Consider the following 57,671-nt stretch of genomic DNA (forward strand, 5'->3'; position numbering starts at 1 on the left):
AACAGCTCAATTCGCAAATCGAACGGACACCAGGGCCTTCATTTCGATCAAACCTGCTCCATCTACAAATCGAGCGGACACCAGGTCCGTTATTTTCATCAAAACAGCTCATTTCGCGAATTGAACGGACACCAGATTCGTTATTTTAGTTAGCATAGGGTGAAAATCACACTTTTACGGCGAATAACGTATCTCATGTCCGATAACTAGTTAATCTCATCTTTTTTAACTAAATAACGGATGCTCAGTCCGTTAACAAAAGAAATACAATACAAAACAAGTACAAAACAAATACAATGCGAAACAAATACAATGCGATGCAATACAAATGAGATTCAAACGTACTTCCAATGCCATGCAAATGCACTACAGGGCCACCATCTCGTACGATCTCATCATTCCAACTCAACTCGACTGGCATTACTGCAAGCCGTTTCATTTCGCGTGGAAGCAGCGACGCACCCATATGATATTCCGGACCAATGGTATAACCGCCATCCGCTGCACGATCCGCATATTCCCGATAACGCTTAACGGTGTACTCGAACTGTTCATAAGTCATCGGCTCCGATCCCTTATAACTGCCGCCGGTGTCGATCCGCACGGTTTCTGCGCCCAGGATTTCAGCGGCATCCAGATGAACCAGCGCATTCTCATACAGCCTCTGTCGAAGATCCGGGTCAGGATCCCATAGATGCGCTCCGTCCACAGCAAAGTTGACCACCCTCATCTCTTTCTCATCCAGTGCCTCTCTGATTTTCCGGATGTAGCTCTTATCAGCAAGCTTATAAACGCTGTCGCTGCGATCGATAAAAAAACCGTTCCACAAATCAACCGCATCCATTCGGTACCGGTACTTCACCGTCTCCAAATAACCGAACACATCCATTTTTCCTTCCAGAAACGTATTATAAAAAGAATAACCGCCAATCGAAATGTTCAACTGAATACCTCCTCAGAGAATAGATGAAGGAACTAACTTCCGTTTATCGCACTTCCAAAACACCTACGCATCCTATCTTACTCGATGGTGTATGTAAGATGATGATATTCCCCGCCGGAGAGAAAGCTTCTCTTCCTATACAGTTGCTCCGCCTGATTTCCCGTCGTTACAAAGAGACGCAGAACAGGATAATCAGGCTCCAAGACGGTTAACGCCCTATCCAGCATCGCGGTCGCCAACCCTATTCCTCCATGTTGGGATAATACAGCAATACTATAGACGAGTGGCAAGCCCTCCCATAAAGAGATCAAACATACACCGACGATTTCTCCCGTTATTCGGTCAAATACTACGGAAGATGCGCCCAACAGCTTGGGGTCCACTACGTCAAAATATCGTGCCGCATCCTCAGCGTAAACCTGGGCTTCCCGCTCATCCGGTCCATTAGCATAGGCTTCCTTGAACACCTCAACAATCTTAGACATATCATCTATTGTCGGTATTCTATGCATATAATGGAGATCCATCGATGCATCCAGCTGCTCGGTAGGCCGCATCATGCATTGCCTGGATTCAACCCGAACGAAACCATTTTCACAAAAAGCGATCTCCTGCTCAGCTAGAACGTTATATGCATGCAGATCCACTGTCAAATTCCAAGATTTTAAGGCATAGCTTTTTACGTCATCAATCATCTTGGTGGTAATGGAATATGGGGGGATGCCAAATACAAGTCCGATGGAATGGTCGGACAAATAAACCCCAGCCGCTTTATCTTCACCTGCGACAACCCAGTAACCGTCGTCCGACGCCGATAGAACCTTGGTTAAATCACCCCAGCTCGGTCTAAACCAATTATTCTTATAATAGGTAGCAAAATATTTCGAGAACATCTTGCGATCCGCCTTTACTAATCTGTATTCCATAGCTCCCCCTCCTTATCCCCTTTGGAATTAGGCTCATTATATAGGTTGGAAGAAGCGTAGGAAAAGGGATTTATCATCTATAATAAAAAAAATCACGCATCGTGTCCTAGCTAAGATAGAATCAGGCTAACCCCCAGATACCCCGCTGTTCCCCACATAATCAACGCTGATATTCGGTTCAACGTAGACAACATTTTCCCTGATGCATCCATCCTTCCCGCTGCTCTGCCCGCTATTCCAAGGCCCAAGAACCACAGCCATGAAACTGCGATGCATACAACGGCAAAGGCCACTTTGTCCATCCCAGCATATTGGAGCGAGCTTGTGCCAATGACCCCCATCGTGTCCAGGACGGCATGCGGATTTAATAAGGATACGGACATGGCAAAAACAATTTGCCTCTTCGGTGTAAACGAACGAGCCTCTTCCTGCGCTTGACCCGAAGGTTTGCTCTTCCAGGTCACCATACCCATATAGACCAGGAAACAGATCCCCAGTGAAAACAGCACCGTTCGGATCCACTCGTAATCCAGTACAATAACGGATACCCCCAGAACCGCTAATGAGATCAGCAGCGTATCACAGAGCGATGCCGTAATCATGGCGGGCAGTGCCTTGACAAAGCGGGATTGTACCGCTCCCTGATTAAATACAAACACGTTCTGGACGCCTAAAGGAAGAATAAGGCCTAAAGCCAGGATGAAGCCATGAAGTAAGACACTGATCATATGAAACCAAACCTCCAACGAATATTTCCACCATTGTAAAGGAGGATGTCGGCTGCGTCTCCAACCAATTGGTTGGCATTTGAACCAACCAATGAGGTATACTGAGGCATATTCCTACATGAAAGCGGGTTTACTTATATTTATGGCTGAAGAATGGAAATTAAATAAGTACTCCGATGTGCCGCTTCATCAGCAAATTTATGATAATATCAAGCGCAGAATCATGAACGGGGAATGGCCGGTCGGAACCCGAATTCCCACGCAGCGAGATCTGGCTTCCAAATATCAAGTTAACCGCAGCACCATTGTGTATGCGCTCGGGGAGCTCGCTGCAGACGGTTTAATTGAATCCCGCGTGGGACAAGGCACGGTGATTATCAACAATACTTGGAGTTTACTCGCTGCCACGCCTCCGCCTGATTGGAATCAATATGTGAAATCCGGCTCCTATCAGCCGAATATCCAGATGATTCAGCAGATCAATCGTGCGGAAACCGATTCGAACATGATCCGTCTCGGAACAGGCGAGCTCTCGCCCGATCTCCTCCTGACCGACCAAATGCGGGAGACGTTTAACGGCAGGATGTCCAGCCGTTTCACCTTGGGCTACTCGGAACCGAAAGGGAGCCTATACTTAAGAGAAATCATCAGTGAGCATCTGAAAAAGAAAGGGGTTATAGCCTCCCCTGCTTCCATACTCATCGTCTCCGGCGGGCTGCAAGGCTTACAGCTGATCTCATTGGGACTGCTGCATCACGGCTCCTCCATTTTGGTGGAGAATCCCTCTTACCTGAACTCGATCCATGTGTTTCAATCCGCCGGCATGCATTTGCACGGCATCCCTATGGATGAGAACGGGATCCGAAAGGAAGCTATCGGAAGACTCAAGCGCCAACACAGGGCTGCCCTGCTTTATACCATTCCTGCCTTTCATAACCCTACCGGCACCCTGATGTCTTCAGACAGGCGAGCAGAGCTGCTTCGGATATGTTCTCAGGAAAGGCTGCCCTTAATCGAGGATGACGTGTATGGGGATTTATGGTTCGATACCCCCTCGCCACCTCCGCTGAAAGCTTCAGATAAACATGGTCTGGTGCTCTATATGGGCAGCATGTCCAAGACCCTGGGTCCCGGACTGCGCATCGGATGGATCGTCGGGCCTGAGCCGGTCATCGACCGGCTGTCCGACATCAAAATGCAAACCGACTACGGCTCCAGCTCACTATCCCAGCATGCCGTCGCAGAATGGCTCTCCAGCGGGTTATATGAGAATCATCTCGATCATATCCGGTCAGAGCTGAGGAAACGCCGAGATTTCACCCTATCGTTACTGGAGCAATATTTCCACGATATCGCACATTGGAATATCCCTCAGGGCGGATTCTATATTTGGCTTCGTTTCAATAACCCCCTCTCCATTCGTCCTTTATTCGAGCAAGCGCTGAAGGAGAGCATTCTCCTTAATCCCGGAAATATATATGATCGTAACGACCAGCAGCATCTGCGCCTATCCTATGCTTACGCCTCGTACGATCAGCTGGAGAGCGGGCTTATCCGGCTTGCGGAGCTTATTCGCCTCCATGCGTTGTCATGAAAAAAAGGGCTCTCCCGAGGACTTTGATCCACAGGGAAGGCCCTTGCCTTATGTCAGTATGCCCGCTCCATATCGCACATGTATACCTTTCACCTACACATGACGCCGTTCCATCAGATTAATGCCTATGCCCATGCACAACACCCCGATGAGCAGCAATTTGGAAATCGGGATCCAGAGATCCGCGATGCCATAGCCGTATACGGCTATTCCCGTCAATGCTTTCATGGCATGAGTCAGCGGAATGGCTTCCGCGATGCCAAGCAGAATCGGATTCGTGATTGTGCCTGGCGGCATATATACCCCACTGATGAGCGGCAGGATCGGAATGATGGACGGAAACAGCGTCCCAAATTGCTCGGGCGACTGCAATATGCCAACAAAGAGCATGGATAAAGCGACGATGGTCAGTATATAGATCACTGTGACTAGCAGCAGCAAGCCGTATTGGTCGCCCAGGTCGAAGCCGAAACCATACCGAAAGATGAGCAGCACCAGGATGATCTGCAGGACGCCGATCACAGAGCTATATAGCAGGTGACCCATATACATCTCTGTTTTTCGGACAGGAGACAGAATCAGCCGATTCCATACGCCGGAGGCTTTATCCTTCGTAATCGTGTTCACCTTGAAACCAACAGTAAACATGACTAAGAATAACGAAAATCCGAACAGCAGTTGAAGTCCCATATCATGAGAAACGAGTTCTCCCCCACCCTGCGACTCGGATTGGAGACGCAAGGGTGGTGTCTCCATATAAGCATATACGTGCTCGCGGAATTTCGCTTCGTCTTGCACATTCGCCGCTGCGGCCCGAAGCTGCAGCTCTCGTTCATAAACCGTACGGAGATGCTGATCAGCTAACTGGGCGTATGGGTTATCCATTGCGGCTATGATGCGATAATCGTCAGAGACCAGCTTCACCGCGAGATCTGCGCGTCCCTCGCGCACTTTCTTTCTTGCCGTCTGTTCATCCTCAATTCGAAATTCGAACGTATCGTTTTGATTCAGCCACTCGATCCACTTGGCTTCGGACTCATCAACCGCCCCGTCTGCGGTGAAGATGTCAATCTTGATCTTGCTATCAGCCTTCCCTCCGAACATAAGCGTGGCCAATATGCTCAGACCGATGAACAAGATGATCATCCATGGATTTCGCTTTTCTTTCATCCATTGCGATATTAAAATGGGAGCCATCAGATCCGCCCCCTTCTTGGAAAGATCCATAAACTCGCAGCTAGAATAACGATGAAGAACACCCCTTGGTACAGAATCGGCAGCCATAGCTCTTGAAACGGACTGCCCTGTATCCACTGAATCATGGACATCAAGGCCAAGCCGTTGGGGGTTACGCTGCCGATGCTTATTAGCCAATCCGGCAAAATATAGATCGGCACCAGATTCCCTCCGATGACGCCGAGCACAAGAAGCAGTATGAATGATATGCCGGTTGCGACATCCGTGTCCTTCATTCGGAAGAGCATAGCCGTATAAAGCGCAGATAACGCTGCAACCGTTAGACACATCATGAAGATAATGAAGGTCAAACCGATCCAGAAGCTCAGGGATTTCCCCGGAAAAAGCTGAAACAAAAAGTGCGAGACGATCAGCAGGACCGCAGATTGCAGCAGAGACATGCAGAAGGTCGACCCAACCTTACCGGACAAATAGCGAAATGGATGGGTCCCGGCAAGAAGGAGACGCATAAACACCATCTCTCGCTTTTCCGTGATCGATTTGGACGCCGTTGTTGTGGAAACGGACAGCGCAAAGAATATACTGACCGCCAGTGCGTAATATTGGAACGAGGTGATCATGTCCACACCTTCAATTTGTTCCAATCCGCCGACAGGGCTATTCGCCAGCGCAAGCTCGCCCTCACCTTTGCTTTCCTGTCCTTCCATTCCGCTGTCCAGCGCAGCTTGATAATTAACGGCACCCAAAAATCCATCCAGCATATTTTGCAGAACATTCACTTTCATTGAATTCTCAAGCGCCGTTAAAGTCAGCACCGCACCGTCCCCCTCATGCAGGAGCAGCTTGTTAAGCGCAGCCAGCGTATACCCTTCGGGGATCGTAATAACGGCCTCCACTTGCTCTTCCTCCAGCTGTGCAAGCGCAGTCTGGTCATCCAAAGCAGCAACTTGAAGAAATTCCTCCACTTCATCGTCGCCGAACATATTCATTAATAAGGCTTCCGGTTGGAAATTCGCAGCTGCTTTACTCAGTTCGTTCTTCTCTTCCGTACTGATCGACAAACTCTTTAGGCTTTCCTGAAAGGCATGAACTCCCTCTTCATGCCGATCCTTCACGACTAACGCAACTCTCATCTCAAGGGATTCATTCGAATTCTCTACCCAATTCGGCAAGGCAAATCCAAGAATCAGGATTAGCACTAATGGCATAAACAAAGCAATCAGCATCTCTTTCCGGTCTCGCCAATAGACGAGAAAGTCTTTCTTGAAAAATACGCCCAAGCGGCTGTCCCTCCCCTCAATCCCGAAGCTTGCGGCCGGTCAAATGAAGAAATACATCCTCGAGACTTGGCGACTGGATATGAATATTCTGAATCTGCACCTCATGGCGTTCGGCAGCCTGCACAATACCGGACAGAATGTAACTGTTCTTCATGACAATGAGCTTCAGGCCATGATCCGTCTCCTCAACCTGCCTGACGCTTACTAAGGAGCGAAGCTCCTCGGCCAGCTCCGGATTCGGGCGACTCAGCTGAATGATCAGCGTATCCTCACCGGATAAGATGTGCTGCAGCTCCTCCTTGGTACCCGACGCGATAATCCGCCCATGATCCATGATGTACATCCGGCTGCACAGCTGCTCCACCTCTTCCATGTAATGGCTTGTGTACAGTACCGTTGTCCCTTTGTCCCGGTTTAAGCGCCGGACCGTTTCAAGAATATGATTGCGGGATTGCGGATCAATGCCCACGGTCGGTTCATCCATGATGACGATTTGCGGATCGTGCAGCAGAGCAGCTGCAATATTGATCCTTCTCTTCATGCCTCCGGAATAGGTTCTAATTAACTCCTTCTGGCGATCCCGAAGGCCGACCGTCTCAAGCATCTCCTGAATTTTGATCTCCAATTCCTTTCCCTTCAATCCATATACGCGTCCGAAAAATTTAAGGTTTTCATACGAGGTCAATTCCTCATACAAGGCAATTTCCTGAGGCACCACGCCTAATACCGTGCGGATGTCCTGCGGATGCTTGAGCACGCTTTTGCCGTTCAGGCGTACATCGCCGCCCGTCGGTTTCAGCAAGGATGATATCATGGAGATTGTTGTTGATTTCCCGGCGCCGTTCGGACCGATCAATCCGACGGATTCTCCCCGGTCTAGATACAGGCTGACTTCCTCCACAGCAGTCTTGCCCTTAAACGCTTTTCGAAGTTCTACGGTTTCCAGCATCATGTCCCCCCCATTCTCGATATGAAACCTAACCTGCCTTGTTACCCTTCGTTCATATCGTCCTCCACTGCTACAAGTGTATATGCAAAAAGGCAGTGTCATCACTGCCCTCGGTCATTGCTTTGATTCAGAACCATGACTTCAGTCATGTTAGATTTCGAATTTAGAAGTTTATCGTCTTTTCTCGCGAATTAAACCACATTGTGCCGTATAGCATAAATCGCCAGCTGTGTCCGGTCTCTCAGATCAAGTTTGTCCATAATCTGGCTGACGTGATTCTTGATCGTCCCGATCGACAAACCCAGCTCGTCTGCGATTTCGCGGTTGCTGCGCCCTTCCCCTACCAGACGTATGATGGACAGCTCCCGCGGGGTAATCGAAGCATCAACGACGGGTGCTTGCTTCTCTTCCAGCAGTTTGGGGATCACCTTGGCCGCTACATCCTCCTGAAGCGACAATCCACCGCTCAAGCAGCTTCGAATCGAGCGGATCAAAGCCTCCGGCTCCGCCTCCTTCAGCATGTATCCGCTCGCCCCGCTCTTTAGCGCCTCGACCGCATACTGATCGTCATTAAACGTCGTCAGCATCAGCACTTTTGTCTTCGGCCATCGTGAACGTATGATGCGGGCAGCCTCCAATCCGTTCATCTCCGGCATTCGGATATCGAGCACAACGACATCGAAGATATGGTTTTCGCATAAAGCCACAGCCTCTTTACCGTTGCCAGCTTCACCGGCAACCAGCATATCCGAATCGCTTTCGATCATCATCTTCAAACCTTGACGAACCATGGCCTGATCCTCTGCCAATAATATGCGTATCAGCGGACTCCCTCCTCTATCAACTTGGACATGAATAACGTTCCGCGAACGATAAATTGATTGTCGTACTGGGAGATTTGAAGCTCGCCTCCAGCCTCTTCCATTCGCTCTCGCATCGCTTTTAAACCATAGCCCTCCCGGTATGTATCGCGTTTCCGGTGAAACGGATTGCTTACCTCAAAACGGAATATGCCGCCTCCCGGCGCTTCAAAAATGATATGCACTTCTCGCGTACTCCCATGCTTCATCGCATTGGTCATGGCTTCCTGAACCGCGCGGTATACCGCAATGGATTGGATATTGTTTAAAGGTACCGTGAGGGCCCCATGCCGCGCCGTTAGCGTTACGCGCATAAAGCTCTCGGATTCCAACCGCCGGAGAAGTCCTATGATTGCGGGCAATCCGCTGGTCTCCTGCTGCTTCATGGATTTCACCGCGTTCCTGGTCTCCTCCAGACTTTCCTTGGCAAGGGCTTTGAGCCCCTTCAGAACTTCGGCGGCTTCCCCGTCTGCCTGCATCCGGTGCATCTCAAGCTGCATGAGCATTGCCGTTAATTTATGCCCGACGGAGTCATGGATATCGCGACCGACCTGTGCCCGCTCCTCCTGCCTGGCATGCTGCTCATCCGTAATCAGGCGACGCTTCATATTACGATACTCACTGAGCAGCGTTTCATATCGCACTCTTGACTCTTCATTACGGGAGAAGACGGTGCGAAACAAGGCCAGCCCCATCGCGAGCATAACCGAGTATAAAACGAGGAAGAACCACGGAAACTCGGGGTATCCCAACAAACCCGGCAGCATGGCACCTGCAGCCAGAACAAAACCAATGCAGGCAGCATGAACGAACGTGAGCCGATACACGGCTTTTCCCGCCAGGATGGAATAAACCAGCAGAATGTACGGGTTCGTTGCAGTCGTATTAGTCGGCCATAAGGAGATAACGGAAAATACCGACGCTACGAGCAGTGTGACAAATAGCATTGCAGGCCTTGCTCGGTATAATGGCGCCAAAAAAAAGGCCATGAAAAAAATGGCGCTGCTCCCCAATCTCCAAGGCAACTGATCCGGATTAACATGCTGGAGCACAGGGGCGAAGGCGCCCAGCCAGCTCAAAACAAGAAATAAAAACCATATCCAGAACGACCGCACTTGCTCCCCTCTCTTTCCTATCAAGAGTTTCACAATTTCCAGAAAAAAATCTCGTTCCAATTTTTAGTTATATCATATCACATGCCTCATCGGACCTTTGGGTGAAATAAGTAAACTGGAAATAAAAAACCGCTTCGAAATTATTGTGAAATAATATACATAGACCTTTAAACCCTTATCAATACAGGGATTTATTCGGCAGGTTTAGGGGCCGATTGCGGCAAAAAACAGGCCCGGAATTGTGACGAAACTGGTAACTCTCGTGAATATTTGAACAAAGTATGAACTGCCTCAAAACCGCGCCACTACAATGATTTCGCTCACAACCGCACCCTTTTGTAACAAATTGAACACATAAAATTACATACATTGACACGAATGTGGATTTATTTGTTAATTATACAAGTTTATGTGTTTTGCAAAGCCGACCGGAACTTTCTACTATAGATGTGTCAGTAACATTGAATCGAACGAACGTTTCAAGGAAAGGGGTACATCATGAACAAAAGAGGGCCGTTATTTGCAATGTTTTTATGCTTTACCTTGCTCTTATCGGGATGCAGCTCGCTCACGGCATTAGATCCGAAAGGACCGGCTGCCAGAACCCTATCCGATACAATCATATTCTCCATTCTCATGATGGTCGGAATTCTAGCGGTAGTTTACGCGCTCTATATCTACATGCTCACCAAATATCGAGCCAAGAAATCCAACGAAGGTTACGAGCCGCCTCATGAAGAGGGCAACAAATGGCTGGAAATTCTGTGGACTGCCATTCCGATTCTGATCGTTGCCGTGCTCTCGGTCGTAACCGTCAAAACGACGGTGGCCGTCGAGAATGTGCCTGAAGGTTATGAGAACCAAAAACCTCTGGTTATTTACGCTTCCTCCTCGAACTGGAAATGGCACTTCAGCTATCCGGAAGAGGGAATCGAGACTGTCAATTACGTGAACATTCCGACCAATCGTCCGATCGAGTTCAGACTGTATTCATTCGGTCCGATCACAAGCTTCTGGATTCCTCAGCTTCACGGACAGAAGTATGCGATGAGCGACATGATCACCAAGCTGAACATGGTTGCCGACGTACCGGGTTCAATGATGGGACGTAACGCGAACTTCAACGGCGAAGGCTTTGCCCATATGGAGTTCGAAGCTCTTGCCATGACCTCTGCCGAGTACGATGAGTGGGTTAAGGATGTAAAGGACACCGCGCCTGAACTGAAGGAAGATGAGTTCAAGAAGCTTCTGGATACCGCGCATGTCGGTCGGATGACTTTCTCCAATACGCATCTGGAATTCAGTCCGCCGCCATCCGAAGATCATCACCATGGCGGCGATGTTAACGGAAATGAGGAGCATCAGGACCATAAAGACGTCCACCCGGATCCTGCAACAACGGAAGAAACGGAATTTGACAGCGAAACGAACGTGGATCCGAATGAACCGCTGCCGAACTTCCCGGCTGAAGAAAGCCCAAATCATCAACATGAAGGACATTAAATCGGTGAGTGAAACGTTGTTCACCCGATATACTTCATACATCCAGAAAGGAGCTAGGCCTTTATGAAATGGGACGAATTTTTCGTTACCGGTGATCCGTTAATTTACGGCGCCATGGTGAGTATCGTGCTCGTCTCGCTCGCAATCCTCTTCGGTTTGACCTATTACAAGAAGTGGGGATACATGTGGCGGGAATGGCTGACGACCGTGGATCACAAAAGAATTGGTGTCATGTACATCATCTGTGCATTGATCATGCTGTTCCGCGGAGGCGTGGACGCGATCATGATGCGTGCGCAAACCGCCGCACCGGAGATGAAGTTTCTGACCGGTCAGCATTATAATGAAGTATTCACGACTCACGGGGTCATCATGATCCTCTTTATGGCCATGCCGTTTATATTCGGTCTGATGAACGTCATCGTTCCGCTCCAGATCGGTGCCCGTGACGTAGCATTCCCTAAACTGAACGCAATCAGCTTCTGGTTGTTCTTTGCCGGCGCGATGCTGTTCAACATTTCCTTCGTTATCGGAGGTTCGCCGGATGCCGGCTGGTCCGCTTACTTCCCGCTGGCCAGTATCGAATTCAGTCCGACGGTCGGCAACAACTACTACTCTCTGTCGCTTCAAATCTCAGGGATTGGTACGTTGCTGACAGGTCTTAACTTTATCGTAACGATCCTGAAGATGCGTGCTCCGGGCATGACCTTGATGCGCATGCCAATGTTTACGTGGTCTGTACTGATCACTTGTGTCATCATTATCTTTGCTTTCCCTGTACTTACGATTGCGCTCCTGCTTATGATGTTCGACCGCATCTTTGGTTCCCAGTTCTTCACGATGGCGAACGGCGGTATGGATATGCTATGGGCCAACCTGTTCTGGGTATGGGGTCACCCTGAGGTGTATATCGTTATTCTGCCGGCATTCGGTATTTTCAGTGAGATCATCTCGGCCTTCTCCAAAAAGAACTTGTACGGTTATAGCTCCATGGTATTAAGTATGGCGATTATTTCCGGATTGTCCTTCCTGGTATGGGCCCACCATTTCTACACGATGGGTCAAGGGGCCATGGTCAACGGTTTCTTCTCCATCACAACGATGGCGATCGCCGTACCGACCGGGATCAAAATATTCAATTGGCTCTTCACGCTTCGCAAGGGTCGAATCAGCTTTACGACGCCGATGCTCTACTCGCTTGCCTTTATTCCGATCTTCACGATCGGCGGCGTAACCGGCGTCATGCTGGCGATGGCCAGTGCCGACTATCAGTATCACAATACGATGTTCCTGGTTGCCCACTTCCACTATGTGCTCATTCCAGGCGCCGTATTCGCCGTCATTGCCGGTTTCCATTACTGGTTCCCTAAAGTGTTCGGCTTCCGTCTGAATGAAAAGCTGGGCAAAACCGCATTCTGGTTCATTGCCATCTCATTTAACGTAACGTTCTTCCCGATGTTCTTCCTGGGACTGATGGGGATGACCCGTCGTACGTACACCTATTCGGCCGAAACCGGCTTTGGCCCGCTGAATATGCTGTCGATGGTCGGCGCAATTGGACTGGCGATCGGATTCATCATTCTGGTATACAACATCTACTGGAGTACACGTTACGAGCCGCGCGACAAAACAGGAGATCCATGGGATGCACGCTCACTAGAGTGGTCGACGCCAAGTCCGGTTCCTGTATACAACTTTGCGGTAACGCCGAAAGTCAAGGGCCGCGATGCCTTCTGGTTCTCGAAGAAAAACAACGAGCCGCTTTCGGATGAGAAAATCACGAAGATTCATATGCCAAGCAACACCGGAAAACCGTTTATACTGGGTATCGCCTTCTTCTTCCTTGGCTTCTTCCTGGTATTCAGCTGGTGGATTCCATCCATCGTTGCCGGTATCGCGGTATTGATTATTATGGCAACCATGTCCTTCGACCGTGATCACGGATACTACATTCCGGTTGAAGAGATTGTTCAAACCGAACAGAAACTGCGGGGTGATACGGTATGAAAATAGATGCCACTCAGCCGCTGGAATATGGAACAGAGGAAAACCGTAATCGAATATTCGGCTTCTGGCTGTTCCTCGGAGCTGAAATTGCGCTCTTTGCCACCTTGTTTACCGTCTACTTCGTTCTCGTGAACCGCTTTGCCAGCGGTCCGAGCGGAGCGGAAATCTTTGAAATTACACCGGTCCTGCTTGAAACGTTCCTGCTCTTAACGAGCAGCTTCACCATCGGTTTGGCCGTCCATGCGATGCGTCTGGGACTGAAAAAGCAGACGATGATCTTTATGATCATCACCCTGCTGCTGGGTGCGGGATTCCTTGGGATCGAGATCTTCGAATTCTTCACCTATGTGCATGAAGGAGTAACGCTCTCAACCAGCGCCTTCTCCTCCAGCCTGTTCACATTGCTTGGCACGCACGGAGCTCACGTTACCTTCGGTCTCCTGTGGGGAACTGCCATTCTGATTCAACTTAAAAAGCATGGACTGGATCATTCCACAGCCAACAAGTCCTTCATCTTCTCGCTCTACTGGCACTTCCTGGACGTTGTGTGGATCTTCATTTTCAGCTTTGTATACTTGAAAGGACTGATGTGACATGATAAAACAGCTGTTTCCAATTAAGCATGTAGCGGGTTATATATCGTCTCTCGTCCTTTCAGCAGTTGCACTCGTCGTTCTGCTGGATATGCCGGCAGCTTCGAAATTGGCCGTACTGCTGGTTACCGCGATCCTGCAGGCAGCCGTTCAGCTCATGCTGTTCATGCACGTCGGGGAAAGTGATGACAAAAAATCCGTTTACATCAACATTGCCTTCGCTCTGTTCGTTGGCCTTGTCACGATTTTCGGAACGCTGTTCATCTTCGTATGGGGCTGGTATGCTTAATCCTGCGAATATGTCTGAATATGCAACGTAACGATGAATGTTCGCATCCTGAACATATATCATCCAATATCATAGAGGGTATCCCAAAAGATTTTATTTCTGGCGGGATGCCCTCTTTTTCTGTTATACGACGCAACGTGTACGAATCGTTCCTCCCATCCTTCCGACATACAACAAGAAAACCGTTTCTCCGTAGAATGGAAGTGCGACTCACCATTTACGAAAGGAACGGTTTCTTTTGACATTCAATATCCAACCTCATCTGCCAATGACAATATGAGGATCCATTAGTTTTGTCCAGACTCCATATCCAAAATCTCATCAATCTCGCCTTGGAGCTTCATGGTGAGAGTCTGTTCGTCTCCAATGATCCAGGCGTGATTGTAGGGAGCATCCATAGGGGACGTTGCACTCTGACGCCGGATCGATTCAACATACTTCGTAATGGAGCGTGGCACCCCGTCGCGCTCCGTAAACAATAAAGGTGCATGCTTACCCATATGGGACAATGGAGCGGCTGCAATGGACAATACGGGCGAATCTGGCCTCGAGAACGAGAGACTGTATCCCGGCGATTGAACGCCCCAACCAAAGCCTGTTACGGGATCATTGAACTGTGCGAAATGAACGGCATTCTCGAATGGGTCATCCCCGGATATTCGTGTCACCTTACCATATTGCCGCAGCTCGTCCTCAACTGTCCGGGATACCACCATTTCCGGACCGATGATATAGATATTCGCTTTCCCTTTCCGCTTATGAAGCGCCTGTGCCGTCTCTTCAGGGACATTCTTCTCGTTAACATACAGCATCGTTTCCGGCATATGCGCAATCCAGCTCACCGCAGGGAGCGTGTAGTCCGGACGATCCATCGATCCGACAATAACCGAGGTAGGTACAGATCCGGATACCTTAGCGGCGTATTCATCGATCGCGGCTGCTGCTTCTGCAGGTGCCCCGGCAGCAATGTGATCGATCTTATATTCAAGCCCGTTCAGCTCCTTCATCACCCTATCCGAGATCGGGCCGACGGTGATAATCTCAATGCCCTTGTTATGCTCTGCTCCCCGTGGCTTCAATCGTCTCAGCTCTTCCAGCGTCTCCTTGGGAATCCCCTCTTCTTTCACATACAGCAGTGGCCCCTCGCTGAGCTGCGTCAGATCGACGCTCACAGCAGCTATGGACCATTGAGCCGAATCTACCAGAATCACTGTCTGTGGACGACTATGCGCATTCGTGGACTGCCACAGCGTCTTGGAGGTCAGTACGGCCGCACTAACAGGATCGGATGTATTCAATCGAATGGTGTTCTTCGTGGCGGACCATGGTACAGGAACATCCTTCAGCAGTTCTTTGCTGTGAACAGCCGAGGGAATGGAGGGCTCGGAGTGACTTTGGGTCTGACTCCATGCGAGGATGCCTGCCGTTAACAGGGCAAGAGCCCAGCCGGCGATCATTTTTTTCACCGTATATTCCTCCTGTCTCACAATGAAGCGTCTCTAGGATTGATCTACTCCACTCTTGATGCTGTTTATTCTACAGATCTTCCATTAACTTCTCCTCGTCCATATCCAGCGGCAGGCCTGGACGATCATTGGTACGGTTTCGCATCCATTGCTCCTTCAGCATCTTCACAAACACGTCATCCCGGGACAGCCAGACACCATACTGCCGTTTCATGTGCCGCTCTGCCTCCTCGAACGATCCGAACCGGAATGGAAGGGGTTCTCCGTTCCACTCGACAATCCATTCCCCGGCGCTGGCATAAACAAACAGCAGATCCTCGCCCCAGCTTTCGTATAGAACGCCGGACTCTGCCCCCTTAATGTTGAACTGATTCCGCGAAGCATCGAACCGGATCGGTTCCAGCTCGAACGGTTCAGCAGCAAATAATTGATACACTTCCTCTGTGATCGTGCACCCCGCTGCTTTGGGATGGCCGCCTCCCCCGTATCGCATCGCCACATCGGACACATCCACATGATCATGAATCGTGCGAAGGCTCATTTTCCTTCCCCCCATGTTCAAGATAGCAATGTAATCAAGGTGGGGATACGTCGTTCCCAGCTCACTGGCAAGTTCAGAGTGATAGGATTCGGCGTATACGATGCCTACGCAATGCTCTCCCACGAAGGTCTGGATGAGCTCTCGCTGCTTGCGGCGGATGTAACGATCGATTTTATTCTCTTCCATGTCCAATATTTTTTCTTCAAACTCATCAAAGAAGAAGCCCCCTTGCTCCCGCAGACGCTGCGTCATCTTGCTTTCAAATTCGTCAAGGGACAACATAAAGAACAAATCATTCAGTCGTTTAGCCTCAATCCTCTGGTTCTCTTCCCATTCCCACGTATCATAGAGGCGGACCAGTTCTACGAATTTATCCAGCGCTTCGCTTCTGCCCAGATGTCCATGCTCAATTAAATATTCATAAAATAGGGAGGTTGCCGATGCCAATCGGCCGTCCCGATGCGTGATGTCCACTTGCCCCCAGCTATATTCATTCAAGTGAAGAGCCGTTTTGTGGTGATCGATCAGCTGCACCTGCCCTCCCTCTTCGACAAACACGTTCAGTTCCTTCTCCATATCCGGAGCGACCGACAAATCCGTAATAAACAACACATCATACGGATTATCCTGCAAGGAAGTCCGATTCAGATACCTTGCGACTTGTTGATTCAATCCGTGAATAGAGTTGTAACGGACATCAATTCCTTCGCCGAAAGCGCATTTGGCGATAATGCCGCAACCGACACCATCCAGATCATTATGGCTGTATAGATGATACATAGGTGACTTCCTCCAAACAGTAAGTTGAATGATGAGCTGATCCTGTCTTTCATCCCATTACGGTTCCCTAAAATCTGCCGTTTTAACCCCCTGTCAGCCCTGCCCGACGATGGAATGCAACAAAAAAGAAGCGGCCCTTTAACAGCCGCTTCCTTTTGGATAATAAAATGATTATGCCTGTTGAACAGGTCTCGGTCCTTTGGATGCCATAACCTCATACATGCCGTGACTGGAGCTAATCACATGCTCAGGCTGCGGCTTGCCGCGGTTATCACGATGTCCTTGAATATGCGCGGGACTGGTCTCCCAGCGTTTCCATGCCTCTTTGGATTCCCAGCGAATCATGACGATGACTTCTTCCGTTTCGTCGGTACGCTTTGCATTCTTAACAAGGACACTCAGATCGATGAAACCTTCAATTTCTTCAATGGGTCCCGGCTTGCTGAAACGCTCAACAACCAGATTGGATGTGCCTGCTTTAACAATAATTGTTTTCGTCTCGATCAACATATTCAACGAACACTCCCTTAGCGAAAATAACCGTACAAATGAACGATATTCTCTCATTTTAAATGATAACGATTATCATTGTCAAATTCTATGCCTTCAACCGAAAACCAAAAAAAATCTGACCAGCAAAATCCTGCTGACCAGATCATCATTAATTCAGTAAACATGCTGCATGGAATGGCAAGCCGTGCAATCCTCCTGCAAATAAAAAAGCGAAGTAAAGCCGGCTTTCTTCAGCTTGCGCGCAGCCAGAATTCCATCCGAACGCTTGGGCGTAACAATAACCACGGAGTCATCGGGTTTCAGCTCCTGCTCCCACACATAAGGCAACCTTCCGAGAGAGATGTTAATCGTCTCTTTCCGCGGACAAGCCATATATTCGGACACATCACGTACATCGAGCATTTTCAGATTCGGACATTCCTTCCGGGCCTGTTGAAGATCACTGCACTTCATGAACCGTAAGCCAGTTATAGGTACATACCTTCGGTAATATAAGCTAGATATAAATATAATCAGAGCGGCAGATGCAATCAGCACAAAGCATTCCCCCATCATTGTCATGTGCATCAGCTTGATGCTGGTGGGAAGAGCATGGGACATCCAGCCCCCAATACCTACCCCTACGGGTATATAGTATGTGCTTCATGCCTAAATGTCAATACATCAAGAAAGAGCGCATTCCTCAATTTCAAACCCTAGGTCTTCAATCAATCCCCAGTCTGCGGTATGGGCCTGGCCTTCTGTCGTTAAATAATCGCCGATGAAGATCGAATTGGCCGCATATAATCCCAGCGGCTGCAAGGAGCGCAGATTCACTTCACGTCCCCCTGCAATCCGAATCTCCTTTGTAGGGTTAACAAACCGCATCATGGCAAGAATCTTCAAGCACATCATCGGGGTCAATTCTTTACGCCCTTCAAGAGGAGTGCCTTCAATCGCATTCAGAAAATTGCAAGGAATCGAATCGGCTCCAAGCGATTTCAGAGCAAACGCAATCTCCACCCGTTCTTCCGGGTTCTCGCCCATTCCAAAAATGGCTCCGGAACAAGGAGACATTCCGGAATAGCTTGCCTGCTTCACGGTATCTAACCGGTCATCGTATGTATGCGTGGTCGTAATCTGTTCATAGTTATCTTTGGAAGTATTCAGATTATGGTTATATCGGTGCACGCCGGCATCGGCGAGCTTACGCGCATGGTCCTCATTCAAAAAACCCAGACAACAGCACACCTTCAGCTGAGTCGTTTGGGTGATCTCCTTCACCGCTGCGACTACATGATCAATCTCTCGATTGGTAGGACGACGACCGGAAGCAACGATGCAATAGGTTCCCGCCTTTCGGCGAATCGACTCACGCGCGCCTTCGAGAATTTTGTCTTTGGTCAGCCATGCGTATTTATCAATAGGCGCTTCCGACACGATGGACTGGGAGCAGTATCCGCAATCTTCAGGACACAGACCGGATTTAGCGTTAACAATCATGTTCAGCTTGACCTTGTTCCCATAATACTCGCGGCGGATGCGATATGCAGCCTGCATAACAGTCAGCAGTTCCTGATCCTCGCTGTTCAGGATGGCCAAAGCCTCAATCGGCGTTATTTCATGCCCTTGCACAACGTGATCAGCCAGCTTCGCCCAATCATAATGGATTTGTGTCGTCATATCTTCATTCTCCTTCTCTTTTTTAATGTCAACCATTTCAAATTATGATTAGGTTAACAATAAGGGTAATAATAGCATAGATGACGAAACAGTGACAATCCTCCATAGCATCTATTACAAAAAAAAGGATTGCTTCATCCATGCCTGCTTCGGCTTGATGAAACAATCCTCATCCTCGTTCATTACTCATTCGCTTTATGGCGCTCGCTTGGGCAGCATTTTCACATATTCATCGGACAGCTTCATTAACTGCAGAATATAGTCATAATCGCCGCGATACGGCGTGATGTCCGTGACGGGTTCGAGCGTCTTCAAGGAAACCGCCGTGCCATCCTCGAATCCGTCACCAGGAACGAACAGAATGTCATTATTAAAGAAAGAGCCTGTGGGTAAATAATATCTCATCCCGATTACATTGCGGTCCACATTCAGCAGGTCATGCCCAAATGCGTTAAAGCCTTCATCGTCAAGCGATACGCCTAAAAGGTTAGCGACGGTTGGCAGGATATCGACCTGACCCCCCACCTGCTCGATGACCTTTCCTTCCTTCATGCCGGGTACATGAATGACAAGCGGGATATTAAATCGGCTGACCCGCTCATGGTATGGAATGCCCAGCGTTGACGATATCATCTCGGCGTCGGCTTCTGCCGGATTGATGCCGAAGTGATCCCCGTACACCACCAATACGGTATCATCCCACAATCCGTTCTGCTTCAGACGGTCAACCAGAGTTCCGAGTGCATAATCCGAATAATTCACCGACTTCATGTAATTCCCCAGATGGGTCCCTTCCAGCTCAGCAGGCAGAGTGATCTTCGCAAATTCATCCTTCACATGATATGGCGAATGGTTGGATACCGTGATGTAATGAGCATAGGTAGGCTTGTTCTGCTGTTGATTCTCCAGCAGCTTATCCACGCCGACACGGAACAGCTCTTCATCGGAAGGTCCAAATTCATTGAAGTTATCATTCGTGAAGTAGGGCTTGTCGTAATAATGCTGAAAATCAAGCGCCGGGTACATTTTGCTTCGATCCCAGAACTTCACATCATTCACGTGGAATGTCGTCGTAACATAACCGTGCTTGTTCAAGAGCCGCGGCAGACCTGGCAGCTCTTTATTGCCGAATCCGGTGGACATCGCCACCGTTCCGGTCGGATAAATCGATGTATTGACCGCAAATTCGGCATCCGAAGTGTTGCCTTGCCCGATCTGTTGGAAGACATGCGGGAAATACAGGCCGCTATCTGCGAGCTGGTTCATCACCGGCGTCAGCTCCTGCCCATTCAGGGATTGACCAACCGGAAAATTCTGCAGCGATTCCATCTGAACGATGATCAGATTTTTGCCTTTGGCAGCGCCGTAGTAGTCCGGCTTGTCCTTTGCTTCCTTAACGTAAGGATAAGTCGCCAAGAGCTGCTGTGAGCGCAGAATGGTGTCTTGCAGACTCCCTTCGGCCAGCGCACGGTTCTCCTGCGATATCCGGATCACGGAGGAAACCTGGTAATTCATGAATCCCATTTGCTCCGCTCGCACGATTTCATTCTCGATCCCCCATTCTTTACGGATAATAAGTCCGGACAGAACACCCGCAATGACCAGCACAACCATCATGGATATGCGCCATTTCATTCCAGGCCTGCGCGAATAGGAGACGGAATAACTGGAGCGGACTCCACCAAAATGCAATCCTCCTCGGGAGCGGGAACGAATTCTCCGAACCGCCCATATAATCAATAGGACCAACAGGTCCAGGAAGAAGAGAAAGTGCTCCGGCTCTAACAAGGCCGTAATGCTGGCTCTCACCTGGTTTACTTGCCCGATCCCCGCAAGCGCGGTATATGTCGGTATGGACCCAAAATGAACATTATAAACAGCGGACGCAAACATGATGAAAGATAATACGACATTTAGGATCACATAGACCATCTTTTTGCCTTTTACCGGCAGGAGCAGCTCCAGAAAGCTAATCAGCGCCAACAGGGATAGCGCGTCGGTAAGCACCTTACCCCAAGCGACCCCATTAAACAGAAACACTCTTAGAAGGATCAGCTTCAATAAGAGCGTCAAAAAAACGAGTATGCATAATCTCAACCTTTGTTCAAGGTAGCGTTCCATTTTCCATTCCCTCTTTTGTGTAAAAATAATGTTAAATTGCAGCTTCCATTATAACAGGAATGTAAACGTCAATCTAATCTGCCCATTCCTTCGCCCTCCCTGTCAATTGTCCAATGCATGATCCTTACGTATCACGTAGGATAAAGCATCCCAAACAAAAGGCTGGAGGGTATAAGACATGAAGATGGTTGTAACCGGCGGAGCAGGCTTTATCGGCTCCCACCTGGTGAACGGACTCGTTAATCAAGGCTATGAAGTCCATGTGATTGATAACCTCACAACCGGAGATCCAAGTCGCCTTCACAGCGAGGCGATTTTACATGTTGCCGATGTAAACAGTCAGCAGACAACGGCGTATATCTCCGTGCTGAAGCCGGACGTTGTGTTCCACTTAGCCGCACAGGCCGATGTGCAGCGGTCGATCAAAGAGCCTCGGCTTGATGCGGATGCGAATGTAATGGGCACCATCAATATACTTGAAGCTTGCCGCAAGGCTGGGGTCCGTAAAATTGTGTTTGCTTCGACGTCAGGCGTATATGGAGACCTGGAGAAATCTCAGCTGACGGAGGATGATCCGGTTAATCCAATCTCCTTCTATGCACTATCCAAGGTGGCTGGCGAGCAATATATCCGCTTATACCACAGCTTCTTCGGCCTGCAGTACACGATCCTTCGTTATGGGAATGTCTACGGTCCGGGTCAGACTGCGAAGGGGGAAGGCGGTGTTATAGCGGTATTTGGCGATCGTCTGCGTCAAGGTGCTCCGTTTCAAATATACGGCGATGGCCAGCAAACCCGGGACTTCATTTATGTCAAAGATGTTGTTGAAGCGAACCTCGCCTCCATCCAGCACGGGGATGAGAGCGTTCTTCATGTTAGCACCGGGACCGGCCATACCGTCAATTCCCTTGTCGATCTCATCAGCAGGCTGCATCCTGACCCCATTGAAGTCAACTATCTGCCCGCGAAGAACGGTGATATTCTCCACAGCTGCCTGAATAATGAAAGGACCCGGTCATTGCTGCAGTGGAGTCCATTATTTAGCCTCGAAGAAGGCATCGAAGAAACCTATCGCCACTGGCTTCGCACATCCTGATTCGGCCATTGAACGATAGAGAAACGGTAGGAGAATGAACATAGAAAACAGCCTGATCCCTCGCACAACTGAGGAATAAGGCTGTTTTTATTCGTTCTGAAATTTCGGATCACTGGAATTACAAACCTATCGATTGAAGCAGGCCGGCAAAATTCATCGCGTAGATATGCGGATTGAAATTGTGCTGGACATGTCTCATCGCATTGCAGCGAATCTGTTCACGCAGATCCGAATCCCTCATCAGTTCAAGCGCTTCGGACACGGCATGCTGTACATCCCCGAGCACGTAGAACTTGCCTGTGGAATTGTGATACACCGAGGTGGAGACTCCATCCGAATCGGTTGTCAGCACCGGGCAGCGACAGCTCATCGCCTCAAGAACCGCATAAGGCGCTCCTTCTACCTTGGAGGTGCAGCACAGAAACCCGCCGGAATCACCAATAACCGAATAGTAGTAAGGCATCTCTGCATTCGGCACGTTGGATCGAAGGGTTAAACGATCCGACAGCCCCAATTCATGAATAAGTGACAGGAATTGTTCCCTTTCCGCCGGCTGGCTGAGCTGAGGATCCTCGAACATCCACATTTGCAGATCAGGAACATGCTCTTTAAGCGCATGACCGATATGAAGAAATTCGCGCCAATTCTTATTATCCTCGATACGTCCAAGCCATGCCATGACCGGACTTGGAGGACTCGGATATTGACTGTACGTGAACCGCTGGGTGTCAAAGCAATTATTGAAATGAAACTGCGGCTTATGAGGATACAACTGCTGAAATAGAGCTGCAATATGAGGGGTATTGGGATTCAGCAGCGCGTCAGCATATTCGTTCACATACGGCGCTGCCTTTGCGAGCTGAGCATGGGCAACGCTCTTTGGCCCATAGCCTTGAATCTCCAACACAAATTTCCCTTTGAAACCGAGCATGCGAAACCGCGGAAAACTAGCGTGATCCGTCGTCACGACGATGACGTCAAACGAATTCGAATCCAGGATATGTTTAATCTCGATATCATTGCGGGTTACGTAGATCGGAAAGTCGGCTGCATTCTGCATGCCCGAACCCCAGGCGTAATACAGGCAATGGGCCTCGATTCCGGCAAGACGAAGCGCACGGCAACGCTGTCTGTTTAATGTTTCGACCCCCCCGCTCGGCACATAGTAGACGAACAGCACCTTCATGTCGTACCCCTCCCGTTATTCGATGATTTGAAAATCAGAATGTGAGTAGACGGCTACAAGCTGTCCTTCGTTCTTGGCATGCACGGTAACCAATGTGGAGTGCGAATAATTAATATTGGTTACGAGCAGCAGGCTGAACGCAATATGTTGATTCGTGATATTGGGCACGAACACCGTGGAACCGACCCCGACATGGACAAGGCCAACATAGTACACCCCCTGGGGATGATATCCATGTATGAGGACATCGAATACATCAGGCCCCGCATTCGTAATCGTAAGGTCCACGGATTGGATATACCGCGCATCAATATTACCGTACTCCACTGCATCTAAACGAAAGATGGACATTTCATTCCCTCCTGGCTATGGCAGCATCATTAATATCAGGTTATGTAACTACCTCTTCGCGTGTAAGGGCATATCCATAGTGACGATCATCCATTTGTGAGTTACTTGATCCCTGGTCCAAGCCAATTCTTTCAGATTCGCATTTAATATATTGTGAACACATCTAAAGAAAGGATCGGTGACAAGGGATGTTGAGCCTCCAGGATATCAAAGGCCCCTACCATGCGATATTCAGTTTGGGAAACAACTGTTTGCCAGGCATTGAGTTAAGAGAACACGGGCTGCGCAAATTTGCCGGACCGATCGATTGGATGGGCACTCCGGTGCTGCCTCAAATTTCAAGAATGCTTCGCAACCGGTTTCAAGGCATGCTGGTATATTCCAATTTGCTCATGGTTAATCAGGCGAACGATGAGCTGTACAATATCTGGGACCAAGAATACGATCTTTACCTCAATCATGATTTTTATGTGCATAACAATTTCCCCCCCCATCTGCCAGCTTACCCTGACATTAAAGCCAAATACGATCGCAGAATCGCCAGATTTCTGCAGACATTGGAGAGCGGCGGGCGTATCCTCTTTATTCGGACCGATTCCAGCCGCGAGGATATACAGGAACTGGTCGATTCCCTGAAGCAGCTGTGCAAAGGACCTTTTCATGTGCTAGCCGTTAATCATGAACCCGTCAAGGAGATTGAAATGATGGATTGGAACATAGAACATGTCTGCGCCGTGAAAATGCCCAATATCGATATCTGGATAAGCAACCGCTTTCGATGGACCTTTTTGTTTCAAGGCATGTATTTGATCTAACCGAATGAAAATGAATTATGTATCGTCATTATCGCTTCAAGCAATAAAAAATGGCAGGCCAAGATGAAAATCTTGGCCTGCCATTTTTCATAGGGACTTAAATGTATGTTACCGGTTCGTCGGGCAGCTTATAATCTTTGGGAAGCGACTGCATTATTCGATTCCATACCGTATAATCAACCAGAAGCTCCGGGTTTGTTGTCTGATTTACGAAGATTCGGTTGTACAAATCGCTCATCACGGAAAAAGCTTGCTGATTCATAGGCTCACCTCTCTTTTTAAATGGAGGATCTCTGGGCTATGGCGCCGTGATATACGTTCAACATACGTTCAACCATAAGATCCATAGACCACTGATTACTAGCGAATGTCTTGGCATTCTGACCTAAAAACGTTCGGTAATTCTCCTGTTCGAGAAGCACGCTCAAATGCTGGGCCGTGCTTACGGGATCTCCTACCGGGGCTAATAATCCCGTATAACCGTGGGTCACCATCTCGGGCAATCCCCCGGCAGTCGATACGACGCTCGGCAGACCTGCCATTTGGGCTTCCATGACCGAGAACGGCTGGTTATCTTGAATGCACGTGTGGACAAAGATGTCAGCCTGGCTGAGCAAGCCCGGTACATTGTTGTTTTCCCCTAGGAAGAACACGTCATGCTGGAGCGAGGTCCTAACGGTCTGCTCCTCCAGCTGTCCCCGCATATTGCCTTCGCCTACGATCCAGCAAACCCAGTCGTTTCGCATCCGCTTGAGGATTGCGAGCGAATCGAGCAGCACATGGATTCCTTTGACGTAAACCAGCCTTGCGGGGCAGATGATGACCTTTTTCCCGGGTGGCCGCCGGAGCGACGTGCCTGCGTTATACTTTTCTTGAAAAGCCATAGCGTCCAGACCGTATTGAAACACCGTAATCCGATGGTCGGGCACTCCGCAATCAGTCATCAATATATTTTTGGACCAATGGTTTGCTGTAATGGTAAGATCCGAAGACATCGCCGCGTGATATTCAAGAGCAGGAAAATAACGCCAGGCAGAACTTCTTTCATCAATGCCTTTTGACGGGTTATTACGGAAATGATCCTTCATTTCACGTGCAACCGATCCGTGGACATGAGCTACCAGCGGCGTACGCTTTGGCTTCACCCTGCTTAAAGAACGGGTAGAGAAGCTGTCCTGCGTATGGATGATATCATAATGTTCCAGCCCAAAATAGGCTGCCGCCAGCTCCATGCAATAGCGCTCGAGCTCATAATGACGAATCGTAAAGTTTTGATTCATGCTTGGAGCCGCCTCCATGGTAAGCTTCGACTCCAGCATGGGCAGCAAAGCTTCTTTGGCCAGTTCCAACCTTCGATTGACAATATGGATTTTTCTGTAATCCGGACTGTTTCCGAGCATATCCACTTCATGACCTAGCTGTTCCAAACGGTGCTTGAGCTGCTGCATGAAGTTCCATACTCCGCCAACATGAGGAATTAACCAGTGAGTAGCAAGCAGAATTTTCATGGTATCCCCCATTATCGGCCATGCTGAGCCAAATGCTCAAGTACGTGGCGGTAGTTATTTTTCACCATCTCGTATTCCCGAACAATCGTCGCTTGATGACGGATAGTGCCCATTTGGGAATGCACCCGATACATCGTAAGCATATCCGGTATGAATCCGAAAGAAGCCCCCCCCATTAACAGCCGAATCCAAAGATCGAAATCATGAGTGTAAGGAAGCTGTGGATTAAATAGACCTACCCGGTGAAGCCAGTCTTTCTTCATAATGACCGTGCAGCCATTAATCGGATTGGAATACGTGAGCTGACGGGCCAAATCTGCATGAGACGCCATGGGAATCCCTTCGTACGGCGTTGTCACCCGGTTGTGCTCATCAATGACGCAAAAACCGGTATACGTGACATCGAGTCCGCTGCTCAGCATATACGACATCTGCCGCTCAATCTTTTGGGGGACAAAACGATCATCCGAACTGAGCCAGGCAATATAGTCACCGGAAGCGTGCAGAATGCCATGATTCAAGGCGCTGGCCGTTCCGCCGTTACTCTTGCCCATATAGTAGACTCTATTCATGTAGGGTGCGATCAGATGTGAATATTGCGTTGACCCATCATCTACAACAATGATTTCTACGGCAGGGTACGTTTGTTGTACCGCACTTTCCAATGCTTGCTGTATATACTGGCAGTTATAGAAAGGTATGACTATCGTAACCGTCGGCATCATCCCCTGTCTCCTCCTTCTGCCTAACTGGATATATGATCTCAATACATATCATGGGTTAGTACACCATATGCAGTGCACTCGCATTCCGAAAGGGACCCCTGTCCCCTGACATTTGACCAAATAACAGGCAGACGGCTTATATAGGATGAACGATAGGTACAGCTTCTTGTACATCGTGCGACCTCCCCCCTGCACACACGGTGCATGGTCCAGCATACTGAGAGGGCTGTCTACCACATAAAATAAGCTGTCCTCCCGCTTGTCAGCTAGGAGAACAGCTTGCGAAACCATGCGATATTTAATTAGAATAACAAGCGGAGCCCCACCAAAGTCAGGATCCCGACAATAACGGTGGCAAACAGGCTTTTTGTGAGAAAAGCGGTCAGGAAAGCGGGCACGGCTGCAATCAATTCTAGTAAATGCCCCCCTGGATCTAAACGTCCATCCGATAACAGCAGCTCTTGGGCTAGCAGCGCTCCCATGACGGCAATCGGGACATGATCTAACCACCGGATCATCGTTTCGGGAATGCGGAGCTTGCTCAGAATCATAAGCGGCAGAACCCTTGGAATGAGGGTTACGATAGCACAACCGATAATCAACATAGCGATATGCCATCTTATTTCCATCGTTCGATCACCATCCCTGCAGTAGCCGCAACCATAATCGCGACTATGACCGCCGCGCTTCCCGGCATAATTGTACTGACAGCTACCACTGAAACGGCGGCAATCATAACCACCATGAAATCAAGTTTATACTTCTTCCGGCTGATCCATTGCAGAGCAAGCAATCCGATAAACATCCCCGGCAATGCAAAATCAAGGCCAAACTTCTCCGGCTCGGGAATCCACTCCCCGACTAAACCGCCTGCTACATTGGCTGCGCACCAGAACAAATACGCCGTAATATTCAGGCCGACCATCCATTGATAGCCGAGTTTTTTCTGCTCGGTGGCCTTGGCTGCCGCTACACCAAACGTCTCGTCGGTTAACAAAGAACCGATGAAGAAGCTTTTTCCCGAAGAAAGACCTTTAAAGTAAGGAGCAAGCGCAGCGCTTAACAGCAGATGCCTGGCATTCACGAAAAATATCGTAACTATGATCGATAGGATCGGACTAGCAGCCGCTATCATCCCTGCCGCAATAAATTGCCCGGAGCCCGCATAGAGCAGCAGCGAAATGAGCGCGATTTCGAGCAGGGTGAAACCTGCGGTCCGCTCGACAACTCCTGCCGCAAAACCGATGCTTAGGTAGCCCAGGAGGGTTGGAATACAATCTTTGAAGCCTTGAAGGTAGGTGTTTCCCTGGTTCCCCTCCATACTAGCGGGGAGCCGTTCTGTCTTGATGCTCATCTGTCTTCGATTCCTCTCTCACTCTACAATTCTATTTTTAATTACTATGAATTCTTCCTGCTCCCTTGTCAACGCTGTTACACCATTTTCCCATCAAAAAAAGCGCCCCAGGAATGCTGCTCATTCGCCAGGTACGCTTTTTCATTCGGTTTATTTAGCTGCTTAAGGCTTTAAGATGACTTTGATACAGCCATCCTTCCGCTCATTGAAGATATCGTAGCCATGGGCAGCTTTCTCCATCGGAAGCCGGTGTGTGATGATATCCGAAGGGTCCACAGTCCCTTCTTTCAACATTTGATAAAGGTGCGGCATGTAATGAATAACGGGGGCAAGCCCCATTTTTAACGTAATATTGCGTTCGAACAGCTCTCCAAGCGGAAATGCATTATACACCAGCCCGTATATGCCGGTTAGCTGGATGGTCCCGTATTTGCGAACCATGTTAACGGCCATGCGGAAAGCTCCTAAAGAACCGCCCTGAACCCTCAGTACGCTGCCCAGCATTTCCAATCCGGTCCGCTTGGCATCGAGGCCTACACAATCGATAACAACATCTGCGCCGCCTTTTGTGAGTTCTCTGATGTAATCTTCAATCGGTTTGATCTTCTCAAAATTGTAAGTTTCCACGTGATTGGTCCTTTTCGCATGCGCCAGCCTGTAATCCACATGATCGATTGCAATCACCCGTTTCGCGCCTTTCAGCCAGGCAAACTTTTGCGTTAGCAGCCCAATGGGACCGCACCCCAGGACAACCACGACATCGCCAGGTTTAACCCCTCCGTTCTCCACGCTCCAGATGGCTGTGGGCAGCGCATCGGAGAGCATGAGCAGCTTCTCATCTTCCATCTCGGCGTCCTCAGGTACAACAAAGGGCATGGAATTTCCGTAAGGAACCCGCAAAAGCTCTGCTTGCGCACCTTGAAAACCGCCGTACGCGTCACTATATCCTAAAAAACCGCCGGTATTCTTGGCCTCATTCGCATAGTCGCATTGGCTCTCCATGTGGTTCTGACAAAACAGGCATTTTCCGCAAGATACAATAAAAGGAATAATCACACGGTCACCCACCTTGACCCTGCTTACTTCAGGACCTGCATCCACCACGATTCCCATCGGCTCATGGCCGATAATGTAATCATCGTTCAGCTGTTTTAATCCACCGTTGTATAAATGCAAATCCGATCCGCAGATGGCCGTGGTGGTGACTCGGATCAGGACATCGTCGCTGTGCCGAAGAACGGCGTCCTTCATATCCTTTACTTGAATCCGATGTCTGCCTTGATAAGTGACTGCTTTCACGCTCGAAACCCCTTTTAGAGTCGATATCCATTTTTGTAAGGATTTGACTTTTTAGGTTCAGTGTGCGCCATTTCAATCAGAACTACTCCGGCATAGCAAAAATAAAGCGAAGTTCACCCCAGCGCTTCGGGTTGAAGGTCTACAGGCTGCTTTTTCGATCTCCCGACTTTCAAGAATAATACCAGCCCTAACAGCACGAGTGCCCCCCCAGCCGCCTGCAGAGAGTTCATCGACTCATTCAGCAAGAGAAAAGCCAGTAAACTCGCTCCAACCGGCTCTCCAAGAACGCTCATCGATACGGTGGAGGCTGTGGCATACTTCATCAGCCAATTGAACAGCAGATGGCCGAATACCGTTGGCACGATAGCCAATAAGGCGAATATCCCCCACTCTCGTCCGGAATACCCCGTCATCGGAATGTTCATTCCCACGTTATACACCGCCAAGACGGACGCAGCAACTGCAAAAACAAGCCAGCTGTATAAGAATGAAGGCAGACGCCGCAGCAGCAATTGACCCAGCAGCATATGGACGGCGACCGCAGCCGTCCCCAGCAGAGACATGATATCACCAGTCAAATGCCCCTTGCTCCCACTGAGCCCGCTGCTCCCAATGAGGAGGAATACGCCGAGGAAAGCGATCGCCATGCCGCCGATTGCCGCCAGCGATGTTTTCTCCTTAAACCAGAAGTAAGCACCTATCATCACAAACACCGGCTGAAGGGCAAGGATAATCGTGGAGCTGGCTACGCTCGTCCACTTCAAGGAGCCCATCCATAACAAAAAGTGCAGGGCCAGCATCGAACCGGATAGAAGAAGCAGCAGCAGTTCAGAACGCTTCAACGATTTGATTGCCGGCGCATATTTGCCCGCGAAGGGCAGCATGATCAGGAACGTAATCACCAGTCTGTACATCGCTTGAATGGATACGGGACTGCTGGACCATTTTACGAATATCGAGGAAAAAGAAATAGCTATGATGCCGATAAACAGAGGAATAAATACAGGAATCGGTGCTCGGTTCGAATTCATGATGGTTAAATGATTCACCTTTCGTGTTATATTAGAGAATGATTTCAAAATTAAACTTTCGGAAAAGGATAATTGGCATGAAAAAGAAAGACCTTCGCAACCAAATGACCCCTCCCAAATTTCTGGCAATCGGCTTTGCTTCGATTACACTGATTGGGACATTCCTGCTCAAGCTTCCCATTGCTACGGCTGACGGGACTTCTACCCCGATTGTGGATGCTCTCTTCACAGCGGTTTCCGCCATCAGTGTAACAGGTTTAACCGTTGTGGATACAGGGACTCATTGGTCCATATTTGGACAAATTGTCATGCTCATGCTTGTTCAGCTTGGCGGATTGGGCTTTATGACCTCAGCCACCTGGATTGCATTGATGTTCAACCGCAGAATCTCGCTTCGGGAGCGCATGATTCTTCAGGAAGCCATGGGACAATACCAAATACAAGGGATTGTAGACCTCATTCGAAGAGTGCTTGTCTATACGCTGATCATAGAAGGGGCAGGCGCATTACTGCTGACGCTCAGGTTCTCCGCTATCATGCCGCTTTCGGATGCGGCTTACTTCGGCATATTCCAGAGTATTTCCATATTCAATAATGCAGGCTTTGACCTCTTTGGCCAAATTCACGGACCCTTCTCAGGATTTGCAACCTATGTAGCGGATCCTTTTGTCAATATCGTCGTGATGTTCTTGATCTTCCTCGGAGGAATCGGCTTTATCGTCATTTTTGATCTTATTGAATACCCGAAATGCAAGAAACTGTCTCTTCACTCCAAGATTGTATTAACCGTAACGTCACTGTTAATCGTAATTGGCGCTGTCATGATCTTTATTCTGGAGCATGGCAATCCCAAAACATTAGGGCCGCTCTCGTACCCAGTAAAAATCATGGCTTCCCTATTCCAATCGATCACTCCCCGTTCCGGTGGCGTGAGCACCTTGGATATCGCGAGTCTGGAGCAATCCTCCCAGTTCTTCATGATTATCCTGATGTTCATCGGGGCAGCTCCCGGATCAACGGGAGGCGGAATTAAGGTGACTACTTTCGCCGTACTCATCGGTGCCGTCGTTACGATGATCCAGGGAAAACGGGATGTTGTTCTCTATCGTAATCGAATCTCCCAAGCCCTGGTTTACCGTTCCATTACACTAACGATTCTATCGTTGCTGCTATTGGTGGGAGCTTCCATGTTTCTGTCCGTTACGGAATCTGGCGAATTCTTAAGAATTCTGTTCGAAGCCGTATCCGCGTTCGGTACTGCCGGGTTATCCATGGGACTTACAACCGAGCTGTCCGGGGTTGGCAAGGTGACCATTTCCCTGCTCATGTTCCTTGGCCGGTTAGGACCGCTAACCCTTGCTTATGCGCTCAGTCGCAAGAATAATAAAGAACTGTACCGCCATCCGGAAGGCCGAATTACGATTGGTTAAGTTGTAGTCGGAACATATCTTGCGATTTTCGAATGTGTTCAGCTTGCCTGAAAGCATATACAATCTTAAACAAACCGTACACTTCCCTTCCATGGGAGGCGTACGGTTTGTTTTCATTGGAATACATTTCTACAATCGTTTATTATTCGCTGAACTCGCTGGCATCGATGGCTGCATCCAGCAAGTCATCAAACAATTCGTTGTCGGCTTCAATCCGCTCGTCAATCTGAAGAAACTGCTCCTCGATTCCCGGCTCGCCAGCGAAGTTCAAGCTGTAGTCCCAGTCCCGGCCATTCTTGCTCAGGAAAGTGATCTCGTAGGCTGATGCATGTCCATCTATAGAAAATACGGTATATCCTACGAACTGATCGCTATCATCCCGCTTCATATCCGCACGCTCGATTCGGACTTCTGACACGTTTTCACGCTCCTTCATTACGTTGTAAAGCACTCACAAGACTCAGTATATCACTTTTCCCGGCAGCTGATTATTGTTTTTCTTATACGCCTTGATCTAGTATAATATGGGTTGGTAAATTAAATTGCATTGGAGGGTACCAAATGTCCGATTTCAATACATACTTGGACAAATATGCCGAGTTGGCTGTAAAGGTTGGAGTTAACATACAAGAAGGACAAACCTTAGTGGTTCATGCTCCTGTTGATTCCGCCGAATTTACTCGCTTGATTGCCAAAAAGGCATACGAAGCGGGTGCCCGCCTGGTTAAGATCCTGTGGACCGACGAAACGATAACAAGACTTCAATTCGAAAAAGCTGCGGATGACGTCTTTACCGAAGCGCCGAAGTGGTATGCCGGCGAAATGACAGAATTGGTGGAGAACGGAGCAGCCATTCTGCACGTGCTTGCCGAAAATCCTGATCTGCTGAGCGGCATTGATTCCGAGCGTATCGGAAACTTCTACAAGGCGCGCGGAGAAGCATTGAAGACCTATCGCGCTTATCAGCAGTCCGACAAGTTTAGCTGGTGTCTGATTGCTGTGCCTTCAGCAGCTTGGGCAGCCAAGGTGTTCCCGGATGTGCCGGAATCCGAACAAGTCGGCAAATTGTGGGATGCCATCTTCCACACCGTGCGTGTGGATCAGGATAACCCGGTTGAAGCCTGGAACAAGCACCTCGAAGTGCTTGAAGCAAAATCCACCGTGTTGAACGCTAAAAAATACAAGAAACTCCACTATATCGCACCTGGAACCGATCTTACCATCGAGCTGCCGGAAGGGCATATTTGGGCGCAAGGCGATAGCATCAACGAACGCGGATATTCCTTTGTGGCTAACATGCCAACAGAAGAGGTATTTACCGCTCCGCTCAAAACAGGCGTCAACGGAACCGTACACAGTACGAAGCCTTTGAGTTATGCCGGAAACATCGTGAACAATTTCTCCCTTACTTTTGAAGAAGGTAAAGTGGTCAGCTTCACGGCAGAGCAAGGTTATGAAACCCTTGAGCGTCTCCTGAACATGGATGAAGGTGCCCGTTATCTTGGAGAAGTGGCGCTGGTGTCGCATCAATCCCCGATCTCGGAGTCCAACATCCTGTATTACAATACGTTGTTTGATGAGAATGCCTCCAACCACCTTGCACTCGGCAGCGCTTATGCTTTCTGCTTGGAAGGCGGAAAAGATATGAATCAGGAGCAATTGATTCAAAGCGGTCTCAATACGAGCGTAACCCATGTTGATTTCATGATCGGCTCCGGCGACATGGATATATACGGAGTGACGGCGGATGGCAAGGAAGAACCGGTATTCTTGAAAGGAAACTGGGCATTTTAAGAAACGAGACAGCATAAAGCAGCTATTTCTTATGAAGTAGCTGCTTTCTTGAACTTTTCGGGCCTTTAATTGACCTGAGGTTGATTTACAAACGGAAAAATTGTGCGATAATCAAGAAAGCGCATCAAATTACTTATTGATAGCATAAAGGAAATGGAGGGTCTCTCATGTCCAGCTTTGAACAAAAAATGGAACGCTACGCGGAGCTTGCAGTCAAGGTGGGTGCCAATGTGCAGCCGGGACAAACGCTGGTCGTTAATGCGATGATCGATGCTGCACCGTTGGTACGTCTTATCGTGAAGAAAGCTTATGAAACGGGTGCCAAGCAAGTAAAGGTGAACTATAGTGATGAGGTTGTGAACCGGATACGGTACGATCTGGCACCAGACGAAGCTTTTCTGGAGCCGCCGACATATTATGCGGAGGAAGTAACCGAACTTGCCGAGCAAGGGGCTGCTTTCTTGACCATTCTCTCCTCGAACCCTGACCTGCTTAAAGGCGTTGATCCGGAGCGTATTTCCAATTACCAGCGTACATATGGCGCCGCCATGGCGAAATACCGGCAATATCAGCAAGCCGATAAAATGAGCTGGACCGGCATTGCCTATCCTTCCCCTGATTGGGCTGCCAAGGTGTTCCCTGACATTCCGGCCGAGCAGCAGGTGGATAAAATGTGGGATGCGATATTCCACGCGGTCCGCGCGGATCTCGAAGATCCCATTGGTGCATGGGAAGAGCATATCACGACCCTCCAGCACAAATCGGATGAGCTCAATGCCAAGAAGTATCATAAGCTTCGCTTCACTTCACCAGGGACGGATCTTACGATCGAGCTTCCGGAGGGACATATTTGGGCCCAAGCGGGCAGCCACAACGAGAAAGGCGAGCGTTTCGTTGCCAACATTCCGACGGAGGAAGTGTTCACCGCTCCGCTCAAAACCGGCGTGAACGGCACCGTACGCAGCACGAAGCCTTTGAGCTACGGCGGCAACATCATCGACAATTTCTCGATCACGTTCGAGAATGGCCGCATCGTCGATTTCTCCGCGGAACAAGGCGAAGATACCTTAACCCGCCTGATCTCCATGGATGAAGGCTCGCATTATCTTGGCGAGGTTGCTCTTGTGCCTTATCGCTCCCCGATCTCGGAAAGCGGCATCTTGTATTACAACACACTGTTTGACGAAAATGCCTCCTGTCACCTGGCCATCGGCAGCGCGTATGCCTTTAACCTTGAGGGCGGCAAGACCATGACGTCCGAACAGCTTCAAGCAAGCGGTCTGAACACCAGCATTACCCACGTTGACTTCATGATGGGCTCCAAAGAGCTTAATATTACCGGAATCACTCATGATGGCAAGGAGGAGCCTGTATTCATCGACGGCAATTGGGCCTAAACCGCTACAATTTCAGTATTTGCTGGATAAGCTCATCCGCAATGAGATCGGTAATCTGCAACAGAGCAGTCTTTTAATCAGAGGCTGCTCTGTTTTTTTCATAATGGACCTTCTAGCCCCTTCCCTTCCCTTCCCTTCCCTTCACGATGCAACTTCAACCCTATTTCGATTAATACCGATAGATTGCCGAGCATATGATGAAGAGATGGACGCATATCTAAGTTTGCCATATTAACTCATAAGCTAATGCGTCTCAAACACATGACTTCATAAGGATCAACCCGTTTCCCGGAAACAGTCTTCAGAGTCGGCTGTTATTAGAATTAATAGGGCTTTTTCACCCGATATGTTGTAAAATGATGAGAGAAATAGGATGGTTACACCAGAGAGGGGATTATCGCGTGTCCAACCGATTACAGCTCCTCCTTGCAGCAGATTTCGCTGATCTGAGCGAACCTATTCAGGAAGAAATTTATTATGAATTTTATGACCTCGTTTATGGACAGATACTATATGTCGTACGGGATCATGCTGCTGTTGAGGATATCATTCAGGAGTCCTTTATAAAAGTGATTACAAGTAAGCCGAATTTTGAAACCGAAAGCAAGATGCGGGGATGGCTGCGTGTCGTTGCCAAAAACTCAACGATGAATTATTTAAGAAAAAATAAAAAATACCGTAACCAAGTGGATGTCGAGAGTGTTTTTATTAATGAAGAGGACGTGGTAGTTTCTTCCACGAACGTCGAACATCAGGTGGAGTCGAATATGCTGGAGGAATCCATCGAGCATTATCTCGACCAATTGAAGCCTGAATACAAGCTATTGATTGAGTACCGTTGGAAGCATAGTCTGACGTACAAGGAAATCGCGGAGCTGCTGAATACTCGCGAAGAGATCGTGAAGCAGCGCTTGTTCCGCGCCAGAGAATCCGTAAAAAAAATGCTGTATAGAGAGTGGGGTGAATTGGATGAACAACGAAAAATACGATGATTGGTTTGATGAGGCCTTTGACGAAGCCTTTGATCGTGCAGCATCACGTTCCTCACTCCCTACTGACATTGAATCCAAACGACAATCCTGGCAGCAGGTTCAGCAGCAAATCAAACAGGTACACAAAAAGAAACAGCGTCGACGCACTTTTCAGTTAGCCGGAGTCATTGCCGCATCGATGGCTTGTGGTGCTTTGATATTCTCTCCATCCTCTGTAACTCAAGCGGTAACACCGGTTTATCAGGAGATCAAGGATTGGGGAAACGGTGTGGTTACCCAGATATTCGGCATGCAAGAGCCTGTCGATAAGAGCAAAGCATTAACTGCCCCCCCACCGGAACAAGGAATGGAGCCAGAAGAACAAGTACCTTCAGCTGAATTAGTGGACACTGAATATGTTCCTTTCACAGATACCAATGAATCTCTGACAGAATCGCAAAAACGCGCACCATTTAAAATACCAAAAATCAATTATCTTCCGGAAGATTACAAATTCTATGAGGCTACAGCATTAATAACGGATGAAAATCCAGTTTTTGACGAGCTTCATCTTCATTATAAAAATTCAGATGATAAGTTTTTCCATATAGATCTTATCGGGATGACACTTGGTAAAATGATCAATCTCGATGGGGATATCAAGAAGACGATTGTTCTTGAATCCGGAGCGGAAGCCTATTTAACCGAGAATAACATTCGCTTCTTATACGATAATGATCAAGTGGTTGTATCCATTAGCGGCTTCTTCACAGATGAAGAATTCATAAAAATTGCAAACAGCATACAATAATTTTTTGATGATCATTCATGCAACATAAAAAGGTTGAAGACAGGCTCAAGGGCTGGTCTTCGACCTTTTTGCTCTAATGGGAACCTAGTTCAAGTCGTGATCGCTAGCACAAACAAGCTTCCCTATCGTGAATCGGCACGGAGCGTCTTTCGACGCAAAAAAAGGAAATGCCCCGCAAGATCTACGATCTTTTGGGGCACCCCTTCATAAATCCGTGTTCGTATTATAGTTCTACCAATATCGAGTTCGTATGATAAGTTCCTTCTTCATATGTACCGCTCTTATTAACCCAGTGAATCGTCTTAGCCCGATAATAATAACCCGCCTGCACATTGAAAGTTTTGCTTCCGCTCAGAGAGCTTCTATTCGTCCCGTTATCGTATGCGGCTCCCGCATCAACCCAAGCGGAGCCTGTCCAACGTTGAATAACGTAATTGATTCCCAGAGAATCTACAGTTTGAGAAGCACTGGTAGTGCCGCTTACGCCTACTTGAGTACCGCTTACTTTCCCTATCGATGAAAAATAATTCAGCAAGTATTTATTGGCTAACATGTTGAGAGAAGAATTCAGATTCATTTCCACTGGAGGCGGAGTTGTTAACGCACCGGGTGCAATGTCTGCAGATGCATCCGCGTATGCCCCTCCCGCCAGAGATAAACTTAATAGAACACTGACTGCTAGCGCTGAAGCTATACGTTTAGGACTGCGTACTTTTGACATCATATCACCTTTCTTTCAATTTATTAGGAACATCCATATTTTAACACATGACATCGACACAAAAGTATCTAATTTTTCACAGTTTGATATAATTATTGAAACTTCTTTGTAAATAAAAAGAAGTAGCGACATGTTATACCGCTACTTCTTTTAATATCCAGTTTATGCACCTGCTTCTTCCTGAATCAGCTGCTGCTGCTGCCTGATCAGACGAATGCGCGAGATCCGTTTATTCTCGGTCTCCTCAATCACAAAGCGATAATCCTCATACATGACAGATTGACCTTTATGTGGGAGCAGCACCTCAAGACGCGAGGACAGCCATCCACCGATCGTATCATAGTCTTCTGTATCCACGTTCAGACCAAATTGGTCATTAATTTCATCGATCAGCATCAATCCATCAATGGAGTATTCATCCTCCCCCACCTTTTCAATGCCCGGACGCTCTTCATCAAACTCATCTTGAATTTCACCGACGATTTCTTCCATGATGTCCTCCAGGGTTACGAGTCCTGAAGTCCCGCCGTATTCATCAATAAGAATGGCAATTTGCGTCTTGCTCCGCTGCATTCTTCGCAGCAGATCACTGATCTTGATCGACTCAGGAACAGCAATGATCGGGCGAATCAAGGAAAGCTGGTCGCGAACGAATCCGCGCATCAGATCTTTAATGTGAATAAAGCCAATGATATGATCCTTGTCTTCGTCACAGATCGGATAGCGGGTTCGCATTCCCTCGCTTGCGATCTTCAGATTTTCTTCCAATGAAAGATTGTTGTATAAGCAGATCATTTCTGTTCTGGGGATCATGATCTCCCTTGCCGTCGTATCGGCAAATTCAAAAATGTTGTCTACCAATACCATATCCGTGCTATCCATCAGGCCGCTCTCACTGCTCTCTTTCATCATATCCCGCAGTTCTTCCTCGGTATGAACATTCCGTTCAACCACCGGTTGCATCCGGAACAGGCGGAGAACATTATTGGAGAGCCCATTTGCAAACCAGATAAACGGGAACATGATGGTGTAAAATACCCGCAGTGGACCTGCTGATAGCAGCGTAATTTGTTCCGCCTTACGAACAGCCACCGTCTTGGGCGCCAACGCCCCAAATACAATGTGCATGAGTGCAATCAGGATAAAGGCTAATACCAAGGATACGGCATGAACGGCTGTATTGCTCCAGCCTATGCCATTAAACCAAGGCGTAATCATAGCGGATATTGTTCTTTCGCCGATCCATCCGAGTCCAATGGACACGATGGTAATACCAAACTGGCATGCGGATATATATCCGTCCAGGTTCTTCAGTATGTTCTGCGCAAATTTTGCACGTCTATGTCCTTCTTCGACCAGAGCGTCAATGCGGCTGCTTTTCACTTTAACAAAAGCTAATTCAGCCGATACAAAAAATCCATTTAACAGGACGAGAATCAATACCAAGGTTAAACTTATCAAACTCGGTAAGGGGTCACTCAATCGATCTCCTACCCGCCATACAGCATGCTATGACGAATAGGAACACCTCCTTCGGTTATTAAAAATGTGTGGTGCCATCAAGCATAACAGCGTGTTCGGACTGCGCATCAACTTCCCAATGGTCTCATCTCCTTGTCTTATTCCGACTTAATCAAGCTATATAAGTAATTATATAGTACTACGATACACAGTCAAACGTTGTCTTATGACATTAATCAGCGTTGTTATAGGCTTTAATTTGATTCTCAGCCGTTAGCACTCGTTTTTCGATGAATTGATATATTCTATGAATAAACATTCAAAATGTTAATAGATTACTATGAATCCGCACGCGTTGGATGGAAAAAATCGCATAAACATTCAATATTTCCAAGTAAAGCATGAAGAAAAAACCCTCGTTTACTCCTGAGTAAACGAAGGTTTTTTATGCAATCGGATCGATTATCTAGCCGTTGGAGGTGGATTGCCGATAACACCCGGATATTGATAATGAAGCGGCTCGTCGAACACGACATAATCCAGGTTTACCATCAGCAGGATGATACGGCGGCCTGTTGACCGTTCGCTGATAATGATATGATCGCGTCCAGCAGCTTCGACCACACCTGTGAACACCTTGGCATTCCATTGCGAATTGTTTTCATATGTCATGTAGAAGGTTCCCTGTTTGCCCAGATTCAATCGAAGAATATTCTCAACGTAAGATTGCTCGAATTGCGGGGCCGGAACAACGGCGCCTCCTGGAGTCATTGGGCTTCCGCTTGGCACCTGCGGTGGAACGTTCGCCGTATAACCAGCCGTCCCGCGGCTCGGCACTCCCGGATAACGGACTCCATTCATGAAGTTCACAGGTGGCACACCTTGATTGTACATAAGTAATTTCCTCCTTTAATTTATAACTCCCGCATAAGCGGTTGTATAACGTGAATCAATAGACGGCCGGGCAATCGGCATATGTCGGGGTGAAGAAGCAGTGTGCTTTGAAACGACCTGTATTCTGCTGATTGTACCAGGTAGCCGGGCAATCCCCTGCCGGGCGGAAAAACCAAAGCGCATTGCTAGCCGGCCATATGCGTTCCCCATTAATCAATCTTCGGGCAAGCTGTCGGTCCCGATCCCTAGCCCGTTGATAAAAATAGCCCTTTTGTGTTGCTTCAAACCCTCCCGGGCTCTGAAACACCATATCATTCATGCTGCGGATGTTTCGAAAATCCAAGCAGTTGGACAGTATCCGGTTCACGCCGACATTGCCGACCATGAGCATGCCCTGCTCGCCTTCACCTTCTGCCTCTGCGCGGATCAATCTTGCCAGAAGATCCACATCATTCGAATTCGCTTTGATGACTGCCACAGAGTTCCCCTCGCTTCCTTAAGATCACTTTGTATGTGTATGTGCATTCGCCCATAAATGTGACTATATGAGGAGAAAAAAAAGTTCCTTACCGCAACTCACCACGGTAAGGAACTTTAGCTCCCTGCTTCTATTCATGTCATCACAGCATGATTGGAATAAACATATCTGAACGTATACTCTCCTGAGCCCGCTTGAATCACAACACCTGCTTCACCATCACGTGCAGATTGAATCCCGTTCGCTTGGTCTAGAGGTATCGCCTCTCCTTCTGTAACGCTTGATGCATTAAGAACACCTGGCAGCCGGATTTCCGCTGTTGTATTTGGCGGGATGGTTACCTCTAATTGAAACTCTCCACCACGTTCCATTCTCCAGCTTGATCGGACGGTTCCGTACAGCGTATCGATGATACCTTCTGCCCATGTCAATCCTTCGCCCGGCACGGGCGCAATCACGATATGTTTATAACCCGGCGCTTCCTCTACAGTTTGTATGCCGGCAACCGTACGATACAGCCACTCGCCAATGGCTCCATAAGCATAATGATTAAATGAATTCATATCGCGGCTCCAGAAGCTGCCGTCCTCCTTAATACCGTCCCAATGCTCCCATATCGTGGTAGCGCCTTTCGTAACCGGGTATAGCCATGAAGGATAATCCCGCTGCAGCAGCAGCTTATAGGCCGCGTCATGCATGCCGTGCTGACTTAATACATGGTTAATATAGGGTGTTCCCACAAAGCCTGTCGTTAGATGAAATCTACTCTCCTCCAGCAGCGAATAGAGACGTTTCGCTGCTCGTTTTTCCGCATCTTCATCCAGCAGCCCAAACATGAGCACAAGCACATGCGCGGTCTGAGTCGAAGCCGCTAGCCTACCGGATGGGGTCACGAATTCGTTGCGGAATGCAGCGACAACCTTTTCTTTAAGCTCCGTATACAGGGCAGCATCTTTTTCTTGTCCCAATACGATCGCCGTTTTCGTAAGCAGTTCTACCGAATAACAATAAAATGCTGACGCTATGATATCCCGCTCTGTAGCACCCACATAATCTCCGGATTTCGCATCAAGTCCCAGCCAGTCACCAAAATGAAAGCCGGTATTCCACAAATACTCATTCTCCCCCTGAGCCTGAATGTAGGAGACCCAGCTCTTCATGCTCTCATATTGACGCTCCAATATCCGTCGGTCGCCATAACTGACATATACCGTCCACGGACATATGACCGCTGCATCTCCCCATGCGGCCGAAGCATAGGCCTCATCACCAAGCACATGGGGGACAACGAAAGGCACTGCCCCGTCGCCACGCTGCTCTGCAGCCAGATCGGATAACCATTTGGTGAAGAAAGGAGCCACGTTGGCAAGATAGGCCGCAGTCCCAATAAACATCTGCGCATCTCCCGTCCAGCCAAGCCGCTCGTCACGCTGGGGACAATCCGTCGGCACATCCAGGAAATTCCCCTTGAGCCCCCATCGAATATTGCTCTGCAATTGATTAACCATGGGATCTGAGCATTGAAAAGTTCCGGTTTCTTCAAAATCCGAATGGAGCACAACTGCTTCGAAAGCCCCACGGTTCAGCTGCTCCTCCGTGAAACCGTCTAAGCGGACATACCGGAAGCCTTGGAACGTAAACCGAGGCTCATAGGTTTCTTGTTCTCCACCTTTTAACGTATACTGAATGGTTTGTTTAGCGGTTCGGAGATTCTCTGTATAAAAGTTACCCTCGGAATCCAGTATCTCCGCATGCTGCAGCGTCACGATAGCGCCCTTCGCGCCGGACACGCTAAACCGGACCCAGCCCACCAAGTTCTGTCCGAAATCGATGACGGTTTCACCTTTGGGTGTAATCAGACATTCAACGGGCTGCACCTTTTGGATGGCTCTTACGGGCTCGTTAATCTGAGGCTTCAGCATGTCAAACCCGTGATCGATCGTTTCGACACCATGCCAATCATTTGAGTTAAAATCTCCTGAGCTGAAGCCTTCCAGCTCCAACCGGGCATCGTAGGTTTCACCATGATAGAGTTCCGACATCATGATCGGGCCTTTGGCCGACTGCCAGCTTGAATCGGTTGCAATGACTTCTTCGCTCCCGTCCGCATACGTAATATGCAGCTCCAGCAAAAGGGCTAATCGATCCCCATAGATCGCACTCCGTTCCTCCCATCCCAATTGACCCCTGTACCATCCATTACCGAGCCAAGCGCCGATTGCGTTTAGGCCAGCGTTCAGCATGTCCGTCACGTCATAACTTTGCGTCTGAATCGCATGTTCGTAACTCGTCCAACCAGGTGTGAAATAACAATCTCCCACCCGCTGCCCGTTCAGTTCCAGTTCATAAAGGCCTAAGGCGGAGGCGTATATTCTTGCCTTTGCAATGGGCGACTTTAAGCTGAAGCTTTTGCGAAGCAGCGGTAGCTGTGCAGAGTCGGCAGGCAGCAAAGACTTAGGTGCCGAAATCCATTCCCCTATCCATTTCTCTCCCTGCAGCTTACCCGTCTCCCAATAGGCTGCATCCGACCATTCCGATACCTCCCCGGCTTGATTCCAGACGCGGACTCGATAAGTATAGCGCTTACAAGACGATACACTCCATTCGTTTAATTCCACATGAACCGATTGCGAAGAAGCCACTTTCCCTGAAGTCCAAAAGGGCACCTCAAAGTTATCATCATGCGAAACCTCAATCTCATAGGCCGTTTGCCTGACTGCCCTTTCGTCCGAGGCCAACTTCCAACTTAACCGCGGGTGCTTCTCGCCGATTCCTATCGGATTATGCTGATACTCACATCGTACATCCGTTACGCTGAACATAGGCCATTCCTCCGTTCACCTTCGTTAAGAGTTATCCCAACAATCTAGTTTTATAGGCCGGAACCCGGGATGTTCGCTTCCCTAACCATGCCCATTTCAACTATTATTATAAGTGAACCTGAACGCGGAATTATGGGGATATCGGACAATAATATGAGGCACAACGGACATTCTTCCACCTATTATCGATAAGGAGAATGATGATGAAACGACCCATGGAAACCTATTATGGAGATACCTTTTTCCAGGAAGACACCTTGATGTATGTGAATCGAAACGCGGAGAATTTTACAGGCTCATACCATAACCATGATTTTCTGGAGATTGCTTATATTGCGGAGGGTGAAGGTTTTCATCACCTGGAGAACTCGGTACAGCGCGTTCGCAAAGGTCAAATGTTCTATATCCCACTCGGAATATCTCATGTATTCCGGCCCACTTCTGCAAACGGTAAACCACTCATCGTGAACAATTGCATATTCTCTGTACAGCTGCTGCCCAAACTGATTGCTTTTACAACAGGTTCGGATACGGCAGCCTTTTTGAAACGCATGGAAGATGGATCTCTTGGGTACCACGCGATTATGGACCGACATGATCGCTTCGAGAGGCTCTTTGGCTCCCTCTATGAACAAAACGCCATGCCCGGCAGCGGTTCTGCCGTTTATCTGCACACGCTGCTGCTACAGCTGATCATTGAATTCAGCCGTGTCATTGAACATCCCCATACGATGCCTTCGGTGCCGCAGCACCATTCCTTTCAGGATGTCCTTCAATATGTTGAAGGGCAGTATATGCATGAGCTCACTTTGACGCAACTCGCACAAATCAGCGGATTCAGCGAACGCCATTTGCAGCGGCTGTTCCGCCGGTATACAGGCCAGAGCTGGCATCATTATCTGCAGACCGTACGGATTCGAATGAGCCGCGAGCTGCTGCGCACCACCCCGGACAAAATCAGTACGATTGCCGAGAAGGTCGGTTATAAGGACATGCATTCTTTCCACTCGGTGTTTAAGCGAAATACAGGGCTCACGCCTGGTCAATACCGGAGCGATGTTCAGCATCATTCATAAACGACAAGGACTCCCCAGCACATAACGAAAGCATGATGATCCTGAATACTCGATCATCATGCTTTTTGAATATACTCCATCATTTCCATTTCTTATTTGAAGTATCTGGCGTGCTCTTCTGCCCACTCGGCAAATGTTCTTGCAGGATATCCTGTTATCTGTTCAACCGTTTGATTGACGGTGTATGCTTCGATAGGTGGATTCTTGTACCAGTTGATGACGTAATCGATGACGCCCTCATCCACCCCAAGTTCGGCCATTCGTCTACGCTCCTGCTCTTCGGTTAACTGAATAAACTTTACATCTTTACCGATAAAGTGACTAAGAATCTGCACCTTGTCAGGAACCGTTAGCGCCTCGGGACCGGTTAGGGGATAAATTTTGCCCGCATGGACGTTCTCCGACAGGACCGCTGCAGCCACCCGTCCGATATCCCGCTCATGGATCGAGGCATTCAACGAATCACCAAACATATCGCGTACAACACCCTCCGTTCGGATCGATTCTCTCCAGTTCATAGCATTGGACATGTAATCTACCGGCTGCAGCTGTGTCCATTCCAGATTACTCGATTCCAGTGCTTCTTCCACCGTCCCTTTCTTTCCGTCCCACAATACGCTGACGCGCCTTACTCCGGCAGCCTCTGCGATTCGAATAATCTCCTCCCCTGTCGTAAGCGGGACGTAGCCTGCTCCTGTCGTGATTAAATGGAGGCCGGTCACACCCCGAAGTGCTGGAATCAGCGTGTCGGGGTTACTCAGATCACCGGCAACCACTTCTACGCCAGCAGGTAATGTGGCTGATGCCGGATATCGGCTGAGCGCCCTGACGCGATGTCCAGTCTTAAGCAGTTCATTTACAACGTGACGCCCGACTTTTCCTGTCGCACCTGTAACTAATATTGTCATTGTTCATTCCTCCTTTTTATCAATTACAAACCTACAGCGGTGTACTTCCTGCTTCCTTTGTAGTTCTATTAAAACGTAATTCCATGCCAGTTACGTCCAGCGCTGGTCTAAACCAGGCATACAAAAAAGGCCTTATCCGAAGATAAGACCTGTCACTACGACCATAGTCTGATGGTTACGAGTCGAACCAGCGGTTCCTTATCGCGTACAGCGCCGCCTGGGTACGATCCTGCACCTCCATTTTTCCCAGAATATGCGTGATATGCGTCTTTACCGTTTTCTCGGTAATATGTAGCTCTGCGGCGATTTCTTTGTTACTCCTGCCAAGCGTAATCTGTTCAAGTACATGCTGCTCGCGAATAGTCAGAATGTCGATGCCTTTGACAGCCTCGGTATCTGTCGCCACATGGGCGATTAATTGATTCGTTACCTGAGGATGAAGCATGCGGTTTCCATTTACAGCTGCGATGATGGTTTCGACCAGCACTTTGGGCTCGATATCCTTCAGTTGATATCCAATAGCTCCGGCTTTAATCGCCGGCAGAACCGAATCCCGGTCGGCAAAACTGGTGAGAATAATGACTTTCGTATGAGGAAACTTGCTTGTGATTCGCTTCGTGGCCTCGACTCCGTCCATCTCCGGCATCTTCAGATCCATCAGGACCACATCAGGCTGCAGCTTCTCTACTTTATCCAGAGCCTCTAGCCCGTTCAGAGCTTGATCTACGATTTCGATCATGGGCTGTGTCTGCAGAAAATAACGCAACCCCCTTAATACGACAAGATGATCATCAACGATGAGGACTTTTATCTTCATAAGTTCAAACCTCTTTCTTGGATAAAAACGGAGCCATTACGGTCACCATCGTCCCTGTGCCTTCCTCGCTGCTAATGCTTAAGGTTCCTTGTATTTCTGAAGCCCTCTCCCTCATGCTGGTAAGCCCAAGCGAATGGGGACACTGTTCGGGCGATCCGGGGTTGAAACCACGCCCTTGGTCCGATATTTTCATATATAGATAGGATCCGTCCTGTTCCATTCGGATCCAGGCTCGATTCGTTCCCGCGTGTTTGCTGATATTGTTTAATGCCTCCTGCCCAATTCGATACAAGGCCTCTTCCACCCGGTTCGTCAAAACAGGAATTTCCTTCATGATAAACGTCAGCTGTATGCCAAGTTTCTCGGCATAGTCCTTTAGCGAAGCCAATATCCCTTTGGCATCTCCGGAAGGTCGCAGCTGCCAAATTAACGTGCGCATTTCGATGAGTGTTTCTTGGGCTAGCAGTCCGATATCGTGAATCGCCTCCGCCGTATGCGGATTCTCATGTAAGGTCGTCTCACGCACGCCTTGAGCAAGCAGTGAAAGAGAGAACAGCTTTTGATTGACGGAATCATGAAGATCCCGTGCCAAACGGTTCCTCTCCTCAACCAACAATAAATCCTGCCACTCGTAATATAAACATATCTTTTCAATGGCCAGTGAAATATGCTCCGCCAGCACCTCTAAGATTTCAACCTCCAGCTCACTGAAGGGCCCGCTCTCACGGCCAATGAGGAGTACCCCCATCGTCTCATAGGTTTGAAAAATACGCTCAAGATGCTTTAATGGTATCGCCGCCGTATACGTATGGGGCTGAACGCCGGGAAGCATCCGGACCAGACCTTCTTGCACCACCACATTCTGTTCCTCGTATGCACGTAGTACGATTCCTGACTTTCGAGCGGACTTGTTGGTACCCTTTCGTACCAGCTCCTTGCAGCTATGCGTTACCCCATTCTGACGAACCGTTCGAAGATACAAGTTGTCATCGTCAGACGTAATCATGGCAACACACGGCCAGTCAAATGTATGAGCAAGCTGCTCCACGATCGCCACAAGCATTCTCTTCATATCGTTAATTTTCCATAGATATCTGGTTACTTTGCTTGCTTTGGCATAATAATCGACGATGAAGCGGGCTACGCTGTCCACCGCCTGTTTCTCCCTTTGCTCGAACAGTTTCGTCCGCTCGACCGCCGTTCCAATCTGATAGGCAACGGATTGTAACAATGCAAGTTCTCCCTCGCTAAAATGCTCTTTCCCCGGCGAGCCCACATTCAGTAGCCCCAGCCGTTTACCTTGAACCGTCAGGGGAATCGTAGCATGATGGGTCAGATTGCGAGTTTCTCCCCAGCACTCTTTCTTGGCATTATGCAGACGTTCACATTCAATAATCGTAACCGGTTCATCTAAATTTCCTGCCCAATACAAGCGAAGGCATAGGCAGTCTCCGCATCGCATCGGTTTTTTGTTTTCCCGTGATAAAGCAGGAGGAAGGTTGACATCGGCTATTTGATCATAGTGTGGTTGGTCTCCGATCAGAAAAATCCATCCTGTTTCAAGATGGGTTAAATCCAGCAATTTTTCGAGTGTCGTCTGCAGCATTTGCTTCATATCGTTGCTCTGGTTCAAATTTTCCGCTATTGTCTTCAGAATGAGCAATTCTTCAACGTATTGGTCTTTATCACATAACATCAAGCTCACTCCATCCCCTACCGATAAGTGAAATATCCATTGGATAGCATGTTACACGCACGGAACATTTTACCCAAGCTCTTTCTCCAGAAGCACTTCATCCTCCCGCTTATAACCTGATTTCTCATAAACTCCGATGGCTTGGTGATTATCATGACCTGTAAGCACCTTTACGGTCTTCACCCCGCGCGCAATCAATTGATCCTCCAGAAAAACGAGCAGCATTCCTGCCAGCCCCTGCCTTCTCGCCCGCTCCTGAATGTACATTTCCGTAATCTCACCGACGAGTTCACGGTAACAGAACGATGTAAAGGACTGTGCACAGGCAAATCCTACAGGCTCATCGCCTAAATAAGCTATGGCCACAATTTCACCCGATTGTTTCAATCGATGTTCAGCTTCCTCCAGCGGCACTAACACTTCATTAAACTCCCAGTTTAACTGGATCAGGACGGATGCGTCCGAATGAGAGGCCAAACGGATGTGTCTCTCTTTTTTCATGAAACTTCCCCCATTCGCAGAGTAGGTGCAGGTGGTCCTTTTACTCGCCAGTATACCATCTTTATCCAGCCTGAGCTTCCTTATCCTATCATAAAAAAAAGATCCTGCCGCGTAAACAGCAAGGACCTTGTCAACTCAAACGATATTAAACTGTAGTAACCGAGAACATCAGGCCGCAATAAACGAACACAACAGCGCCTAGTCCGCATAACAACGCGCCTGCCGCGGCCCGGTTTCTGCGGAATATGTTCACGACGTTCCACAGAAGCGCTAGCCCGAGACAGAGGCTAAGGATTCCTATCCAACTCCACGTGAAAGCCAGTTCACCGATCGTAAACCCGGGATGGAACCAAACAAAAGATGCAGCAGGGCCATATAAGGCCAAAGTATCAATGACCTCATGCGGAGCAGGCTGCTGGTTCATGTATCCGGTGACGATATAAATCAACCAGATCAGAACTCCCTCACTTCGTGCCCATGCCACCGGATGATAACCCGAATCCCGGCGCAGCTTGCGCTTTACGAGATGACCGTTTACAAACGCAAATACCAACAGCGGCAGAATGAGAATATGCTTAACCAGCAGAGCCTGACCATAAGACAGCGTCCAGCTGTTTATGGGCTCCGGCGTCACGGCCGTCATCAAGAATAGTCCCGATCCGATAACAATGATGACACAGATGATCGCTGTTGGATGGAACCATCTAAGAAACGCACTCCAGCGGCTCTGATCCGTACTGAACCATCCTGTTATCAGCAACGTTCCCGTCCATATCGCCATCGCTGTGAAATGGCCGAAGAATGCAAGCTGTCCTGTGCTTTCGAACAGGGATGCAGCGTGATTAAACGAGGACATAGCTACAGCAATGCCCAACAAGGCAACGGGCATAAGCCAGCGAACTACGGAACCCGGCTTCCGGCGGACGATCATGGTCAGAATTGCCAACAGGATCGAGAGAACCAGAATCCAGGCATAACGCTCCCCCTCACTGAACTTGAACATGATGCTGTTAAAGGACTTCCAGAACCCGATATCATCCTTGAAGAACATCATGATCTGCAGCAGCGGCACAAATCCAAATACGATGATGGCCCCTGCCGCCACCGGGCCAAGCCAGGCCGGAACCGAAATGTCCGGCTTATATGCTTTCGGTACCAGGGACAGTACCGTGATGCCTGCCAGAATGGCGTAGGCTACATATAGAAACGGCTCACTTAACCAATAGTAAGACATTTATTTTTTCTTCCGTGAGGCTCGAATTCCAAAGTATCCTGCGACAAATGCTACAATCACGATGACGACGATCCACACGATTGAACCGCTGCCTGCCGATTGTTCGGGAGCCGAAGTGTTGTCTGCCTGCTGATCCTGGCCAGCCGTCTGATCCGTGTTGTCCGCAGCGGAGTTGTCTGCTGCCGTATTATCCGCAAGTGTTGCTTCATCCTGTGTATTTGCTGTATCCGCAGGCGTTTCCTCGGTACCGGCTGGTGTCTCCGGGGTGGCTTCCGCTTCCGGGGCATCTACCTCGAAGGCGTATGTCCCATCCACGGGATGTCCATCGCCGCCCACGATTTTCCACTCGACCGTGTAGGAGCCCGATGGAAGCGGTGCAGCCAGCGTCCCCAGCATGGTATTCTGTGTGACCTTAACCTCTGCTACTTCAACCGATTCTCCTTGCGCATTTTTAATCTTGAGTGTGCTCAAGTTTTCATCGATATTTTCATTAAATGACAGGCTTACTTCCTGCACGCTTTCCTTCAGCTTGGAATCCGCCGCTGGCGTACTGGTTTCCAGCTTGGAATGGGCCCAGGTTGCAGTCGGGAATACCAGTATTAGCAGCAGACCCAAGGTCAGCAAAACTGAAGTTTTCACATGTTTCAACACGCATATCTCCTCCAAACCATTTATCTCAAATTTGAATCTTCCTCATCATAACAAAGACATTCTGACAATGCTAATGAGTATATTGTGAACAATGAACTCCACATATTTTACACAAAAAAGGAGGTGCCGCATAATACGCGACATCCCCAGTTCGTTTCACAGATTCTATGATGCTAACCTCTCTCATACCAATAGCCGGGTATCCCTTTGGTCAGCCGCAGCAAGGCTTCGAGGTAATAGTAATCCCCCCAGATCATGTAATCATCCGGTCCCGCACCGCCTCTGACGTAATAGGAACCATGCTTGATCAAGCCTTCCTCATCGGTTTCACCGATGGTCGAATATTGGTTTACGAGAGATATCATCGACTTCTCAACGGCTTCTGTCAATAGCCCTTTATTGTCATCTTCTCCGTCCAGATGCTCCAATATCTCCAGCATGCCGCACGCCGCAATGGCGGAGGCGGAGCTGTCGCGAGGTGTACCCTCTTCAATCGGAACGTCAAAATCCCAATACGCCACATGATCCTCCGGCAAGTATTCAATAAAGAAACGAGCGGCGCGCAAAGCCGTATCCAAATATTTCGAATCACGGGTATAGCGGTATGAGAGCGCAAATCCGTAGATGGCCCATGCCTGGCCGCGCGTCCATGTTGATCCGTCATGATATCCTTGATGCGTTCCTCCTCGGATGGGGGTTCCATCCTCCGGATTGAAGTAAAAGGTATGATACGACGAATCATCACCCCGCATTAAGTAGCGACGACTCTTGTCCGCGTGCGCTACGGCCACGCGCTTGTATCGCTCATCACCCGTCTGATCATAGGCCCAATACAGCAGCGGAATGTTCATCATGCAATCGATGATAATGCGGCCGCCGTTCTTCTCGTCGCCTTTCCGGCCCCAGGCCTGAATATACTGTCCCTCTTCCCGCCAGCGAAGCATCAGATGATCCGCTGCTTTCAAAGCGAGCTGTTTACCTTCTTCATGCTCATCCACAATCCACGCTGCCAGTGCAGAGGGAAGATACAGAAATCCGATATCGTGATGGTCCAGATGACGCTGTTCCTGCAGCCGTTGCTTATAATCCTCCAATTGGGCAATTGCCGTTTCCTTAAACAGAGGATCCTTCGTATATTCATGGCACAGCCAGATCATTCCGGTGTAAAATCCTTCGATCCAGTCATTGCTTTCTCCCCACTCATAACGCTTCTCTTCCGTGATGTGAGGAAACTTCATCGGAAATTGCCCGATATTCCGCTTTGTCTTTTCTACCGCATCCTTAATGGCTTGCTCCCACATGAGTCAACTGCCTCCTTATTCTTTAATGGCTCCGATCATGACGCCTTTCACGAAATATTTCTGTAGGAATGGATATAGGAACAAAATCGGCAGCGTAGCCACCATAATCGTTGCATACTTAATGGTTTCGCCAACCGGCATCCGATCTCCCCCTCCTACCGAGGTCATCATGCTGCTGGTATCGTTTTGGATCAGAATTTCGCGCAGGATGAGCTGAAGCGGAAACAAGTCCCGGTCCCTTAAATAGATGAGGGCGTCAAACCATTTATTCCAATGCCACACCCCGTAAAAGAGCACCATGACGGCAATAACCGGCAGCGATAACGGGATGATGATCCGGAACAGAATGGTCCAGTCGCTGGCTCCGTCGATCCGCGCGGATTCCTCGAGCGCATCGGGTACTCCTTGAAATGCCGTTCGCATAATAATCAAGTTCCATGTCGTCATGGCGCTTGGAATAATCAATGCCCAGTACGTATCAAGCAGACCCATATTTTTCACGAGCAGGTATTTCGGGATGAGCCCGCCGTCAAAAAACATCGTCATTACGATCAGCATCATGATGGTGCCCTTCCACATCACATTTTTCCTGGATAAGCCATAGGCTCCGAGAGCCGTCATCAGAATGTTCAGCGTCGTGCCGACCACCACATAAAATATCGTGTTCAGGTAACTTCGGATAATATTGGGGTTCTCAAATACCATACGATAGGAATCCAGCGAGAAGCCCTTGGGCCACAGCAGGATTCCCCGGTGCTGAACGAAATCAGCCGGCGTGCTGATTGAAGCAAACAATACGTAGAGAAACGGGTATAATGTGACGATCGATAGCAAGCACAAGAGAATGACATTCGCAGAATCAAACAGGACTTCACTGACAGATTTTGAAGTTCGCATAGATGCCCCCTTTCTACCACAGCTTCGTATCCGTAAACCGCTTGCTGAGATAATTGGCTCCAATGAGCAGCATAAAGTTAATCATGGAATTAAACATGCCGACGGCGGCACTAAAGCTGTAGCTTGCCTCCAGAATCCCCTTACGGTAGACGTAGGTACCGATAACGTCGGCCGTCTCATAGGTAACCGGATTGTACATAATCAGGATCTTCTCATCTTGCAGTGCCATAAAGGAACCAATCCGCAAGATGAGCAGAATGATGACCGTTGGCAGAATGCCGGGCAGCGTAATTTGAAGCATCTGCTTCCAGCGGCCGGCACCGTCCACTTTAGCCGCTTCATAAAGGGACGGATCAATATTGGAAATAGCTGCGAGATATATAATGGAGCCCCAACCGATCCCCTGCCAGATGGCAGATGAGGTATATATGGTGCGGAACCATTCCGGCAGCCGCATGAATGATATCGGTTTGCCGCCGAAGTAGGTGATGATATGATTAATCAGCCCGTCTACCGACAAAAAATCCACCAGCATCCCGACAACCACAACTACAGATATGAAATGGGGAATATACGTAATGGATTGTACCGTCCGCTTAAATATGCGATGTCGTACCTCATTCAGCATTAACGCCAGCACGATGGATGCGGGAAAAACAAATATGAGATCGTACACGCCCAGGATAATGGTATTGGTAACCACTCGTTCAAAGAAAAATCCGTTAAAGAAATCGCTGAAGTGCTGAAATCCGACCCACGGGCTATTCCATATGCCGAGCCCTGCCGAGAAGTTTTTGAACGCAATCTGCAGGCCATATAACGGTCCATAGTGAAACACGGCATAAAAAGCTACAACCGGCAGCAGCATCAGGTAAATCGTGGAGTTTCGGCGAAAGTCCTTCGCAGCTCTTGCGCTGAACCTCTCTGGCTTGCTCTGTATCGTAACGCGGTTTGTCTCTTCCTTAAGCTGCACCGTATGCCCTCCTCTGACAAAAAAATCATTCACAGATGGAGGGAGAATCCCGAGGTCTTCTCCCTCTTCATGTACAACTTAACGGCTGTTGAACCGGTCCAGCGCGGCTTGTTGAATCTGGAGCGCTTCCTCAATGCCCATACCCTGAACCGTTTGGACAAATTGGTCAAACCCGCTGATCGGCTCCACGCCCATAATGAATTTGTTGACCATTTCTTCGTAGTACGTATTAATATCGTTCATGATCGAGGCATAACGCGTGCTTTCTTCAGCCGTTGGCGAAATAATCGGCATCAAACGGTCATTCTCCGCATTCATCCATGTCTCAATAGCAGCTTTCTGCTGAGGCAGCGCGGAATACTGCTCGATGTATCGGCGATCCTGGACGAAAGGTCCCGAATAACTGGCCAGGTTGTATTTTGACATCGCCTGGGTGATCGACAGCCCATCTGGATTTTTCATCACTTCGTCGGTATAAGTCGGGTATCCGTCCTTCATCTCGTAGCTGACTCCTTCAACCCCGAAATTAAACAGCATATGCCCTTCTTCCCCATATTTGTAATCGAGCCATTTCACCGTTTCCGCCGGGAACTTGTTCGCTTTCGTAACAGCCGCGCCAAATCCGTTGAACGGCGAATCCTTCTGTCCAAGGATCGGAGTATCCCCCTTCTTCAGTACAACGTTCGGAGCGCCCACCAGTTCTACATCCGGATTGCTTTTTAACATGAGCTCGGAATAGCGGCCGAGGCTGCTGCCCATGTAACCGGAGAAGGCACCCACTTGATTGTTGGTCACTTTGGCATCTTTAAGCGTGCCGTCCGTTGCTGCGTAATCCTGATCGATCAGGCCTTCGGCATACCATTTGCTCATCGTTTCCAAATAAGATTTGAATTCCGGTTGGATGGGTCCATACTGGACCTTCCCATCCACCTGATAAAATCCGGTTGTAACTCCCCACGCGCCGACAAAAGCATGGTTAATGCCCGTCATATCCATATCCAGCAGCAGCGGGATTTCATCCGCTTGCCCATTTCCGTTCGGATCCTTGGTCTTGATCGCCTTCAATACTTCATACCACTCATCGATCGTTTCAGGAACGGACAGCTGAAGCTGGTCAAGCCAGTCCTTGCGGATGATCAGGCCGTTAAAGGTCAGCAAATATTCATCCCCGCGGATAAATGGAAATACGTAAATATTCCCTCCGTCTGTCGTAATCAGCTTTTTATATTCCGGGTGCTCGTTCAACACTTTCGTTAGATTCGGTGCATGTTCTTCAATCAACTCATTCAGACGGATGATGGACCCGTCCGAAATGGCTTTATCCGGACCTCCTGATACGTTGGCCCACCCATGCTCCACCACATCCGGCAAATTGCCTGAAGAGACCATAATGTTAAAAGCGTCTGCCTCCTGGCCCGCCGGCGGATGCTGGAACTTCACTTTGGTGCCTGTCGTTTTTTCCAACTCCTGATATGCGGCAATTCCGTTCATATCCTGCATCGTTGCTGAAGCATTTGCATTCAGCGATACCCAATAGGTCAACTGTTCAGGATATTCCGGGTCACCACCAACGGCCACGTCTGTTCCTTCCTTACCTTTTTCCCCGGCAGGCTCCTCGGCCCCCGAGCTTTTTCCGCTGCATCCGGCAATCATAGCCACAATAAGCATAAAGATCGCAAGTCTCGCAACACGTTTCCGGTTTGTCATCAAATCACGACGCCTCCCTTTTTTCCTAATGAATGATCATTCGATAATTAGGCTTAGGTGGTTCCAACCAGCCCGCCCTGTTCAAATGGTAACGCTGAAGCGCTTACATCGTATACCGTACAGTTTCAACATGCATAAACAGGGATTAAGAATTGAGATGATCATTTCTTAAGGTCGATGATAGGGAATGCAGAGTTTCCTTGTATTTTCCCGGAGTGATCCCTTCGTATTTCTTGAACACCCGGATAAAACCGACATCACTGGTATAACCGACGGAGCGGGCAATGTGCGAAATCGTGTTTTTGGCATCCCGCATCATTTCCTTGGAGCGTTCAATCCGAATCTTGGCCAGGTAATCCGTGAGATTGGTGCCGCTGTTTTTCTTAAAGAAAGCCGACAGATACGGGGGCGTAATATCAAATTGCTCGGCAATGGAAGCCAGACTGATCATGGCATCGTCGTGATGATCCGCAATGTAGCTCTTGATCCTCTCAAGCAGCAGCGAAGAAGAATCGCCCCTTTGATCTTTTACGTAGAGGCAAACCTTGCCGAACATCCATTTCACTTCCCGGTAGAGCTCCTCAACCGTACTCCCCTCCGTAATTTCTTCAAGCGTTTTGCCTGACTCGCCGAATATATCCTCGTACTTCAAATTCAAAGCATTCAGCAGCTTGAACATCGTACTGAGCAGGTTAGCGAACATGAGTCTGCCGAGCTCAGGTGAGATGGATTGTCCGTTGAAGTTATTGTGATACAGACACTGGATGATATCTTGCGCCTTATCCGTATCCCCGCTTTTCATGGCGTTAATGAGCTGGATTTCTGTCTCAATGGGAAAATCATAATACACCTCCGTTTTCTGTTTCATTTCCTCGTACAATAAAATCGGTTTATACGCAGTAAAAATGGAATATTCCAAAGCCTTCAAGCTTTCGGTGTAACCGCTCGCCAAACACCCAAGACCTGTTCGGATTTCGCTAATCCCGATCGTGATTTCGGATTTAAAGCGCTGTTCAATCACCAGCTTCACTTGCTCTGCCCAATCGTACAGCTGGTCTGCCTTATCATCCAGAGGTTCCGGCATGTTTAGAATAATGGCAACCAGGTTCTTCTCCAGCTCCACGGAATATGCGGTAAAGGGATGAATTTCTTCCGCCACCTTCCCGGTGACAAAACGGATCAGGGCCCATTCGCTTTCCCGCTCATTATGTATGAACCCACTGGCATCCCTCAGCTCGATCAAGGCAACGGCAAAACTCGAATGCGGGAACGAGATCCCCATGAAATCCAGAGCATGATCGGACATATCCGCCGTATCCACATTTCCCTTCAATAAACGCTGCAAAAAGTTGGACCGAATCACCGGTGTTTGCCTGGACAATTGCTCCTTCATCTCCGTCTGCTTACCGAAGGAATCCGCCATCGTCGATTTAATAAAATCATATTCGTTACGTACCTTACCCTCCTTAGCCGGATGAGATTGCCGGATGAAACGGATAATGTCACGCAAAGGGAAATACGCGCGGTAGGTCATGAACGCACAGGCCGCAATCCCAGCAACAAGACAGATTGCCAGAACGCCGACGGCCATTCGTTTGACCATATGGACCTTTTCCATAAACGCTTTTTCCGGCACAGCCGATACATACTCCCACCCGCTCCGTGCAGATCTTGTCGATACCGTCATCACACGCGGATTATCGGCGGTTTTGCCCGTACTGTGAACCTCGGACTCACCGGCACTAAGAATCACTTGGCCGCTGGCATCCTTGATGTAAATGGTTCCGTGGTTTGTTTTCACAATCTCATCAAGCAATCCAGCGATCTGCCTCTCCTCAATCAGCATAACAAGCGCGCCTTTGGGATTGGCCTTCTCACCAAATGGAAGCGTTTGCATATAAGTGAGCATGCGTTTCTGATTTAATCCTTTGCCAACTTCGGTCGCGGGCAAATATCGGTTGAAGTGGACACCGTGCAGAACATCTGCTTTATACTGTTGATAGGTTAATTTTTCATATCCGTAAATATCGGAAAACAAGACACGAGACGTTGTTTTTAAGGAGGGACTGAGAACCGTATCGCTCTCCCGTAAATATACATAAAAATCGGTGATAAAACTGCTGCTGTTACGGTATCGCTGCATTTCCTGCATGAACGTGTAGTAATTGTAGTTCTCGGTTCCATTTTGAGGGGAGCTTGCCTTTAGCAGCGCATCCAATCGCGGATGCGAAGTGATGTTCCGGGAAATCAGATGCATTTCATCCAATCGGCTGTCCACCACCTGCTTGGCCTGCTCGATCAGTGCCATGTTGGAGTTGTTGGCATTTTCGATCATAATCCGCTCGATTTGCGTATACAGTCCCCAGAACACGATGACCGGGATCAGCAGTATCACAAGATAGGACATGAGCAGTGTAACGAACACGGACACTCGATTGGAACGTTCATTTTTTGCACTAGTTGTCGTCAATTTCCCCATACCCTCATTCCTTCCCATTCTTTAGATGTGACCTTCTTCATACTTACATTAATTACATCATACTGTTTTTATTTATCATGAACAGGTTTTCTTTAAAAATGTTAATGCATCACGAATTTGTATCATACTCGAAAACTGCGGCTTCCTCTACGATAGAAGTGTTCCGGTTGTAGGGCCGGAAAATCGATATTAGTCGGGAGGGAATTGATGTGAAACGGAT

The 57,671-nt window shown here is 48.6% G+C and carries 54 protein-coding genes (1 of these 54 running past the window's edge); 14 read left to right on the forward strand and 40 right to left on the reverse strand.

Annotation, left to right across the window (positions count from 1 at the left end; translation table 11 throughout):
* Positions 1 to 244: 244 nt before the first annotated feature.
* From ACQKPA_RS08295 to ACQKPA_RS08305, 3 genes are all read right to left on the reverse strand, one after another.
* Positions 245 to 943, reverse strand: coding sequence for a sugar phosphate isomerase/epimerase family protein (locus tag ACQKPA_RS08295; RefSeq protein WP_427491168.1), 699 nt, complete (start codon positions 941 to 943; stop codon positions 245 to 247).
* Positions 944 to 1,020: 77 nt separating this feature from the next.
* Entirely contained in the window at positions 1,021 to 1,869 is an 849-nt protein-coding gene (locus ACQKPA_RS08300) for a GNAT family N-acetyltransferase (protein ID WP_427491170.1), read from the reverse strand.
* Between the two features lie 110 nt (positions 1,870 to 1,979).
* Positions 1,980 to 2,597 carry a LysE/ArgO family amino acid transporter gene (locus ACQKPA_RS08305; protein WP_427491172.1) on the reverse strand — a complete coding sequence of 206 codons (618 nt, stop codon included), beginning with the start codon at positions 2,595 to 2,597 and terminating at the stop codon, positions 1,980 to 1,982.
* Positions 2,598 to 2,739: 142 nt separating this feature from the next.
* Here ACQKPA_RS08305 and ACQKPA_RS08310 point away from each other — a divergent pair, with 142 nt between their 5' ends.
* Positions 2,740 to 4,191 (forward strand): PLP-dependent aminotransferase family protein, encoded by a 1,452-nt coding sequence (locus tag ACQKPA_RS08310; RefSeq protein WP_427491708.1) that lies wholly within the window; start codon positions 2,740 to 2,742, stop codon positions 4,189 to 4,191.
* Between the two features lie 93 nt (positions 4,192 to 4,284).
* On the opposite strand, the gene ACQKPA_RS08315 is transcribed toward ACQKPA_RS08310, so the two are convergent.
* From ACQKPA_RS08315 to ACQKPA_RS08335, 5 genes are all read right to left on the reverse strand, one after another.
* The gene (locus ACQKPA_RS08315; RefSeq protein WP_427491173.1) at positions 4,285 to 5,388 is read right to left on the reverse strand and encodes an ABC transporter permease; all 1,104 of its coding nucleotides are present in this window, start codon (positions 5,386 to 5,388) and stop codon (positions 4,285 to 4,287) included.
* Positions 5,388 to 6,668 carry an ABC transporter permease gene (locus tag ACQKPA_RS08320; protein ID WP_427491176.1) on the reverse strand — a complete coding sequence of 427 codons (1,281 nt, stop codon included), beginning with the start codon at positions 6,666 to 6,668 and terminating at the stop codon, positions 5,388 to 5,390. The genes ACQKPA_RS08315 and ACQKPA_RS08320 overlap by 1 nt, the downstream gene beginning before the upstream one ends.
* Positions 6,669 to 6,684: 16 nt before the next feature.
* Positions 6,685 to 7,617 carry an ATP-binding cassette domain-containing protein gene (locus ACQKPA_RS08325; RefSeq protein ID WP_427491710.1) on the reverse strand — a complete coding sequence of 311 codons (933 nt, stop codon included), beginning with the start codon at positions 7,615 to 7,617 and terminating at the stop codon, positions 6,685 to 6,687.
* 191 nt (positions 7,618 to 7,808) lie between these two features.
* On the reverse strand, positions 7,809 to 8,441 hold the full coding sequence (locus ACQKPA_RS08330; RefSeq protein WP_427491712.1) for a response regulator: 633 nt from the start codon (positions 8,439 to 8,441) through the stop codon (positions 7,809 to 7,811).
* Positions 8,438 to 9,424: a sensor histidine kinase gene (locus ACQKPA_RS08335; protein ID WP_427491178.1), complete on the reverse strand. Its 987-nt coding sequence runs from the start codon at positions 9,422 to 9,424 to the stop codon at positions 8,438 to 8,440. The genes ACQKPA_RS08330 and ACQKPA_RS08335 overlap by 4 nt, the downstream gene beginning before the upstream one ends.
* 666 nt (positions 9,425 to 10,090) lie before the next feature.
* Between ACQKPA_RS08335 and qoxA the strand changes: the two genes are divergently transcribed.
* From qoxA to qoxD, 4 genes are all read left to right on the forward strand, one after another.
* Complete coding sequence (gene qoxA, locus ACQKPA_RS08340) at positions 10,091 to 11,095, forward strand: cytochrome aa3 quinol oxidase subunit II (RefSeq protein WP_427491180.1); 1,005 nt, start codon at positions 10,091 to 10,093, stop codon at positions 11,093 to 11,095.
* A gap of 63 nt (positions 11,096 to 11,158) precedes the next feature.
* On the forward strand, positions 11,159 to 13,102 hold the full coding sequence (gene qoxB / locus ACQKPA_RS08345) for a cytochrome aa3 quinol oxidase subunit I (RefSeq protein ID WP_427491182.1): 1,944 nt from the start codon (positions 11,159 to 11,161) through the stop codon (positions 13,100 to 13,102).
* Positions 13,099 to 13,695, forward strand: a complete 597-nt coding sequence (gene qoxC, locus ACQKPA_RS08350; RefSeq protein WP_427491184.1) for a cytochrome aa3 quinol oxidase subunit III — start codon at positions 13,099 to 13,101, stop codon at positions 13,693 to 13,695. The genes qoxB and qoxC overlap by 4 nt, the downstream gene beginning before the upstream one ends.
* 1 nt (position 13,696) lies before the next feature.
* The gene (qoxD, locus tag ACQKPA_RS08355; RefSeq protein WP_127590693.1) at positions 13,697 to 13,984 is read left to right on the forward strand and encodes a cytochrome aa3 quinol oxidase subunit IV; all 288 of its coding nucleotides are present in this window, start codon (positions 13,697 to 13,699) and stop codon (positions 13,982 to 13,984) included.
* Between the two features lie 287 nt (positions 13,985 to 14,271).
* On the opposite strand, the gene ACQKPA_RS08360 is transcribed toward qoxD, so the two are convergent.
* The 6 genes from ACQKPA_RS08360 to ACQKPA_RS08385 form a co-directional block, all read right to left on the reverse strand.
* On the reverse strand, positions 14,272 to 15,441 hold the full coding sequence (locus ACQKPA_RS08360) for a cell wall-binding repeat-containing protein (protein ID WP_427491714.1): 1,170 nt from the start codon (positions 15,439 to 15,441) through the stop codon (positions 14,272 to 14,274).
* Positions 15,442 to 15,520: 79 nt separating this feature from the next.
* Positions 15,521 to 16,771 (reverse strand): DHH family phosphoesterase, encoded by a 1,251-nt coding sequence (locus ACQKPA_RS08365; RefSeq protein WP_427491187.1) that lies wholly within the window; start codon positions 16,769 to 16,771, stop codon positions 15,521 to 15,523.
* A gap of 171 nt (positions 16,772 to 16,942) precedes the next feature.
* Positions 16,943 to 17,281, reverse strand: coding sequence for an antibiotic biosynthesis monooxygenase (locus tag ACQKPA_RS08370; protein WP_162939153.1), 339 nt, complete (start codon positions 17,279 to 17,281; stop codon positions 16,943 to 16,945).
* A gap of 156 nt (positions 17,282 to 17,437) precedes the next feature.
* Positions 17,438 to 17,737: a rhodanese-like domain-containing protein gene (locus ACQKPA_RS08375; protein ID WP_427491189.1), complete on the reverse strand. Its 300-nt coding sequence runs from the start codon at positions 17,735 to 17,737 to the stop codon at positions 17,438 to 17,440.
* 210 nt (positions 17,738 to 17,947) lie between these two features.
* Entirely contained in the window at positions 17,948 to 18,946 is a 999-nt protein-coding gene (bioB, locus tag ACQKPA_RS08380) for a biotin synthase BioB (RefSeq protein ID WP_427491190.1), read from the reverse strand.
* Positions 18,947 to 19,141: 195 nt separating this feature from the next.
* Positions 19,142 to 21,067, reverse strand: a complete 1,926-nt coding sequence (locus ACQKPA_RS08385) for an LTA synthase family protein (RefSeq protein WP_427491192.1) — start codon at positions 21,065 to 21,067, stop codon at positions 19,142 to 19,144.
* 178 nt (positions 21,068 to 21,245) lie between these two features.
* Here ACQKPA_RS08385 and ACQKPA_RS08390 point away from each other — a divergent pair, with 178 nt between their 5' ends.
* A complete protein-coding gene (locus ACQKPA_RS08390) occupies positions 21,246 to 22,163 on the forward strand; it encodes an NAD-dependent epimerase/dehydratase family protein (RefSeq protein ID WP_427491194.1) in 918 nt (305 codons plus the stop codon).
* Positions 22,164 to 22,281: 118 nt separating this feature from the next.
* Here ACQKPA_RS08390 and ACQKPA_RS08395 read toward each other — a convergent pair whose 3' ends face one another.
* Entirely contained in the window at positions 22,282 to 23,349 is a 1,068-nt protein-coding gene (locus tag ACQKPA_RS08395) for a glycosyltransferase family 4 protein (protein WP_427491196.1), read from the reverse strand.
* Between the two features lie 15 nt (positions 23,350 to 23,364).
* Entirely contained in the window at positions 23,365 to 23,700 is a 336-nt protein-coding gene (locus tag ACQKPA_RS08400; protein ID WP_427491198.1) for a hypothetical protein, read from the reverse strand.
* Positions 23,701 to 23,888: 188 nt separating this feature from the next.
* Here ACQKPA_RS08400 and ACQKPA_RS08405 point away from each other — a divergent pair, with 188 nt between their 5' ends.
* Positions 23,889 to 24,515, forward strand: a complete 627-nt coding sequence (locus ACQKPA_RS08405; protein WP_427491200.1) for a DUF1796 family putative cysteine peptidase — start codon at positions 23,889 to 23,891, stop codon at positions 24,513 to 24,515.
* 97 nt (positions 24,516 to 24,612) lie between these two features.
* Here the strand turns inward: ACQKPA_RS08405 and ACQKPA_RS08410 are convergent, their stop codons facing one another.
* The 7 genes from ACQKPA_RS08410 to ACQKPA_RS08440 all read right to left on the reverse strand — a co-directional run bounded on the left by ACQKPA_RS08410 (position 24,613) and on the right by ACQKPA_RS08440 (position 30,432).
* The gene (locus ACQKPA_RS08410; RefSeq protein WP_427491202.1) at positions 24,613 to 24,777 is read right to left on the reverse strand and encodes a hypothetical protein; all 165 of its coding nucleotides are present in this window, start codon (positions 24,775 to 24,777) and stop codon (positions 24,613 to 24,615) included.
* Positions 24,778 to 24,793: 16 nt separating this feature from the next.
* The gene (locus ACQKPA_RS08415; protein ID WP_427491203.1) at positions 24,794 to 26,023 is read right to left on the reverse strand and encodes a glycosyltransferase family 4 protein; all 1,230 of its coding nucleotides are present in this window, start codon (positions 26,021 to 26,023) and stop codon (positions 24,794 to 24,796) included.
* Between the two features lie 11 nt (positions 26,024 to 26,034).
* Complete coding sequence (locus ACQKPA_RS08420) at positions 26,035 to 26,748, reverse strand: glycosyltransferase (protein WP_427491204.1); 714 nt, start codon at positions 26,746 to 26,748, stop codon at positions 26,035 to 26,037.
* A gap of 302 nt (positions 26,749 to 27,050) precedes the next feature.
* A complete protein-coding gene (locus ACQKPA_RS08425) occupies positions 27,051 to 27,377 on the reverse strand; it encodes an AzlD domain-containing protein (RefSeq protein WP_427491206.1) in 327 nt (108 codons plus the stop codon).
* The gene (locus ACQKPA_RS08430) at positions 27,368 to 28,102 is read right to left on the reverse strand and encodes an AzlC family ABC transporter permease (RefSeq protein WP_427491208.1); all 735 of its coding nucleotides are present in this window, start codon (positions 28,100 to 28,102) and stop codon (positions 27,368 to 27,370) included. The genes ACQKPA_RS08425 and ACQKPA_RS08430 overlap by 10 nt, the downstream gene beginning before the upstream one ends.
* A gap of 162 nt (positions 28,103 to 28,264) precedes the next feature.
* Positions 28,265 to 29,401 (reverse strand): alcohol dehydrogenase catalytic domain-containing protein, encoded by a 1,137-nt coding sequence (locus tag ACQKPA_RS08435; protein ID WP_427491210.1) that lies wholly within the window; start codon positions 29,399 to 29,401, stop codon positions 28,265 to 28,267.
* A 113-nt stretch (positions 29,402 to 29,514) separates the two neighbouring features.
* Positions 29,515 to 30,432 (reverse strand): DMT family transporter, encoded by a 918-nt coding sequence (locus ACQKPA_RS08440; RefSeq protein ID WP_427491212.1) that lies wholly within the window; start codon positions 30,430 to 30,432, stop codon positions 29,515 to 29,517.
* Between the two features lie 77 nt (positions 30,433 to 30,509).
* Between ACQKPA_RS08440 and ACQKPA_RS08445 the strand changes: the two genes are divergently transcribed.
* Positions 30,510 to 31,862, forward strand: a complete 1,353-nt coding sequence (locus ACQKPA_RS08445) for a TrkH family potassium uptake protein (protein ID WP_427491214.1) — start codon at positions 30,510 to 30,512, stop codon at positions 31,860 to 31,862.
* Positions 31,863 to 32,004: 142 nt separating this feature from the next.
* Here ACQKPA_RS08445 and ACQKPA_RS08450 read toward each other — a convergent pair whose 3' ends face one another.
* Positions 32,005 to 32,280 carry a hypothetical protein gene (locus ACQKPA_RS08450; RefSeq protein WP_427491216.1) on the reverse strand — a complete coding sequence of 92 codons (276 nt, stop codon included), beginning with the start codon at positions 32,278 to 32,280 and terminating at the stop codon, positions 32,005 to 32,007.
* A gap of 143 nt (positions 32,281 to 32,423) precedes the next feature.
* Here ACQKPA_RS08450 and ACQKPA_RS08455 point away from each other — a divergent pair, with 143 nt between their 5' ends.
* From ACQKPA_RS08455 to ACQKPA_RS08470, 4 genes are all read left to right on the forward strand, one after another.
* A complete protein-coding gene (locus ACQKPA_RS08455; RefSeq protein ID WP_427491218.1) occupies positions 32,424 to 33,656 on the forward strand; it encodes an aminopeptidase in 1,233 nt (410 codons plus the stop codon).
* Between the two features lie 167 nt (positions 33,657 to 33,823).
* Positions 33,824 to 35,053 carry an aminopeptidase gene (locus ACQKPA_RS08460; RefSeq protein ID WP_427491220.1) on the forward strand — a complete coding sequence of 410 codons (1,230 nt, stop codon included), beginning with the start codon at positions 33,824 to 33,826 and terminating at the stop codon, positions 35,051 to 35,053.
* Positions 35,054 to 35,454: 401 nt separating this feature from the next.
* Positions 35,455 to 36,045 carry an RNA polymerase sigma factor gene (locus tag ACQKPA_RS08465; RefSeq protein ID WP_427491222.1) on the forward strand — a complete coding sequence of 197 codons (591 nt, stop codon included), beginning with the start codon at positions 35,455 to 35,457 and terminating at the stop codon, positions 36,043 to 36,045.
* On the forward strand, positions 36,023 to 36,835 hold the full coding sequence (locus ACQKPA_RS08470) for a DUF4367 domain-containing protein (RefSeq protein ID WP_427491224.1): 813 nt from the start codon (positions 36,023 to 36,025) through the stop codon (positions 36,833 to 36,835). The genes ACQKPA_RS08465 and ACQKPA_RS08470 overlap by 23 nt, the downstream gene beginning before the upstream one ends.
* A 223-nt stretch (positions 36,836 to 37,058) precedes the next feature.
* Here ACQKPA_RS08470 and ACQKPA_RS08475 read toward each other — a convergent pair whose 3' ends face one another.
* The 5 genes from ACQKPA_RS08475 to ACQKPA_RS08495 form a co-directional block, all read right to left on the reverse strand.
* Positions 37,059 to 37,559 carry a hypothetical protein gene (locus ACQKPA_RS08475; RefSeq protein WP_427491226.1) on the reverse strand — a complete coding sequence of 167 codons (501 nt, stop codon included), beginning with the start codon at positions 37,557 to 37,559 and terminating at the stop codon, positions 37,059 to 37,061.
* 159 nt (positions 37,560 to 37,718) lie between these two features.
* Positions 37,719 to 39,038 carry a hemolysin family protein gene (locus ACQKPA_RS08480; protein WP_427491227.1) on the reverse strand — a complete coding sequence of 440 codons (1,320 nt, stop codon included), beginning with the start codon at positions 39,036 to 39,038 and terminating at the stop codon, positions 37,719 to 37,721.
* A 441-nt stretch (positions 39,039 to 39,479) separates the two neighbouring features.
* Positions 39,480 to 39,878, reverse strand: a complete 399-nt coding sequence (gene gerQ / locus ACQKPA_RS08485; RefSeq protein WP_427491716.1) for a spore coat protein GerQ — start codon at positions 39,876 to 39,878, stop codon at positions 39,480 to 39,482.
* A gap of 88 nt (positions 39,879 to 39,966) precedes the next feature.
* Positions 39,967 to 40,389, reverse strand: a complete 423-nt coding sequence (locus tag ACQKPA_RS08490) for a cell wall hydrolase (protein ID WP_216531154.1) — start codon at positions 40,387 to 40,389, stop codon at positions 39,967 to 39,969.
* Between the two features lie 134 nt (positions 40,390 to 40,523).
* The gene (locus tag ACQKPA_RS08495; protein WP_427491229.1) at positions 40,524 to 43,211 is read right to left on the reverse strand and encodes a family 78 glycoside hydrolase catalytic domain; all 2,688 of its coding nucleotides are present in this window, start codon (positions 43,209 to 43,211) and stop codon (positions 40,524 to 40,526) included.
* 197 nt (positions 43,212 to 43,408) lie between these two features.
* Here ACQKPA_RS08495 and ACQKPA_RS08500 point away from each other — a divergent pair, with 197 nt between their 5' ends.
* Positions 43,409 to 44,287, forward strand: coding sequence for a helix-turn-helix domain-containing protein (locus tag ACQKPA_RS08500; protein ID WP_427491231.1), 879 nt, complete (start codon positions 43,409 to 43,411; stop codon positions 44,285 to 44,287).
* Between the two features lie 92 nt (positions 44,288 to 44,379).
* Here ACQKPA_RS08500 and ACQKPA_RS08505 read toward each other — a convergent pair whose 3' ends face one another.
* The 11 genes from ACQKPA_RS08505 to ACQKPA_RS08555 form a co-directional block, all read right to left on the reverse strand.
* The gene (locus tag ACQKPA_RS08505) at positions 44,380 to 45,195 is read right to left on the reverse strand and encodes an NAD(P)H-binding protein (protein ID WP_427491232.1); all 816 of its coding nucleotides are present in this window, start codon (positions 45,193 to 45,195) and stop codon (positions 44,380 to 44,382) included.
* Positions 45,196 to 45,370: 175 nt separating this feature from the next.
* Positions 45,371 to 46,012 carry a response regulator gene (locus tag ACQKPA_RS08510; protein ID WP_427491234.1) on the reverse strand — a complete coding sequence of 214 codons (642 nt, stop codon included), beginning with the start codon at positions 46,010 to 46,012 and terminating at the stop codon, positions 45,371 to 45,373.
* Positions 46,013 to 46,016: 4 nt separating this feature from the next.
* Positions 46,017 to 47,708: a GAF domain-containing sensor histidine kinase gene (locus tag ACQKPA_RS08515; RefSeq protein ID WP_427491236.1), complete on the reverse strand. Its 1,692-nt coding sequence runs from the start codon at positions 47,706 to 47,708 to the stop codon at positions 46,017 to 46,019.
* Between the two features lie 69 nt (positions 47,709 to 47,777).
* Complete coding sequence (locus ACQKPA_RS08520) at positions 47,778 to 48,209, reverse strand: N-acetyltransferase family protein (RefSeq protein WP_427491238.1); 432 nt, start codon at positions 48,207 to 48,209, stop codon at positions 47,778 to 47,780.
* A 145-nt stretch (positions 48,210 to 48,354) separates the two neighbouring features.
* Entirely contained in the window at positions 48,355 to 49,443 is a 1,089-nt protein-coding gene (locus tag ACQKPA_RS08525; protein ID WP_427491239.1) for a copper resistance D family protein, read from the reverse strand.
* Positions 49,444 to 50,094, reverse strand: a complete 651-nt coding sequence (locus ACQKPA_RS08530) for a copper resistance CopC family protein (protein ID WP_427491240.1) — start codon at positions 50,092 to 50,094, stop codon at positions 49,444 to 49,446.
* A 173-nt stretch (positions 50,095 to 50,267) separates the two neighbouring features.
* Complete coding sequence (locus ACQKPA_RS08535) at positions 50,268 to 51,395, reverse strand: glycoside hydrolase family 88 protein (protein WP_427491242.1); 1,128 nt, start codon at positions 51,393 to 51,395, stop codon at positions 50,268 to 50,270.
* 15 nt (positions 51,396 to 51,410) lie between these two features.
* The gene (locus ACQKPA_RS08540; protein WP_194542117.1) at positions 51,411 to 52,292 is read right to left on the reverse strand and encodes a carbohydrate ABC transporter permease; all 882 of its coding nucleotides are present in this window, start codon (positions 52,290 to 52,292) and stop codon (positions 51,411 to 51,413) included.
* A 13-nt stretch (positions 52,293 to 52,305) separates the two neighbouring features.
* Positions 52,306 to 53,265, reverse strand: a complete 960-nt coding sequence (locus ACQKPA_RS08545; RefSeq protein ID WP_427491244.1) for an ABC transporter permease — start codon at positions 53,263 to 53,265, stop codon at positions 52,306 to 52,308.
* 78 nt (positions 53,266 to 53,343) lie between these two features.
* Entirely contained in the window at positions 53,344 to 54,975 is a 1,632-nt protein-coding gene (locus tag ACQKPA_RS08550; protein WP_427491246.1) for an extracellular solute-binding protein, read from the reverse strand.
* Between the two features lie 142 nt (positions 54,976 to 55,117).
* Positions 55,118 to 57,451: an AraC family transcriptional regulator gene (locus ACQKPA_RS08555; RefSeq protein ID WP_427491248.1), complete on the reverse strand. Its 2,334-nt coding sequence runs from the start codon at positions 57,449 to 57,451 to the stop codon at positions 55,118 to 55,120.
* Positions 57,452 to 57,669: 218 nt separating this feature from the next.
* Here ACQKPA_RS08555 and ACQKPA_RS08560 point away from each other — a divergent pair, with 218 nt between their 5' ends.
* Positions 57,670 to 57,671 carry a 2-nt sliver of an Ig-like domain-containing protein gene (locus tag ACQKPA_RS08560; RefSeq protein WP_427491718.1) on the forward strand. The gene runs 3,754 nt beyond the window's last position, so just 2 of its 3,756 coding nucleotides fall inside the window; the start codon is cut by the window's right edge — 2 of its three bases fall inside, at positions 57,670 to 57,671; the stop codon falls past the right edge of the window.

The organism is Paenibacillus sp. NPDC093718 (genome assembly GCF_050279985.1).
Classification (GTDB): domain Bacteria; phylum Bacillota; class Bacilli; order Paenibacillales; family Paenibacillaceae; genus Paenibacillus_AQ.

Excerpts from the sequence above, each read along its gene's own strand:
- ACQKPA_RS08300 (WP_427491170.1), bottom strand. The coding sequence starts at position 1,869 with ATGGAATACAGATTAGTAAAGGCGGATCGCAAGATGTTCTCGAAATAT.
- ACQKPA_RS08305 (WP_427491172.1), bottom strand. The coding sequence starts at position 2,597 with ATGATCAGTGTCTTACTTCATGGCTTCATCCTGGCTTTAGGCCTTATT.
- ACQKPA_RS08310 (WP_427491708.1), top strand. The coding sequence starts at position 2,740 with ATGGCTGAAGAATGGAAATTAAATAAGTACTCCGATGTGCCGCTTCAT.
- ACQKPA_RS08315 (WP_427491173.1), bottom strand. The coding sequence starts at position 5,388 with ATGGCTCCCATTTTAATATCGCAATGGATGAAAGAAAAGCGAAATCCA.
- ACQKPA_RS08325 (WP_427491710.1), bottom strand. The coding sequence starts at position 7,617 with ATGCTGGAAACCGTAGAACTTCGAAAAGCGTTTAAGGGCAAGACTGCT.
- ACQKPA_RS08335 (WP_427491178.1), bottom strand. The coding sequence starts at position 9,424 with ATGCTATTTGTCACACTGCTCGTAGCGTCGGTATTTTCCGTTATCTCC.
- qoxA (WP_427491180.1), top strand. The coding sequence starts at position 10,091 with ATGAACAAAAGAGGGCCGTTATTTGCAATGTTTTTATGCTTTACCTTG.
- qoxB (WP_427491182.1), top strand. The coding sequence starts at position 11,159 with ATGAAATGGGACGAATTTTTCGTTACCGGTGATCCGTTAATTTACGGC.
- qoxC (WP_427491184.1), top strand. The coding sequence starts at position 13,099 with ATGAAAATAGATGCCACTCAGCCGCTGGAATATGGAACAGAGGAAAAC.
- qoxD (WP_127590693.1), top strand. The coding sequence starts at position 13,697 with ATGATAAAACAGCTGTTTCCAATTAAGCATGTAGCGGGTTATATATCG.
- ACQKPA_RS08360 (WP_427491714.1), bottom strand. The coding sequence starts at position 15,441 with ATGATCGCCGGCTGGGCTCTTGCCCTGTTAACGGCAGGCATCCTCGCA.
- ACQKPA_RS08365 (WP_427491187.1), bottom strand. The coding sequence starts at position 16,771 with ATGTATCATCTATACAGCCATAATGATCTGGATGGTGTCGGTTGCGGC.
- ACQKPA_RS08370 (WP_162939153.1), bottom strand. The coding sequence starts at position 17,281 with ATGTTGATCGAGACGAAAACAATTATTGTTAAAGCAGGCACATCCAAT.
- ACQKPA_RS08375 (WP_427491189.1), bottom strand. The coding sequence starts at position 17,737 with ATGAAGTGCAGTGATCTTCAACAGGCCCGGAAGGAATGTCCGAATCTG.
- bioB (WP_427491190.1), bottom strand. The coding sequence starts at position 18,946 with ATGACGACACAAATCCATTATGATTGGGCGAAGCTGGCTGATCACGTT.
- ACQKPA_RS08385 (WP_427491192.1), bottom strand. The coding sequence starts at position 21,067 with ATGGAACGCTACCTTGAACAAAGGTTGAGATTATGCATACTCGTTTTT.
- ACQKPA_RS08390 (WP_427491194.1), top strand. The coding sequence starts at position 21,246 with ATGAAGATGGTTGTAACCGGCGGAGCAGGCTTTATCGGCTCCCACCTG.
- ACQKPA_RS08395 (WP_427491196.1), bottom strand. The coding sequence starts at position 23,349 with ATGAAGGTGCTGTTCGTCTACTATGTGCCGAGCGGGGGGGTCGAAACA.
- ACQKPA_RS08400 (WP_427491198.1), bottom strand. The coding sequence starts at position 23,700 with ATGTCCATCTTTCGTTTAGATGCAGTGGAGTACGGTAATATTGATGCG.
- ACQKPA_RS08405 (WP_427491200.1), top strand. The coding sequence starts at position 23,889 with ATGTTGAGCCTCCAGGATATCAAAGGCCCCTACCATGCGATATTCAGT.
- ACQKPA_RS08410 (WP_427491202.1), bottom strand. The coding sequence starts at position 24,777 with ATGAATCAGCAAGCTTTTTCCGTGATGAGCGATTTGTACAACCGAATC.
- ACQKPA_RS08415 (WP_427491203.1), bottom strand. The coding sequence starts at position 26,023 with ATGAAAATTCTGCTTGCTACTCACTGGTTAATTCCTCATGTTGGCGGA.
- ACQKPA_RS08420 (WP_427491204.1), bottom strand. The coding sequence starts at position 26,748 with ATGATGCCGACGGTTACGATAGTCATACCTTTCTATAACTGCCAGTAT.
- ACQKPA_RS08425 (WP_427491206.1), bottom strand. The coding sequence starts at position 27,377 with ATGGAAATAAGATGGCATATCGCTATGTTGATTATCGGTTGTGCTATC.
- ACQKPA_RS08430 (WP_427491208.1), bottom strand. The coding sequence starts at position 28,102 with ATGAGCATCAAGACAGAACGGCTCCCCGCTAGTATGGAGGGGAACCAG.
- ACQKPA_RS08440 (WP_427491212.1), bottom strand. The coding sequence starts at position 30,432 with ATGAATTCGAACCGAGCACCGATTCCTGTATTTATTCCTCTGTTTATC.
- ACQKPA_RS08445 (WP_427491214.1), top strand. The coding sequence starts at position 30,510 with ATGAAAAAGAAAGACCTTCGCAACCAAATGACCCCTCCCAAATTTCTG.
- ACQKPA_RS08455 (WP_427491218.1), top strand. The coding sequence starts at position 32,424 with ATGTCCGATTTCAATACATACTTGGACAAATATGCCGAGTTGGCTGTA.
- ACQKPA_RS08460 (WP_427491220.1), top strand. The coding sequence starts at position 33,824 with ATGTCCAGCTTTGAACAAAAAATGGAACGCTACGCGGAGCTTGCAGTC.
- ACQKPA_RS08470 (WP_427491224.1), top strand. The coding sequence starts at position 36,023 with ATGAACAACGAAAAATACGATGATTGGTTTGATGAGGCCTTTGACGAA.
- ACQKPA_RS08475 (WP_427491226.1), bottom strand. The coding sequence starts at position 37,559 with ATGATGTCAAAAGTACGCAGTCCTAAACGTATAGCTTCAGCGCTAGCA.
- gerQ (WP_427491716.1), bottom strand. The coding sequence starts at position 39,878 with ATGAATGGAGTCCGTTATCCGGGAGTGCCGAGCCGCGGGACGGCTGGT.
- ACQKPA_RS08495 (WP_427491229.1), bottom strand. The coding sequence starts at position 43,211 with ATGTTCAGCGTAACGGATGTACGATGTGAGTATCAGCATAATCCGATA.
- ACQKPA_RS08500 (WP_427491231.1), top strand. The coding sequence starts at position 43,409 with ATGATGATGAAACGACCCATGGAAACCTATTATGGAGATACCTTTTTC.
- ACQKPA_RS08505 (WP_427491232.1), bottom strand. The coding sequence starts at position 45,195 with ATGACAATATTAGTTACAGGTGCGACAGGAAAAGTCGGGCGTCACGTT.
- ACQKPA_RS08510 (WP_427491234.1), bottom strand. The coding sequence starts at position 46,012 with ATGAAGATAAAAGTCCTCATCGTTGATGATCATCTTGTCGTATTAAGG.
- ACQKPA_RS08515 (WP_427491236.1), bottom strand. The coding sequence starts at position 47,708 with ATGTTATGTGATAAAGACCAATACGTTGAAGAATTGCTCATTCTGAAG.
- ACQKPA_RS08520 (WP_427491238.1), bottom strand. The coding sequence starts at position 48,209 with ATGAAAAAAGAGAGACACATCCGTTTGGCCTCTCATTCGGACGCATCC.
- ACQKPA_RS08525 (WP_427491239.1), bottom strand. The coding sequence starts at position 49,443 with ATGTCTTACTATTGGTTAAGTGAGCCGTTTCTATATGTAGCCTACGCC.
- ACQKPA_RS08535 (WP_427491242.1), bottom strand. The coding sequence starts at position 51,395 with ATGTGGGAGCAAGCCATTAAGGATGCGGTAGAAAAGACAAAGCGGAAT.
- ACQKPA_RS08540 (WP_194542117.1), bottom strand. The coding sequence starts at position 52,292 with ATGCGAACTTCAAAATCTGTCAGTGAAGTCCTGTTTGATTCTGCGAAT.
- ACQKPA_RS08555 (WP_427491248.1), bottom strand. The coding sequence starts at position 57,451 with ATGGGGAAATTGACGACAACTAGTGCAAAAAATGAACGTTCCAATCGA.